A 56,653-nucleotide genomic window follows, 5' to 3' on the forward strand; every position below is an offset into this window, starting at 1 on the left:
GACTTTATGCAGAGGACTGGGAAGAAGACTGAAAAGGGCTGACAACCACTCGAACGAGCGCCCAGACCGCTGAAAGCGGCGGGCGATAAACACAGGGGGAGACGATGATTGCACGATCCATGCGTGGGTTGGTGGCTACGGCCGCCATGCTGTTCGTCACGGCCGCGGGAGCGCAGGAGGTGAAGCACTATCGCTTCGCCTATGACCAGCCCCGCAACACCGGCTACTCCATCGCCGGCGACCTCTTTGCCGACAAGCTCAAGGAATTGAGCAAAGGCACCATGATCATCGACCAGTATCCGGGCGCGCAACTCGGGCAGGAGCCGCAGGTGCTTCAGCTCGTGAAGTCCGGCGACGTCGAATTCACCATCGTCTCATCGGCCAACACCGCGACGATTTCGCCGCAGGCGGGCGTGATGTCGCTGCACTATCTGTTCCGCGACGAACAGCATGTGGTGAAAGGCCTTGCGGACCCGAAGGTGTTCGAGGCGCTCAAGGCCATGATGGAGGAGACCACGCAGGGTCTGCACCTGATCGGCACCGGCTCGCAGGGCGTGCGCCACATGTACTCCAAGAAGGAGATTCACAATGTCGGTGACATCAAGGGCCTGAAGGTTCGCGTACAGGCGACCGCGACCGAGGACCTGATGTTCCCGGCCTATGGCGCCCAGACCGTGCACATGCCGTTCGGCAGCGTCTACACGAGCTTGCAGACCGGCGTGGTCGACATCGCCGAGAACAGCATCAACGTCTATCTCGTGAACAAGCACTATGAGGTCGCGCCGGTGCTGAACATTACCGAGCACGAGGCCAACAACGCGCTGGTGTTCGTTTCCGACAAGCTCTGGCAGAGCCTGTCGGCCGAGCAGAAGGGCTGGGTGCTGGCCGCGGCGAACGAGATCAGCACCAAGGAGCCGGCGAAGGCGTTCGACCTCGAGCGCAGCGCCGCCGAGAAGCTGAAGAAGCTGGGCGTCAAGATCGTCGACAACGTCGACAAGAAGAGCTTCACGGCGATCGCCGATCCCTATCTCGACAAGCTCGCCAAGGAGCTCGGCCCGCATGCCGAGAAGGTCAAGGACCTGATTCGGTCGGTTAAGTAGTCGCGGTCCTCGTCACCTCCACGCGTCGTCCCGGCGAAAGCCGGGACCCATACTCCGCGGCGGTGCGTGGGGCACGGTGGCTGTCAGATCGCTTCATCATAACGGCCTGGGACAATGGGTCCCGGCCTTCGCCGGGACGACGGGGGATAAATGTCCATCGCCGATAAACTGGTCCTGACGCGCCAGCGCCACCTCAAATGGCGCTGGCTCGACTGGCTCGAACTCGCGCTCATGATCCTGTGCGGCGTGCTGTGCTTCGGCTTCTCGCTGTCGGTGACCGCCGACATCATCACCCGCACCATCGGCCATCCCTGGCTGTGGCTCCAGGAGGTCACTTCGACGCTGTTCATCTACGCGATCTTCATCGGAACGGCGGCTGCGACAAGGCGCAACGATCATCTCTATCTCACGGCGATTTCGGAGGCGATGCACGGCACGCCCAGGATCATCGTCGAGGTCATCATCCGCGTCGTCGTGCTTGGCGTCGCCTTTTGCCTGATCTGGTACGGCTACCAGAATTACCTGCGCGGCTTCGGCAGCTTCCGCCTGCCGTCGGGCACGCCGATTGCCTCGCTCTACGCGATCATTCCGCTCTCCGGCATCCTGGTCGGCCTGTTCACCATCGAGCAGCTCGTCAATGGCCTGCGCAACGGCTTCGACCATCCGGAGCCGCCGGACGAGGATGCCGCAGCCGTCGTGACCGAGACGCAGGTGAGGGCGCAGCCGTGAGCGCACCCATTGTCCTGGCGTTGATGTCGATCTGCTTTCTGTCGTTCGGCTATCTCGGCGTGCCCGTGCCGTTCTCGCTGATGGCCGGTGTCTTCATTGGCGCGATCCTGTCCGATGTGTCGCTCGCCGCGATCATCCAGAAGATCTTCGACGGCGTCGATTCCGAGGCGCTGCTGGCGATCCCGTTCTTCCTGCTGGTCGGCGAGCTCATGAGCTCGGCCAACGTGGTGGTGCGAATAGCCAATCTCTCGGTGTCGCTGGTCGGGCATATCAGGGGCGGGCTGTCGCAGGTCGTGGTCGTCTTCAGCATGTTCTTCTCGGAGATGTCGGGCTCGACCACCGCCGACGTCGCCGTGATGAGCCGTGCGCTCGGCGGCCCGATGAAGCGCGAAGGCTACGAGCCCGCGTTCATCGCAGCGATCATCGCGTCGGCCTCGACCATCGCGGCCCTGGTGCCGCCGAGCATCACGGCCGTGGTCTATGGCGCCGTCGGCAACGTCTCGATTGCCGGCCTGTTCATGGCGGGCGTGGTGCCGGGCCTGATGATCGGCTTCGGGCTGATGATCTATTGCTACTTCTTCGGCCCTTCGGGCCTGCGCAAGCCGCGCGCGCCGCTGCGGCAAGTCATATTCGCGGCCGGTGACGCGGCCCTGCCGATGATGATCCCGGTGATCCTGCTGGGCGGCATCCTGACCGGCTGGTTCACGCCGACGGAGGCCGGCGTCGTCGCCGTGGTCTGGATCATCCTGGTCGTGATCCCCGCGCTCAACCGTGGCCACTTCAGGAAGATCCCCTACGATTTCTGCCTCGCAGGCCTGATCTTCTCGCTGCCGCTGATCACCATCGGCGCCGCCAACGCCTTCGGCTGGATGCTCGCTTATTTGCGCGGCGCCAGCTACATCGCCGAGATGATCACCTCGATCGCGGGCAACGATCCGCATCTGATCATGCTGCTGATGGTGCTGCTGTTCACCGTGGTCGGCGATTTCATCGAGCCGGTGCCGACCATCATCATCTTCATGCCGCTGGTGAACACGCTGACGGAAGCCGGCGACATCAACGGCGTCCACATGGGCGTGGTATTGATCGCGACGCTCGCTTTCGGCCTGATCACGCCGCCCTATGGGCTCGTGCTGCTGATGGCGTCGAAATTCGTCGGCATCAGTTTTGCCAAGGCGTTACGCGCGGCGCTGCCGATCTATGTGGTGTTCTTCGCCACTATCGCCTTCGCGATCTATTTCCCGAGCGTGGTGCTGTGGCTGCCGCAGAAAGTGCTCCCGGAATCGGTCGGCTGCTTCAAGTCGCCTGCGGGAACCGGCTACATCTGCCCGAAGTAGATATCACTTGGCCTTGCTCGTGAACTTCTTCACGGCAACACGAAATTCCTCCGTGTTCATCGCCATGATGATCTTGTGCTCCTCGGCATCGAGCTGCTGCTTCACCGGCGTGGTGGCGGCCGCATAGACCAGCGACTTGGTGCCTGATATCGCCGCGGCCGGGTTCTGCGCCAGACGTTCGGCGAGTTTTCGCGTGGCTGCCTTCAGCTCGGCCGCGGGAACGGTCTTGGCGACGAGGCCCCACTGATGAGCCTGCTGCGCCGTAAAATTGTCCTCGGCCAGGAAAATCTGCAGCGCACGGCGCGAGCCGACCGTGCCGACGATCCCGACCGTCGAGCCGCCATCCGGCGACACGCCGATCTTGGCGTAGGCGGGGGTGAATTTGGCATCGTCGGCCGCGATGCAGAGATCGGTGACGAAGGCGAGGCCCATGCCGGCGCCGGCAGCCGAGCCGTGCACGCTCGACAGCGAGATCGTCGGCATGCGCCTGACGATCTCGATGAAGGCGTGATAGTGCTTGAGCAGCTCGCCGACCACGGGCGTCACATTGTTGGCCTCGGCCGCCGCCCCAATCGTCTGCAGATCCCCGCCCGCCGAGAAGGCGCGGCCTTCGCCCTCGAGCACGACGACACGGATTGAGTCATCGCCTTCGATGTAGGCCGCGAGCTGTTCCAGCTTCTGCGCGATCGCAAGGTTGATCGAGTTGAACGCGGCGGGGCGGTTCAGCGTGATGGTCGCGATCGGGCCGTCGATCCGCAGCAGCGCAGGATCGTCGGGCTTTGAGACGGGAGCTGGCATCTGGAATATCTCCGGCTGGAGGTTCGTTGCTGCAACTAAATCGCAGAAGGCGAGGGGAGACAATCCCCGGGCGCCAATCCCCCGGCGGCGGCCCTTGCGTCCCACGGAATGATCGGCTCATATGGGGGCGCCTTCGTTTAGGGACGGACACGAGCGCCGGCTCCTCCTAGGCTAGCCAAGCCATCTTTAGCGAGAGGAGACGACATGAGTGACGCTCGTGTCTTGCGGAAATGGGCTGTCCAATGACTGACGGTCCGGTGATGATTGTCGGTGCCGGCCATGGTGGCTACCAGGTCGCGGCATCCCTGCGGCAGGCGGGTTTTTCGGACCGCATCTGCCTGATCAACGACGAGGCGCATCTGCCCTATCAGCGGCCGCCGCTGTCCAAGGCCTACATCAAGGGCTCGGCCGGGCCCGAGAGCCTGATGTTCCGCCCCGAGAAGTTTTATCAGGACCAGACCATCGAGTTGATCGCCGGTCGGGCCGTCTCGATCGATCGCGCCGCGCGAAAAGTTCTGCTCGCCTCGGGCGAACAGCTTTCCTACGGCCACCTGATCCTGGCGACCGGCGCGCGCAACCGGCTGCTCGATCTGCCCAATGCCAACCTGCCCGACGTGAAATATCTGCGCATCCTCGACGAGAGCGAAGCGCTGCGAAAGCTCATTCCGTCGAAGACGCGCGTCGTGGTGATCGGCGCCGGCTTCATCGGTCTGGAATTCGCCGCCACCGCGCGGATCAAGGGCCTCGAGGTCGACGTGCTCGAACTGGCCCCGCGCGTGATGGCGCGCGCGGTGACGGCGGAGGTCTCGGATTATTTCCAGGCGCGGCATCGCGAGGCCGGCATCCGCATTCACCTCGGCGTGCAGGCAACCTCGATCGAGGCCGAGAACGGCAAGGTCACCGGCGTCTCCTTGAGCGACGGCCGGCATCTGCCGGCCGATCTCGTCGTGGTCGGCGTCGGCGTGCTGCCGAACATCGAGCTTGCGGCCGAGGCGGGACTGCCGGTCGCGGCCGGCATCATCGTCGACGAATATCTCTCAACCGCTGATCCGAACATTTCGGCGATCGGCGACTGCGCGCTGTTTGCAAGCCCGCGCTTCGGCGGCTCGCTGCGGCTGGAATCGGTGCAGAACGCCACCGATCACGCCCGTTGCCTCGCGGCGCGGCTGACCGGCGACAGGAAGCCTTACGACGGCCACCCCTGGTTCTGGAGCGACCAGGGCGACGACAAGCTCCAGATCGCGGGCCTCACCACCGGCTACGATCGTGTCGTGCTGCGTGGCGATCCCGCCAGGAAGGCTTTTTCGGCGTTCTGCTACCACGGCGACAGACTGCTCGGCATCGAATCGATCAACCGCGCCGGCGATCACATGTTCGGCCGCCGCTTGCAGGCGATGGACCGTTCGATCACGCCGGAGCAGGCCGCAGACGAGAGCTTTGACCTGAAGAGCGCGCTGGCCTGATCAGCCGGCGCTGATCACCGCCGCCACGTCCGCGGCCGTCGGCATCGATGGTCCGGCGCCCATCCGCTGCACGCTGATCGAGGCGGCGGCGTTGGCGAAGGTGAGGGCGGCGCGCAACGCGATCCCATCGGCCAGTTGCGAGGCGAGCGCGCCGACGAAGCAATCGCCGGCGCCTGTCGTGTCGACCGCTTTCACGGCGCGGCCGGGCACCGCAAATTCCTCGCGGCCGGCGAGCGCGAGCACGCCACGTTTTCCCAGCGTGACACAAATGGTCTGGTCCGCGCGCGCCTGAAGTTTTCGCGCGACGCCGATGATCTTTGCCGCTTCGTCGGTGTCCGAAAGCTCGACGCCTGCGAGAAAACCAAGCTCGGTCTCGTTCAGCACGAGGATGTCGACCAGCGCGAGCAACTCGGCGGACATCTTTTGCGCCGGTGCCGGATTCAGTACCGTCGTCGCCCCGGCGGACCGCGCCCGCTGGAAGAATGCGGCAATCGTCGGCAGCGGGATCTCGAACTGGCTGACCGCGACGTCGCCCTTCGTCAGCGGCGCATCCGCAACGTCGTCCGCACTGACCAGCGCATTGCTGCCGGGGATGACGACGATGGTGTTGTCGGACTCGGCGACGGTGATGATCGCGGTGCCGCTATGCGTGTCGGCCTCGCGGACGGAGCCGAGATCGATGCCCTGTGCGCCGAGGAATGTCCGCAGCTCCGCCCCGAACGCATCCTTGCCCAGCCGCCCAATCAGCGTGGTCTTCACGCCGAGCCGCGCCGCCGCGACCGCCTGGTTCGCGCCCTTGCCGCCCGGAAAATACAGCACCTCGCGGCCGGCAACGGTCTCGCCGACCTTCGGGTGGCGATCGGCAGTCGCCACCACATCCATGTTGATGCTGCCGGCGATGAAGACGCGCCCCATGACGATTCCTTGCGAAGCCTTAGACCCGGACTTCGAACTCGTGCCTGACTTTGGCGATGTCGACAAGCGTCGGCAGGCCGGCCTCGTTGCCGAGGCGCTGGATCTTGAAGGTCGAGGCGGCGCGCGCAAAGTCAAAATGCTCGCGCCAGCTTTTGCCGGGGTGTGCGAGGTAGGAGTAGACATAGGCGCCGTGGAAGACGTCGCCTGCGCCGTTGGTGTCGATCACGCGCTCGCGCGGGATCGGCATCGCCGGCATGATCTCGACCGCGCCCGTCTCGTTGTACCAGAGCAGGCCCTTCTCACCCATGGTGATGCCGCCGATCTTGCAACCGCGGCCCTTGAGGTAGTCGAGCATCTTCTCCGGCGTGAGGTCCATCTGTTCGCACAGGCGCTCGGCGACGATGGCGACGTCGATGAACTCCAGCAGCTCATGTGTGTTGGTGCGCAGGCCGCCGCCGTCGAGCGAGGTCAGGATGCCGGCCTCGCGGCAAACTTTTGCATAGTGGATCGCCGCATCGGGCTGATGGCCATCGATATGCAGGGCGCGACAGCCGCCGAGATTGAGCATCGGAAAGGGATGGATGTGCTCGTCGTCGCGGCAGCGGACGATGGCGCGCTTGCCGTCCTTGGGCATGATGAAGGAGAGGGAGGATTGGTTCACCTTGCGGCCATGAAGCGAGATCGCGTATTTCGCGCACATGTCCTGGAACATGCGGCCAAGCCAGTCATTGGCCGCGGTGGCGATCAGGTCCGGCACGATGCCGAGCTTGGCGCAGCAGAACGCCGCCGTGACCGCGTTGCCGCCGAAAGAGACCGCGTAGTCGGTTGCCACGTGCTTTTCGTCGCCGGTCGGCATGTGGTCGGTGATGAAGACGACGTCGATATAGGTCTGTCCGATAAAGAGAGCCTGCATTGCTTGTCCGTGATGCGCGTGGTGGTCCCGTCCGGCGAGGTTTACTCTAACACCGGTTCCGCTTCTCAGACGCTGAAATTATTCGCAAAACCGCCGCTGAAGCGCTTGAGGTCGCCATGTGGCCGGAATACGACCATGTCAGTCCCATGCCAAGCCCGGACATTTGCCGTGTTTCGGGCCATGGTTCCAGGTCGATCAAAAGGGGAAAGCATGATCACCGGCCTCGATCACATCGTTGTTCTGGTCAAGGATATCGGTGCAGCCAAGGCGGCCTATCAAACGCTGCTGGCCCGTGCGCCGGCCTGGCAGAATTCCGGCGAGGGCGCCGACCGCGTGCTGTTCACCCTCGACAACATGACCATCGAATTGATGGCGCCGGACGGCTTCAGCGTGACGGCGGACCGGATGCGCGCGCTGCTCGCCGATCAGGAGGGCATGCTCGCCAGCCTGTGTTTTCGTGTCGCTGACATCGGCAAGATGCAGCGGCGGCTGGACCGGGTGGCGCTGAAGCCCGATCCCGTTGCCGAAGTCGAGAGCCGCGACGATGCCACCGGTGCGACGCTGCACTGGAAGCGCACGCGGGCCGCCACCGAGCTGACACGGGGCGTGCGCATGTTCTTCCTCGAGCTTGCCGAGGAGCGTCCGAAGTCGGTTGCTTCAGACGTCGCGCCGATCGACGGCCTCGACCACGTCGTCATCACGACAGAGGATTCCGATCGGGCCGCCGCGCTCTACGGCGCGCGGCTCGGGCTCGATCTCGCGCTCGACCGCTCCCACCATGACTGGGGCCAGCTGATGTTCTTCCGCTGCGGCGATCTCATCGTCGAAGTGGTGCGCCGCCCCGTCGCGGGCGGCGATGTCAGGCATGACCGGCTATGGGGCCTGAGCTGGCGCGTCGCCGACATCGACGCCACACGGTCCCGCCTGCTCGCCGCCGGCCTCGATGTCACCGAAGTCCGCAACGGCCGCAAGCCGGGCACGCGGATCTTGACGGTACGCAACGGCACCTGCGGCATCCAGACCGTGCTGCTCGAGCGTTCGCCGAAACCGGTGGATTAGGGGACGTTCTCTCCTCCCGTCATTGCGAGCGCAGCGAAGCAATCCAGACTGTCGCCGCGGAAGCTGTCTGGATTGCTTCGTCGCTTCGCTCCTCGCAATGACGGCGAGGGCGTGGTACATGGCATACCGAGAGCATCCAGCGAGCACCCCGGTTTGGCGAAGGCAACGGCAAAGCGAACTCTGAAATGGCAGCGCGATCCCGAGGGGATGCGGCTGCGCATTCTCGAGGCTGCCAAGCAGGAGTTTTCCGCTCACGGGCTCGCCGGTGCGCGCGTCGACCGCATCGCGGCCAACGCGGGCGCCAACAAGCGCATGCTGTACTACCACGTCGGCAACAAGGACGACCTCTATCTCGCGGTGCTCGAGGGAGCCTATGACAAGATCCGCAGCGAGGAGCGGGGGCTCGATCTCGAACATCTCGATCCGCCCGAGGCAATCAAGCGGCTGATCGAGTTCACCTGGGGTTACTTCCTGCGCAATCCGGAATTCCTGTCGCTGCTCCAGACCGAGAACCTCGTGCGCGCAAAGCATCTCAAGCGCTCGACCAAGGTCAAGTCGATGCACTCGCCTTTCGTCGAGATGATCCGCACGGTGGTGAGGCGCGGCGTCGACAGCGGCGATTTCCAGGTCGCGGTCGATCCGGTGCAGCTCTACATCTCGATCGCGGGCCTCTGCTTCTTCTATCTCTCGAACTCGGCCACGCTCAGCGTCATCTTCGGCCGCGACCTGCTCGCCAAGGACGCCAAGGACGAGCGCCTCGCGCACATGGTCGGCTTGGTGCTCGCCGCGCTGACGGGGCAGTCCGCGGCGCTGTTCGAGATCGCCAAGGCGCCGAAGTCGCGCACTGGCGTGGTGCAGGCGGTTTAGCTCTCCAACTATCGCATTCGGCATGGCCAGGCTTGTCCCGGCCGTCCACGTGCGTCCGCGTGTGGGAGAGGCGTGGATCCGCGGGACATCTAGCGCGAAGACGCGTTTCGCGCTTCTGCCCGGGTATGACGGGGGTGGAACCGGCACAAAACGTCACAGGGAAACCGCTGGACAGTATTTATCCAACGGGTTAATTTCTCCCCGGAAACGAAAAGGTCGATCGGGAGTGAGGCGTGGCTGAGCTGAGGCCGCAAGGTGCGGTGTCCAAGATGCTGAATGCGGCCTGGGTGCGGCCGCTGTTGTTCCTTGTGTTCATCGTCATCGCCTGGGATCTCTCCATTCGGCTGTTCAAGATCCCCGCCTACCAGATCCCGGCGCCGGCCGATGTGCTCGCCGTGCTGCGCAATGATTGGCCGGAATTGCTGCGCCAGTCCTGGCCCACCACTTACGCGACCATCTGGGGCTTCGTACTTTCCGCGCTGTTCGGCATCCCCGTGGCGATGCTGATCGCGGGGTCGAAGACGGTGGAAAGCTACATCTATCCGCTGCTGGTGTTCTCGCAGTCGGTACCGAAGATCGCGATTGCTCCGCTGTTCGTGGTCTGGTTCGGCTTCGGCATCCTGCCCAAGGTGATCTCGGCCTTCTTGCTCGGCTTCTTCCCGGTGGTCGTTTCCGCCGTGCAGGGTTTCAAATCGGTCGATCCTGACATGGTCGATCTCGCCCGCGCCATGCAGGGCAGCCGCTTCCAGGTGTTTTGCGCGGTGAACCTGCCGCACGCGCTGCCGGCGATTTTCTCCGGTCTCAAGGTCTCGGTGACGCTCGCCGTGGTCGGCGCGGTCGTCGGCGAATTTGTCGGCTCCAATTCCGGCATCGGTTATGTGATGCAGCGCTCCATTGGCACGTTCGACCTGCCGACGATGTTCGCAGCGCTCGTCATCCTCGCGCTGCTCGGTGTCATCCTGTTCTGGGTCGTCGACCGGATCGAGAAGCTGGTCATTCCCTGGCATGTCAGCCAGCGTGAAGACGTGATTTTCGCCTCTTAACTCGAAGCAACGAACGGCCACCAACGGCCGAAACATAACGACAGGGAGAGTGACGATGAAGCGGTGGATTGGGGCTGCAGCAATGGCGCTGACGGCGTTTGTGGTTGCGCCGGCGCAGGCGGCCGACAAGGTCGTGCTGATGCTGAACTGGTACGTCTATGGCGAGCACGCGCCGTTCTATTATGGCAAGGCCAAGGGCATTTACGCGGCCGAGGGCATCGACCTCGAGATTCAGGAGGGCCGCGGCTCGGCCGCCACCACCCAGGCCGTCGCCGCCAAGACCGCTGACTTCGGCTATGTCGACGTGCCCACCATGATGCGCGCTGCGATCAAGGGTGCGCCCGTGATCGCGACCGGCGTGCTGCTCCAGACCAGCCCGATGTCCGCCATGGGCCTGGTCGAGAAGAACATCAGGAAGCCCGAGGACATCAAGGGCAAGACGGTCGCGATCACGCCGGCCGATTCGATGACGCAGATCTGGCCGCTGTTCCTGAAGAAGACCGGCCTGAAAGAGAGCGACTTCAAGACCGTCGCCGGTGACGGCCAGACCAAGCTCAACGCGGTCATCAACGGCCAGGCCGATCTCCTGCTCGGCTACGTCATGGACCAGTCGATGAAGATCAAGGACGCCACCGGCAAGGACGTCTATCCGATCAAGTTCGCCGACTACGGCATCAACATGGTTTCCTCGGGCATCATCGCCAACACGGACTATGTGAAGGCCAATGCCGACCTCGTCCGCCGTTTCATGTCGGCGACGACCAAGGCTGTCGAAGCCGCCGAGAAGGAGCCGAAGGCGGCCGCGCAATCGATCCTCGACGCCAACCCCAAGGGTGGCAAGATCGATACGCTGACGCAGGGCTTTGAGCTGACCATCCCGCTCTATCGGACCGCCGAGACCAAGAGCAAGCGGCCGTTCCAGGTCACCGATCAGAACATGACGGACAGCGTCAATCTGATGGTCGAGTATGGCGGCCTCGATGCCAAGGCCAAGGAGAACCCGAAGGCCTTCTACACCAACGATTACCTGCCGAAGAGTGGCTCGTGATTGCCTCCGTCATCGCGAGCGAAGCGAAGCAATCCGGGCTGTCTCTGCGGACGGACTCTGGATTGCTTCGTCGCTTCGCTCTTCGCAATGACGGCATCTAGCGACTGCGTTCAATTGGATCGAGCAGTATGAAGTCAGCGATAAAGCCAGCGGCGGACCAGCCCTCCGCTCACCTTCGCCTGGTGAGCGACCGGGCCGGTAACGACGCGTCAGGCATTCATTTGTCAGGCGTGTCGAAGACCTACCGGACGCGCGACGGCGATGTGCCGTCGCTGCGGCCGCTCGACTTCCACATCAATGAGGGCGAGTTCTTCGTCGTGGTCGGCCCGTCCGGCTGCGGCAAGTCCACGCTGCTCAAGCTGATCTCCGGCCTGCTGCCGCCGACTTCAGGCGAGGTGCTGGTCGAGGGCGAGAAGGTGACGAAGCCGCATGGCAATGTCGGCATCGTCTTCCAGAACGCGCTGCTGCTGCCCTGGCGCAACATCCTGTCGAATGTGATGTTGCCGATCGACATGAAGCGGCTGCCGCGGGACGAATACCTCGCCCGCGCCAAGGCGCTGTTGAAGACGGTCGGGCTCGAAGGGTTCGAGAAGAAGTTGCCCTGGCAGCTCTCCGGCGGCATGCAGCAGCGTGCTTCGATCTGTCGCGCGCTGGTGCACGATCCCAAGATCATGCTGATGGACGAGCCGTTCGGCGCACTCGATGCGCTGACGCGCGAGCGCATGAATGTCGAGCTGATGCGGATCCAGCGCGAGACCAGGAAGACGGTGCTGCTGATCACGCATTCGATTCCGGAAGCCGTGTTCCTCGCCGACCGCGTGCTCGTCATGACCGAGCGGCCCGGTGCCATCGCCGCGATCTACGATGTGCCGCTGCCGCGCCCGCGCTCGCTCGACGTGATGGCCGATCCTGTCTTCACCGAACTCGTGCAACGCATCCGCAAGCATTTCTTCTCGCAAGGGACGTTGGATTAGGGCGATGAAGGCTGCTCTCGTTCTCAGAGCGTCATGGCCGGGCTTGTCCCGGCCATCCACGCCTTGCTCCACGCGACTAAGAACGTGGATGCCCGGGACAAGCCCGGGCATGACGACCTTCATAGGACTGTGTCCGTGCGCCTGAAGCTGCGAGACATCGCTTTCTTCGAACGTCCCGTGCAGTTCGCGCGGCCGTTCCGCTTTGGCGCGATCACCATCAATGCGACACCGCAGCTGTTCGCGCGGGTGGAGATCGAGGTTGAGGGGAAGGGCACGTCAGTCGGCGCCAGCGCCGAGCTGCTGGTGCCGAAATGGTTCGACAAGCGGCCGGAACTGTCGCCGGCGCAGACGGTCGACGGCTTGCGTCGCTCGCTGGAGATTGCGCGCGGTCTTTATCTGGCGCGGACCGGGTATCTGACTGCATTCGATCTGCATGCCTCGTGCATTGGTGCCCAGATCGCGACTTGCGCGAAAAAGAACATTCCAGCGCTGGCTGCGGCTTACGGCCCCGCGGAGATCGACAAGGCAATCCTCGATGCGCTGCTCCGCGCTTTCGAGACGAATTTCTTTGACGGAATGGCCGGTAACATCGCGGGCATCGACGCGCGGCTTTCGCCTGACCTGAAGGAAGCAGATATCGCCGCGTTTCTCTCCGGGCGCAAGCCGCTGCCGCGCGTTGCGATCAGGCATACTGTCGGTCTCGACGACACTGTCGAAGGTGATGGCGGTGTTGCTGATGCGCGGGAGAATTCCGGCGCAAATTACTTCAAGCTGAAGCTGTCCGGTGATCCCGCGGCCGACGCAATGCGGCTGGGGCGCATCGGCAAGGAGCTTGATGCGCTGGGGCGCGACACCAAGGTAACGCTCGATGCCAACGAGCAATATGCCGATCTCACCGTGCTGCAGGCGCTGATCGATCGGCTCGATCGCGATCCCGCGCTGCGGTCGATCTCGTCAAGACTGCTCTATATCGAACAGCCGATGCCGCGCGATATCACCCGGCAATCGCCGCTCGGCTCGCTCGCGACGCGCGGCTTCATCATCGATGAGGCCGATGATACCTACGATGCCTTCCCGGCGGCGCGGACGCTCGGCTATCGCGGCATCTCCTCGAAATCCTGCAAGGGGCTCTACAAATCCGTGGTCAATGCCACGCGTGCGGCAAAATGGAGCGCGAACGGCGCGCGGTTCTTCGTGACCGGGGAAGACCTCACCTGCCAGGCAGGGCTCGCCGTGCAGCAGGACCTCGCGCTCGGCGCCTTCATCGGCGTCACCCACGCCGAGCGCAACGGTCATCACTATGTCGACGGCTTTGGCGAGACGCCGGCCGCCGAAGCGCAGGCCTTCGCGGCCGCGCATCCCGATCTCTACGCCGATGCCGGGCAGGGCATCCGTCTTTCCGTTCACAACGGCGATCTCCTGACGGGATCGCTGCACGTTGCGGGCTTTGCGACGTCGGTCCATCCGGACTGGTCGGCGCTCCGTCCGCTCGAACAGCCAAAATCACTTCAGGAGCAATTGGCATGACCACCCAACGCCTCGGCCTCATCATGAACGGCGTCACCGGCCGCATGGGTCTCAATCAGCATCTGATCCGCTCGATCGTCGCGATCCGCGAGCAGGGCGGCGTCCGTTTGAAGAACGGCGATCGCATCATGCCCGATCCGATCCTGGTCGGCCGCAGCGCCGAGAAGGTCGAGGCGCTCGCCAAGCGCTACAACATCACGCGCTGGACCACCGATCTCGATGCGGCGCTGGCCGACAAGAACGACACCATGTTCTTCGATGCCGCGACCACGCAGGCGCGGCCGGGTCTGCTGACCCAGGCGATCAATGCCGGCAAGCACGTCTATTGCGAGAAGCCGATCGCGACGAACTTTGAAGAGGCGCTCGAAGTCGTCAAGCTCGCCAACGCCAGGGGCGTCAAGCACGGCACGGTACAGGACAAGCTGTTCCTGCCCGGCCTGAAGAAGATCGCCTTCCTGCGCGATTCCGGCTTTTTCGGCCGCATCCTCTCGGTGCGCGGCGAGTTCGGCTATTGGGTGTTCGAAGGCGGCTGGCAGGAGGCGCAGCGGCCGTCCTGGAACTATCGCGACGAGGACGGCGGCGGCATCATCCTCGACATGGTCTGCCACTGGCGCTACGTGCTCGACAACCTCTTCGGCAACGTCCAGAGCGTGGTCTGCATCGGCAACACCGATATCCCCGAGCGCTTCGACGAACAGGGCAAGAAGTACAAGGCGACCGCGGATGATTCCGCCTATGCGACCTTCCAGCTCGAAGGCGGCGTCATCGCCCACATCAACATGTCCTGGGTCACGCGCGTCTATCGCGACGACCTCGTCACCTTCCAGGTCGACGGCACCCACGGCTCGGCGGTCGCAGGTCTCACCGACTGCATGATCCAGGCGCGGCAGGCCACGCCCCGTCCGGTCTGGAATCCCGACGAAAAGCGGCTGCACGATTTCTACGGCGACTGGCAAAAGCTGCCCGACAACGTCTCCTACGATAACGGCTTCAAGGAGCAGTGGGAAATGTTCATCCGCCACGTCTACGAGGATGCGCCCTACAAGTTCACCCTGCTCGAAGGCGTCAAGGGCGTGCAGCTTGCCGAATGTGCACTGAAGAGCTGGAAGGAGCGGCGCTGGATCGACGTCGCCCCGATCAAGGCGTGAGGCCTAGCGGTTAAACCCCGATGTCTACCAAACCGTCATTGCGAGCGAAGCGAAGCAATCCAGAATGCCTCCGCGGCAACAGTCTGGATTGCTTCGTCGCGGAGTTTATCATCCGGCCGGCCGAAGGCCGGACCGGGTGGCTCGTCGCAATGACGGGGAGAGGTCTAAAATCATGAACAAGCCCGTCCTTCCGATGTCGTCATTGTCGCTCAAGCTGCCGAAGGCCGATCGCTCGATCGAGACCTACCGGCTCGCGGCCTCGCGAACGTTCCCCGCAAAGCTCGAGGGACCGTTGAACCGCATCGCCTTTTCGGCCGTGCACACGGTGGTCGATCCCTTCGCGGACAACGATCCCTGGCTGTCGGCGGCCGTCGATTGGGACAAGACCATCGCCTTCCGCGAGCACGTCTGGGATCTCGGTCTCGGCGTTGCGGAGGCCATGGACACTGCGCAGCGCGGCATGGGGCTGGACTGGCCGACCTCGCTGGAGCTGATCACGCGTTCGGTCGGGGCCGCCAAGCGCCGCAATGCACTGGTGTTCTCCGGTGCCGGCACGGATCATCTCGCGGCCGAGGATGCCAAAAATCTCGACCACGTCATTCGCGCCTATGAAGAGCAGATCTCGGCGGTGGAGAAGGTCGGCGGCCGCATCATTTTGATGGCGTCGCGTGCGCTCGCCAAGCTCGGCCGCAATGCTGACGACTACGCCAAGGTCTACGACCGCGTGCTGTCGCAGGTTCGCGAGCCCGTGATCATCCACTGGCTCGGCGATATGTTCGACCCGGCGCTATCAGGCTATTGGGGCACCAGGGATCTCGACAAGGCGATGGACACCGCAGTCGCGATCATCAATGGCAACGCCGCCAAGGTCGACGGCGTCAAGGTCTCGCTGCTCGACAAGCAGCGCGAGATCGACATGCGTCGCCGTCTCGACAAGCGCATCAAGATGTATACCGGCGACGATTTCAATTACGCGGAGCTGATCGCCGGCGACAGCGAAGGCTTTTCGCACGCGCTGCTCGGCATTTTTGACGCGATCGCGCCCGCGGCATCCTACGCGCTGTCGCGGCTGGCGGCAGGCGACGAAGCCGGCTTCCACGACGTGCTGGGGCCGACGGTGCCGCTGTCGCGTCACATCTTCAAGGCACCGACGCGCTTCTACAAGACCGGCGTCGTGTTCATGGCGTATCTCAACGGCCACCAGGATCACTTTACGATGGTCGGGGGACAAGAAAGCGCGCGCTCGATGCTGCATCTGGCCGAGCTGTTCCGGCTAGCCGATCAGGCAGGCCTGCTTGCCAATCCTGAACTGGCGACGCGACGCATGAAGACCGTGCTGACCTCGCACGGACTGGAAGACTGATGCGCGATTTCTCGTCCAACCACCGCTGGCTGTCGCTGAACACGGCGACAGTCCGCAAGCAAGGTGACCTCGTCCAAATCGTCGAGGCCTGCGCGAAGCACGGCATCCGTGCCATCGATCCCTGGCGCGACCAGGTCGCGACCGTCGGCCTCGATCGCGCGGCGCGCGCGGTGCGCGATGCCGGCCTCGAGCTGTCAGGCTATTGCCGCGGCGGCATGTTTACCTCGGACGCGTCGCGTCGGGATGAGGTGCGCGACGATAACAGGCGCTGCGTCGATGAAGCCAAGGCATTGGGCGCGCCCTGCATCGTGCTCGTCGTCGGCGGCCTGCCGCAATATTCGCGGCCGGGCAGTGAGGCGTCGAAGGACATCGCGGGCGCGCGGACGCAGGTCGAGGAAGCTCTCGCCGACATGCTCGACTATGCCAGGCAGGCGAAGTTGCCGTTGGCGATCGAGCCGTTGCACCCGGCCTACGCGGCCGACCGTGCCTGCGTGAACACGACAAAGCAGGCGCTCGACATCTGCGACCGGCTCGACCCTGGTCGTACCGGCATGCTCGGCGTCGCGCTCGACGTCTATCACATCTGGTGGGACCCGGATCTGATGGGCCAGATCGCGCGTGCCGGCAAGGATCGTCTGTTGGCTTTCCACGTCTGCGATTGGCTGGTGCCGACCAGGGACATCCTCAACGACCGGGGCATGATGGGCGACGGCGTCATCGACATCAAATCCGCGCGCGCGGCCGTCGAGGCGCAGGGCTTTTCCGGCTATTCCGAGATCGAGATTTTCTCGAACGATTGGTGGAGCAAGCCGATGGACGAGGTGCTGCGCACCTGCATCGGGCGTCACCGGACGGTCGTTTAGGCATCCGGCCGGGTGATTGCGCGTTCAGCGTTGATTTGCCCGGCAGGTCAAATGGTTCGGCGGATACGCCGGCCATCCTCAGCCGACCCCTGTTCTACTGTGCATGGGGTTGTTTTCGACTTTTTGGATTCAGGAGTCCTGCCTGCGATGCTCGATCTCGAGCGTGACCAGGCGCGCCAGCAATGTCGCCGGATAGAGCTGGCCGAAAATCGCTTCCATGTTGCACAGGCTCCGCGCAACGGGGTGCAGCGGCGCGACGTCGCCATAGCCGGTCGTGGTCATCGTCGCGAAGCTGAAATAGATGACGTCGCTCGCGAGCCTCGGACTGTCCGTCACCTTCATGCTGACAAAGGCGTCCTGATCGAGCGAGCCGATGAAGACGTAAAGCGCGGAGAAGATCACCGCGACCGTCAGATACAGCAGCACGGCACCGATGACGCGATGATAGGTCACGCGTCCCGGCGCGAAGGTCTGGCGCGCCACCGCCCAGGCCATCGTCGTTCCCACGATGAACCATGAGCCGGCAAACAGGTTGAGGTCGAGGATCGATGGCGATCTGATCCGCAGGATTGCGCCGACGGTGATCATGCCGAGTGCAACCAGCATGGCGCCGACCGCGACCGGGCTGCCAGAGATCACGAAGATGCCGCAGACCAGCAGCAGCGCCAGCACGAGCTCGGACACCTGGAACGCAAACAGCCCCAGCGCCTGCAATGGCGAGATCACGAACATCATGATCATCAGCAGCACTGTCAGCACCGTGAGGGCCGGATCGGCCCAGCGTTCGCGCAATTGATCGTTGGTCATGACGCCTCAGCCGATCGAGCAGGGGACGCTCAGGAAGCCGCGGAACCGAACGCGGCCGCCGCGCACGGGCTGACCGCTCACGGCGTAGCCCGGGAAGCGCGCCAGGAAGCGTGAGATCGCGATCGCGCCCTCGAGCCGCGCCAGCGCCATGCCGGCGCATTGATGCGCACCGGTGGCAAAGGCGAGGTGCCGGTTCGGCGTGCGCGCGACGTCGAAGCGTTCGGGGTCGGGAAACTGGGCGGGGTCGCGGTTGGCAGCTCCAATGCACAGCGTCACCGACGTGCCGGCTTCGAGCATGACGCCGCCGAGCTCGACCGTCTCGGTCGTCATGCGGTTGCCGAGCTGATTCGAGCTTTCGTAACGAAGGATCTCCTCGACGGCAGTCTTGATCATGTCGGGGTTGCCGATCAGCCGCTGCTTCTGATCCGGATTGCGATGTAACGCGACGAGGCCGTTGCCGATCAGATTGGTGGTGGTCTCGTGGCCCGCATTGAGCAGGAAGATGCAGTTGTGCAGCAGCTCCTTCTCGGTCAGCCGCTCGCCGTTCTCCTCGCCCTGGATCAGCCGTGTCAGCACGTCGCGATCAGGGCTGCCCGGCTTCTGGCGCCGGCGCGCCACCAGCGTTGCGAGATAGGCGAGGAAATCCGTCACGGCCTTGTTGCCGCGGGCGGCGACCTCGGGCGACACGACCGGCTCGAGCGCGCCAAGGATTGCCAGCGACCAGTCGCGCAGCGGCGCGCGTTCCTCATGGGGGACATCGAGCAAATTGCCGATCACCTCGATCGGAATCGAGGCGGCGAAATCCTCTATCAGCTCGCAACTCCCCCTGGCCGCGATGGCGTCGAGCAGGCCGTCGACCAGCTTGACGATGTCTCCTTCCATGCCCGCGATCGCCCGCGGCGACAGTGCGCCCATGATCAGCCGCCGCACACGGGTGTGCGCGGGTGGATCGTTGAACACGAGGCTGGTGGTGTGGTGCTCGTAGAGCGGCGTGTCGCCGTATTTCGGCGCGAACTCGCGCTTCTTGTCCGAGCTGAACGATTTTGTGTTCTTGTAGGTCGTGACGAGGTCGTCGTAGCGCGTCAGGAACACGGTGCCGCTCGCAAGCCGCTTGACCGGCTCGTTCTCCCGCAGTGCACGATAAGTCGGGTAGGGATCGTCGTAGAATCCGCTGGTCAGCTTCGCCAGATCGAAACTGGCCGCCAATTCTTTCGCATCTGCGTTCATCGCCATACTCACCTGATGACACCGATATGCCGTTTTCGCTCTTTCGAGCTTTGCGGGTCACCGTCTACAGTCATGCCGTGATTTGCAAGCCGACCGGACAGGAAAATGCAGGCGCGCACTGACGCTTCCGATACGGCCCCGAAGTGGCCCGACGATATTTTCGCGACCTTGCAACGCTTCGACGTCCGGCAGGTGCCTTACGTGCCCGATGCCGGCCATTCGAAGCTGATCCAGCGCGTGCTGACTTCATCGACGATGCGCGGCATTCCGCTGACGACGGAGGAGGAGGGTGTGGCGCTGCTTGCCGGCGCCTGGACCGGCGGCCAGCGCGGCGTGCTGCTGATGCAGTCGAGCGGCGTCGGCAATTGCATCAACATGCTGTCGCTGATCCCGATCCTGCGCTTTCCGTTCCTCACCCTCGTGACCATGCGCGGCGAGTGGGGCGAGTTCAATCCGTGGCAGGTGCCGATGGGCTCGACCACGCAGGGCGTGTTCGAGCTCTCCGGCATCAAGGTGCTGCGCGCCTCGAACGCAGCCGAGGTGCCGGCGGTGTTGGAGGCGGCTGCGGCGCAGGCCTACAACGCGCTCACGCCTACCGCCGTCCTGCTGTCGCAGCGCCTGATCGGCGCCAAGGTTTTCACCAAATGAGCAAGGCCAATCTCCTCGACCGCCGCCAGGTGGTCTCCGCGCTGCTTGCTGATCGCAAGGACGTGGTTGCGATCGGAGGCCTCGGTGCCTCCACCAACGACATCACCGCCGCGGGCGATCACGCCCGCAACTTCTATCTCTGGGGTGGCATGGGTGGCGCCGCGATGATCGGCCTGGGCCTGGCGATCGCGCAGCCGAAACTGCCGGTGCTTGTCATCACCGGCGACGGCGAGATGCTGATGGGCATGGGCAGCCTGGCCACCATCGGCCTGCAGAAGCCGTCCAACCTCTCGATCGTCGTGCTGGATAACGAGGCTTATGGCGAGACAGGCGGCCAGACCAGCCACACCTCGGCTGCCGCCGACTTGGTGGGCGTTGCCAGAGCCTGCGGCATCGCCGACAGCCGGGCGATCTCGACCATGGCCGAGGTGGAAGGCTTCGCCAAAGCCGTCCACCACCTCTCGGCGGGGCCCCGGTTTGCCAATGTGAAAATCGACAGCGCCAACGTCGAGCGGATCCTCCCGAGCCGGGACGGCACCTACATCGTCAACCGGATCCGCGGCGACCTCGGTTTCCAGCCGATCTGACGCCGGCCTCCGATCTGGCTCCCTGACGGGGCGGCGTCCTCCCGCAGCGGTACCCTGTGACCAATTTCCAACGGTTTCTCACGCACTTAGGTTGCGATGCAGCATTCTGCTTGACTTTGGCGTGGGTGAGTGCTTACTCACTAGCATGAGCTCATTGCGTATGACGAGCGACCTGAGGCGTCAATTGATCCTCGGAGCCGCGAAACGCTGCTTTGCCCGACACGGCTACAACGGCACCACGACGAAGAGCGTGGCGGCCGCTGCTGCCATTTCCGAGGCGCTGCTATTCAAGCATTTCCCGTCCAAGGCGGCGCTCTATGCCGAAATCCTCAGCGACGAATGCGAGGCGGACCCGGCGCTCACCGAGCTGCTCGAGCGGGAGCCGTCGACAGCCACCCTGGTCGAGTTGATCCGTGGCATGGTCCAGCATTTCCTGCTGATCGCCGACGGCCCCGACCAGGAAGAGGCGCAGCGTCTGCGACTGATGGCCACTAGTCATCTGGATGATGGCGAATTCGCTCGTTTGCTATATGCCAAGATCGAGACGCTGATCGGAGCGGTCTTCGTCGCCTCGCTCGAGCGCGCGGTCGCCGCCGGCGATGCGCGGGCTTGTGGCAGTGAGCCGCTCAATCTGTTCTGGTTTGCGCATCATACGGTGATGACCGCTGCGCTGACCAGACTGCCCTCCGTGCCCTGTCTCGCCTATGGCAGGGCGAACGATCTGGAGCGGCAGCTCTGTGAGTTTCTCCTGAGGGGTATCGGACTTAACGACGCCGCAATTGCTTCGCATCTGGGCCACGATCAGGCCGCCTGTGCGGGCAAAACGGCGATTGCAGAAAGCGCATGACAATGAACATCGTAGCCGAAAACAAGATTTCGGGCGAACCGATCGACAGCAAGGCTCCCAAGCGTCCGGTCCGGCCGGTGCTCTGGTTCATCATCATCGGCACGCTCCTCGGCGCGCTGGTCGGTGGTCTCGTCTGGTTCAACTATTTCCGTGGCCAGATGATCAAGCAGTTCTTCGCCAACAACAAGCCGCCGCCGACGGCAGTCAGCGTGGCGGAAGCGAAGTCCGAAGTGGTACCGAACCTGCTGACCGCGGTCGGCAGCCTCGTCGCCGTGCACCAGGTCGACGTCAGCGCCGACGTCAACGGTCGCGTCACCGAGATCAAGTTCGAGCCGGGCGCCCATGTCGAGGCCGGCATGCCGCTGGTGCAGCTGTTCGACGCGCCGGACCAGGGTGACCTCGCCAACTACAAGGCGCAGGCAACGGTCGCGCAGCTGTCGCTCGATCGCGCCAAGCAACTGGCCTCGCGCCAATTCGGTCCGCAGGCGACCGTGGATTCCGCGCAGGCCGCCTATGATCAGGCAATGGCCGGCATCGCCAAGACCGAAGCGCTGATTTCGCAGAAGCTGGTGCGCGCCCCGTTCGCCGGCGATCTCGGTGTCCGCAAGGTTGAGGTTGGCCAATATCTCACCGCCGGCACGGCCATCGTCTCGCTGACGGATCTGTCCGAGCTGTGGGCCAACTTCACCGTGACAGAAAAGGACTCTGGCAACCTCAAGGTCGGGCAGCAAGTCCGGCTGAAGGTCGACGCCTATCCGGGCCGCACCTTCGACGGCAAGATCACCACGATCGAGCCGCAGATTGCCGCTGACACCCGCAACATTCGCGTGCAGGCAACGATTGCCAACCCGGAGAAGATCCTGAAGCCGGGCATGTTCGTGACCACCACGGTGGTACTGCCGGACAAGCCGGCCGTGATCACCGTTCCGGAGACGGCGGTTGATTACACGCTGTACGGCGACTCGGTGTTCTTGATCACCGAGAAGAAGGGCGAAGACGGCAAGACCAGCCTGAGTGCGGTTCGCACCTTCGTGCAGACCGGCAACCGGGTCGACGGTCGCGCTGAAATCCTCAAGGGCCTGAAGGTGGGCGACAAGGTCGTCGCCGTCGGCCAGCTCAAGCTGCAATCGGGCGCTGCGGTCGCGATTTCGACCGACCCGGCTCCGCCGATCCCGGCCCAGCCGCCGCGTTACTGACAATACACTCACGTGATCCGGCATGGCCGGGTCACGTCTCGTGAGACAAAGAAATCGAGATCGCCGCGATGCGCTTTACTGATATTTTCATCAAACGCCCGGTCCTGTCGGTCGTTGTCAGCCTGCTGATCCTGCTGATCGGCCTGCGCGCGGCGATGGTGCTGCCGATCCGGCAATATCCGAAGCTGTCGAACACGGTCATCAACATCACCACCGTCTATCCCGGCGCATCCGCGGATCTGATCCAGGGCTTCATCACGACGCCGATCGAGCAAGCGGTCGCTTCCGCCGAAGGTGTCGACTACATGACCTCGTCCTCGGTGCTCGGCACATCGACGATCCAGGTCTACATCAAGCTGAACTTCGATCCGAACCAGGCGCTCACCGAGGTGCTGGCCAAGACGAATTCGGTCAAATACCTGATCCCGAAGGAATCCAACGATCCGATCGTCACCAAGACGACGGGCCAGACCACGGCCGTGATGTATCTCGGCTTCTCCTCCGACGAACTGTCGGGCTCGGCGATCTCGGACTATCTGACACGCGTGGTGCAACCGGTGCTGTCGACCGTCGATGGCGTGGCCTCCGCCGACATCCTGGGCGCCCAGAACTTTGCGATGCGGCTGTGGCTTGATCCCGTGAAGATGGCCGGCCGCAATGTCTCGCCGGCCGACGTCGCATCGGCAATCGCCGCCAACAACTTCCAGTCCGCGGCAGGCCAGACCAAGGGCTATCTGATCGTCTCGAACGTCTCGACGAATACGGGCCTGACCGACGTCAACCAGTTCAGAAAGATGATCGTCAAGGCGAAGGACGGCGGTTTCGTGCGGATGGAGGACATCGCAACCGTCGAACTTGCAGCCCAGAGCACCGACGCGAGCGTCGCCTTCAACGGCGAGCACGCGATCTTCATCGGCGTGCAGGCCACCCCGCAGGGCAACCCGCTGACGCTGGTCAAGGGCGTGCGCGCGCTGTTCCCCGAGCTTGAGCGCAACCTGCCGCCGTCGATGAAGATGAAGGTCGCCTACGATTCGACCAAGTTCATTCAGTCCTCGATCGACGAGGTCGAGAAGACGCTGGGCGAAGCTATCATCATCGTGATCGTGGTGATCTTCCTGTTCCTGGCCTCGTTCCGCTCCGTCATCATTCCGGTCGTCACGATTCCGCTGTCGATGATCGGCGTTTGTACATTGATGCTGGCGCTGGGCTTCAGCTTCAATCTCTTGACCCTGCTCGCGATGGTGCTCGCAATCGGCCTCGTGGTCGACGATGCCATCGTCGTGGTGGAGAACATCCATCGCCATCTGGAAGAAGGGAAGACGCCGGTTCAGGCCTCGCTGGAGGGCGCGCGCGAAATCGTCGGTCCCGTCGTCTCGATGACGATCACGCTCGCGGCCGTGTACGCACCGATCGGCTTCCTCGGCGGCCTCACCGGTTCGCTGTTCCGCGAATTCGCCTTCACGCTCGCGGGCTCGGTGATCGTCTCCGGCATCATTGCTCTGACGCTTTCGCCTATGATGTGCTCGGTGCTGCTCAAGAACACTGAAGAGGGCCGTTTCGCCAAGCTCGTCAACAAGGTGTTCGGCGCGCTGACGCGCTGGTACGGGCGCAGGCTCGACCGCTCGCTCGACTACAAGGCGATCACGGGCCTGTTCGCCGTGACGATCCTCGGGCTCGTCGGCTTCCTCTACATGCACACCTCGAAAGAGCTGGCGCCGGAGGAAGACCAGGGTATCGTGTTCGCGGTGACCAAGGCGCCGAAATACGCCAACATCGACTATGTCGATTTCTACGGTGAGAAGCTCGACAAGGAATTCCAGAAGTTCCCCGAGACCGATCTGCGCTTCGTGCTGAACGGCATCAACGGTCCGCAGGGCGGCATCGCCGGCATGCTGCTCAAGCCGTGGGATGAGCGCAAGCGCTCGTCGATCGCATTGAAGCCGCTGGTCCAGGCCGAACTTTCCAAGATCGAGGGCGTGCAGGCGTTTGCATTCAACCTGCCGCCGCTGCCGGGTGGGCCGGGCGGTCTGCCGGTGCAGATGGTCATTAGCTCCACCGCGGGCTTTCAGACCGTCTTTGAGCAGATGGAGAAGCTGAAGGACGCCGCGCGCAAGAGTGGCATGTTCATCGTCTCTGACAGCGACCTTGCCTATAACCAGCCGAACGTCGAGGTCACGATCGATCGTACCAAGGCCCAAGATCTCGGCGTCAACATGCAGAACCTCGGCTCTACCCTCGCGATTTTGCTCGGCGGCAACTACATCAACCGCTTCAATCTCCAGGGCCGTTCGTATCAAGTGATTCCGCAGGTGCCGCGAGGCCAGCGCCTCTCGCCGGAATCGCTCGGCGGCTATTATGTCGCGACCAACACCGGACAGCAGCTCCCGCTGTCGACCGTGGTCTCGATCAAGACCAAGACCGACCCGAACTCGCTGACGCACTACAATCAGCTCAACTCGGCGACGTTCTCGGCCGTGCCGATGCCCGGCGTGACCGTCGGTGCCGCGGTGGACTTCCTCGAGGGCGAAGCCAAGAAAATGCCGCAGGGCTTCAGCCACGACTATCTCGCCGATAGCCGGCAATATGTTCAGGAAGGCAACCAGCTCGCGATCACCTTCGGCTTCGCGCTGATCATCATTTTCCTGGTGCTGGCGGCGCAGTTCGAGAGTCTTCGCGATCCGCTGGTCATCATGATCTCGGTGCCGATGGCAATCGTCGGCGCGCTGATCCCGCTGTTCTTCGGCGTCGCGACCATGAACATCTACACCCAGGTCGGCCTGCTGACCCTGGTCGGGCTGATCACCAAGCATGGCATCCTGATGGTGGAGTTCGCCAACGAGCTCCAGATCAACGAACGGCTCGACCGGCGTTCAGCCATCGAGATGTCGGCCCGCATCCGGTTGCGGCCGATCCTGATGACGACGGCTGCGATGGTCACCGGCCTGATCCCGCTGCTGACTGCAACGGGTGCCGGTGCGGCCAGCCGCTTCTCGATCGGCCTCGTGGTCGTTGCCGGCATGTCGATTGGCACGCTGTTCACCCTGTTCGTGCTGCCGGCCGTCTATGTCGTGCTGGCGACCGACCATCGCGCGGCAGCCGATTCCGAGCGGAACAAGCAGGTGAACGAACTCGATCTCGACACCAAGGCGCTACGGACGACCTGATCAAGTCCCGATTTGCGTGCGAAGCGGCAACAGCCATCGCTGTTGCCGCTTTTTTTTGTCGCGCGAGATCCCGTATGATGACGGCCGAAGCGCCGATACGTTTGGGCAGGTCGTCGGATGAAGAGACGTGAATTTCTGGCCGTGCTTGGCGGGGCGGCACTGGCGCGCCCCGGCATGGCGTCGGCCGATGCGCCTGGTCGCATCTATCGCGTCGCCACGGTGACGCCGATCGCGCCGGTGACGGCGGAGAGCCGGGGCGGCAAGATTTTGCTCAAGGTGCTCGAGGAACGTGGTTTCAAGCTCGGCCAGAACCTGGCCTTCGAAGCGCGAGGCGCGCTCGGAGACGTCACGATGCTGCCCGCGCTGATCGCGGAGCTGAAGGCAAAAAGTGTCGATGTCATCGTGATCATCGGCTACCCGACGGCGATGGCCGCTAAGGCGGCCGGCATCCCCACGGTAGCGGCCAGCGGTGTCGGCGACCCCGTCGAAACCAGGCTGATCGAGAGCTTGGCCCATCCAGGCGGCAAGATCACCGGCATTTCGGATGTCGCAGCCACGCTCAGCGCCAAGCGGCTGTCGCTCCTCAAGGAGGTGTCACCGAGGCTGACCAAGGTTGCGATGCTCTGGAACAAGGACGACCTTGGCATGACCATGCGCTATCAGGCGTCCGCGAAGGCGGCCCAGGCGCTTGGACTGACAGTGCAGGCATTGGGCGTGCGCGAACCTGACGATTTCGACGAAGCCTTTTCAGTGATGAACGGCGATTTGCCCGACGGCATCCTGATGGTGGCGGACGCGCTGACCATTCTCAATCGCGAGCGCGTGTTCGAGTTCGCGGCCGTCCGAAGGTTGCCGGCGATGTACGAATTCGACGAATTCGCCCGCGATGGCGGTCTGATGTCCTACGGCGCGGACTCCGGGGAATCCTTCGAACGGGCGGCCGCGCTGGTTGCACGCATCCTCAACGGAGCGAATCCCGGCGACCTGCCATTCGAGCTGCCGACCCGCTACCCCCTGGTGATCAACCTCAAGACGGCCAAGGCAACCGGACTTGAAATTCCGCCGACGATGCTGGCACTTGCCGACGAGGTGATCGAGTAACCTTGTGCGCTGCAGCGAGAGACAAGGTCCGGGCTTCTTGCTAGGCTTGGGGGAATGAGCATTTCCGTCCATCCCGACACCCCGCAGACCAGGCCGCTGCCGCGCGCGGCCGAGGGCGGCGTGGCGTCCGGCGAAGCCGGGCCGGGGATCAGGACCCGACTGTTCACCAAATATGTCGCGCTGTTCGTGGCCGTGGTTGCCGTTGCCCTGCTGGCCAACGGGCTGTTCGAGGTTCTCTTCTACTATCGGGAGCACAAGGCCGCGCTGATCCGGGTCCAGCATGAGCAGGCTGAGGCGGCCGCCGCCAAGATCAGCCAGTTCATCAAGGAGATCGAGAGCCAGCTCGGCTGGACCACGCAACTGCCGTGGTCGGCGGGCTCGATCGAGCCGCGCCGTTTCGACGCGTTGCGGCTGCTGCGTCAGGTGCCCGCCATCACCGAACTCGCCCAGGTGGATTCGAGCGGCAGGGAGCGTCTGCGAGTCTCGCGTCTGGCGATGGATGCGATCGACAGCGGCATCGACCTCTCGGACGATCCCAAGTTCACCCAGGCCGTCGCGCACAAGGTCTTTTACGGGCCGGTCTACTTCCGCAGGGATTCCGAGCCCTACATGACACTGGCGCAGGCCGGCGCGCGCAAGGATGCCGGCGTCAGCATCGCGGAAGTCAATCTCAAGCTGATCTGGGATGTCGTGTCGCAGATCAAGGTCGGCGAGCACGGGCATGCCTATGTCGTTGGTCCGGAGGGACGCCTGATCGCGCATCCCGATATCAGCCTGGTCTTGCGCAACACCGATCTTTCGGGACTTGCGCAGGTGCGCGCTGCGCTTGCCGGCGGCGCCATGCCGGATGCCTTGCAGGAAGCGACCAACATCCAGGGACAGAAAGTCCTGACGGCGTCCGCGCCGATCGCTCCGCTCGGCTGGACCATGTTCGTCGAGCTGCCGGTCGAGGAAGCCTATGCGGCGCTCTATGCCTCGCTGGAGCGCCTTGCGATTGTGCTGCTCGGAGCCTCGATCTTCGCGGTGCTCGCCGGGATTTTCCTGGCGCGCCGCATGGTCGGTCCGATCCAAGCGCTGCGCACGGGGGCCGAGCGGATCGGCGGCGGCGATTTCGCCCAGCGCATATCGATCAAGACCGGCGACGAGCTCGAGGAGCTCGCGGACCAGTTCAATCACATGGGCGAGCGCCTGCAGGAATCCTACGCCGATTTGGAAAAGAAGGTCGAGGTACGTACGGCCGAATTGACGGAATCGCTGGAGCAGCAGACAGCGACTTCAGAGGTGCTGCAAGTGATCAGTTCGTCTCCGGGCGAACTCACGCCGGTGTTCCAAAAGCTGCTCGAGAATGCCACGCGGGTCTGCGGCGCGAGTTTCGGCATCATGAATCTGTGGGACGGCGAAGGTTTCACCATTGCGGCCGACTACAACGTGCCGCCTGCGTTCGCTGCTTCGCGAAAAGATGTAGCGATCCGTCCTCATCCGGAGAGCGCGCTCGCCGCCGTCGTCAGGACAAATCAGGTTGTTCACGTCCACGATGTGAAGAACACACCTGCTTATATTGCCGGAGGTTCAAGCCTTCGTGGAATCTCGGACGTGGCCGGTGCGCGCACAATCGTCGTCGTGCCGATGCTGAGAGAGAGCGAGTTGATCGGCACCATCGCAGTCTATCGTACGGAGGTCCGTCCGTTCACCGACAAACAGATTTCGGTGGTCGAGAACTTCACGAAGCAAGCCGTCATCGCCATCGAGAATGCGCGGCTGTTGAATGAGTTGCGCAAACGGACGATGGAGCTATCGCAGTCCCTTGATGAGTTGCGTGCGGCTCAGGGCCGCCTGATCCAGACAGAAAAGCTGGCTTCACTCGGACAGCTCACGGCGGGAATCGCTCACGAGATCAAGAACCCGCTCAATTTCGTCAATAACTTCTCCTCGGTCTCGACCGAGCTGATCGAGGAGCTCAAGGAAGTTCTGCAAGGGGCTTCTCTCGACGACAAGACCAAGGACGAGGTGGGCGAGCTGACCGAGATGTTGCGCGGAAACCTGGAGAAGGTGGTGCAGCACGGCAAGCGCGCCGATTCCATCGTCAGGAACATGCTGCTGCATTCGCGTGAAGGCTCAGGCGAGCATCGGCCCGCCGACATCAATGCGATCGTGGAGGAGAGCCTCAATCTCGCCTATCACGGCGCGCGTGCCGAAAAGCCATCGTTCAACGTGACGCTCGCGCGCGACCTCGATCCGGCCGCCGGGATGGCTGACGTCTATCCGCAGGAAATCACCCGCGTCTTCCTCAACCTGGTCTCCAACGGATTCTATGCGGCGACCAAGCGCAAGGAGAGCGCTGCCGACGGCTTCGAGCCGACCCTGAGTGCAGCGACGAAAAACCTCGGCAACAGGGTCGAGATCCGGATTCGCGATAACGGCGTTGGTATTCCTGAGGAGGTGAAGGAGAAGATGTTCAATCCCTTCTTCACCACGAAGCCGGCCGGCGAGGGCACCGGGCTTGGACTGTCCATGAGTCACGACATCGTCGTGAAGCAGCACGGCGGCACGATCGACGTGAACTCTACGCCCGGTGTATTCACCGAATTCATCATCACCCTGCCGCGCATGATGGCGGCAGGCGGGACGCCCGGAGGCAAGATTTGAACGTTTACATCCTGGTCGTCGACGACGAACCCGACGTCGAGGCGCTGTTCCGGCAGCATTTCCGACGTGACTTGCGCGCTGGTCGCTTTCACATGGAATTCGTGCTTTCGGCGCCCGATGCGATCAAGCGCGCGGCAGAGGTGCGGGATCCCTCGTTGATCCTGATCCTGTCCGACATCAACATGCCCGGCATGAGCGGGCTCGACATGCTGCCCAGGGTGCGTGCCGACCATCCGCATGTCCCGGTCATCATGATCACGGCCTACGGCGACGTCGAGACGCGCAGGAAGGCGATCGAAGGTGGCGCCACCGGGCTCCTCACCAAGCCGATCGACTTTGTGCAATTGCGCCAGGAGATCGATACCAGGCTCGAGCAGGCGGCATGATTCCGACCATTCTCTTCGTCGACGACGAACCGGATCTGGAAGCGCTGATCCTGCAAAAGTTCCGCAGGCAGATCCGCGACGGGCTGGTCAACTTCATCTTCGCGCGCGATGGCGTCGAGGCGCTGGAGTCGATCGAGCAGAATCCGCTTGTCGACCTCGTGGTCTCGGACATCAACATGCCGCGCATGGACGGGCTGTCGCTGCTGCAGAAACTTCAGGAGGCCGAGGACAAGAAGTCGACCATCATCGTCTCCGCCTATGGCGACATGAACAATATCCGCACCGCCATGAACCGCGGCGCGTTCGACTTCTTGACCAAGCCGATCGATTTTCTCGACCTGGAAACCACGATCGAGAAGACGGTTCGGCATATCGAAATGCTTCGCGAGGTGCGACGGCGCCAGATGGAAGCCGAGCGTGCGCATGCGGCGTTGTCGCGTCATTTCTCGCCCGAGCTCGCCAAGCGTCTGGCGGCGGGTGGCGAGGGTGAGGGAATCGCGGTCCAGTGGCGTGACGTCGCGACCATTTTTACTGATATCACCGGATTCACGTCGCTGGTCGAGAGCGCGCCGCCCGAGACGTTGGGTGAGCTCCTCAACGAATATGTCGGCGGCATGACCGAGGTGGTGTTCGCACATGAGGGGACCGTCGCCAAGATCATTGGCGACGCAATTCAGGTGCTGTTCAATGCACCCGGCGATCAGCCTGATTATGCGACGCGTGCGGTCGCCTGCGCCCACGATCTCGATGCCTGGGCGCAGGACTTTTGCGCGCGGCAGAGCGCAAAAGGCGTGAATTTCGGCACCACCCGGATCGGCATTCACGCGGGTGCGGCGCTGGTGGGCAATTTCGGCGGTAACCGCTTCTTCGATTACACCGCCTATGGCGACACCATCAACACCGCCGCACGGCTGGAAGCTGCGAACAAGCAGCTTGGGACACGAATTTGCGTGAGCTCCAGTGTCGCGGAGCGGGCCGAGAATTTCAAGGGCCGTCCTGTGGGTGAGCTGGTGCTGCGCGGGCGTAGCGAGTCGTTGCGCGCGTTCGAGCCGCTGCCGCGGGAAAAATTCGAGGCGCCGGCGACGACGCAATATTCCGAGGCCTTTGCCAAAATGGAGGCGGGTGATGCCGCTGCCATGCCGGCGTTTGCCGCGCTGGTCGGCATGCACGCCGACGATCCTCTCGCCGGATTTCACCTGAAGCGCCTGCTCAACGGCGGCAAGGGCATCCGCATACAATTGGAATAGGGGGCCACATGACGCGTCAATTTTCAGCCGGCAACTATCGGTTCATTCCCTCCGTGTTCCAGTATTCGGCTGGTGCCGCTGCCGATGACGGCCATGAGATCGAGCGCGTCAGATTCGATCGCCTTGTGCCTCTCGCCGAGGGCTTTGCGCTGGCTGCAAAATACATCCAGGCGCAAGGGCGTCCGCTGACGGCCTTCTGTGCCTGCGAGCTGCGCTCGCCGGCCGCCTTTAGCGAGGAAGGCTTTCGCGCGTTCAACCTGCACTACGTCAAGACGCTGTCGGAGTGGGGCATCTTCGACGGCACCACCAATCCGGTAGCGCGCAGCAATGTCTGTCCCGAAATCGATCCGCCGTCCGAACCGTCATTCTACGCGTTCTCGTTCACGCGGCCGACGACTTCGAGGGCGCCGTCCTTTGTGATCGCCGGCGGTGCCGAGGCGCGCGAAGGCAGCGGTACCTATGTCGAGCGCACGGTACGCTATCGCGACCTCAGCCCGGAGGGTTTGCGCGAGAAGGTGCGGTTCACGACGACGGCGCAGATGGAAAGCCGGATGACGGCGTTCGGTTTCGGTTGGAAGGACACCACCGGCGTGCAGGCCTATTCCGTGCACGACTTCCATCACGCGCTGGCGGACGAACTGGTCCGCCGCGGCGCGCTTCGTTCGGGGCTCACCTGGCACTTTGCACGGCCGCCGGTGGTCGATCTCGAATACGAGATGGATTGCCGGCGCGTGATGCGCGAGGTGTTGATCTAACGCTGGCGCGGGTCGAGCGCGTCGCGCAGGCCATCGCCGAGCAGGTTCAGCGACAGCACCACGAGGAAGATCGCAAGTCCCGGCCAGATCGCCATCCAGGGGGCCTGGGTCAGGAAGCGTTGCGCCGCGTTGAGCATGCTGCCCCAGGACGGCGCCGGCGGCTGTTGGCCCAGGCCAAGGAACGATAGCGCGGCCTCGGCGATGATGGCGGCCGCGATCGACAAGGTCGCCTGGACCAGCAGCGCGGGCAGGATGTTCGGCAGGATGTGCGAGAAGGCGATCCGCCAGCCGGGATTGCCGAGTGCCCGCGCCGCCTCGACATAGTCTTCGGCCTTGACGCTCAACACCTGACCGCGGGTCAGGCGAATGAAGACCGGGGTTGCCGAGATGCCGATTGCGATCATGGCATTGCCAAGGCTCGGGCCGAGAAACGCTGCAAGTGCAATCGCCAGGATCAGGAATGGGCAGGCCAGCATCGCATCGGTGATCCGGCTGATCAGCGCATCGACGAATCCGCCGCGATAGCCTGCAAGGAGGCCGAGTGGCACGCCGATCCCGAGTGCGATCGTGACCGAGATCAAGCCCGCAAGCAGCGAGGCCCGCGCGCCGTAGACGACGCGGCTGAATATATCGCGGCCGAGCTCGTCGGTGCCGAACCAGTGCGCAGCGGTCGGCGGCTTGCGCACTAGGCTCCAGCTCGTTGCGATGGGGTCGAAGGGCACGATCAGGGGCGCAAGCAGTGCGAGCAGGATGAAGATGGTCAGGACCACGAGGCCAGCGACGGCGGCCTTGCGCTTGAACAGGCGGCGCCGCGCCCGGCGCGCCGGGCTATCCAGCTCATCGACTTGCACAAGGGGGCCGGACAGGGCGGCGTCGGTCATGGCCTAGCCCCGCAGCCTGGGATTGACGAGAATGTAGGCGACGTCGGCGATCAGATTGAGCGTGATGTAGACGGTGGCGGTCACCAGCACCACGCCCTGCACGACCGCGTAGTCGCGATTGAATACGGCGTCCACGATCAGCTTGCCGAAGCCGGGAATGGAAAAAATCTGCTCGGTCAGAACCGCGCCTGACAGCAGTGTGCCGAGCTCGAGTGCGCCGAGCGTAATGATTGGCGTCAGCGCATTGCGCATGGCATGTTTCAGGATCACCGAGCGTTCGGACAGACCTTTGGCGCGCGCGGTGCGGACATAATCGCTTTCCAGCACCTGAAGCATGGCGCTGCGGGTATGCCGCATCAGGATCGCGGCAATGGCATTGCCGAGCACGAAGGCCGGCATAATGGTGGCGGCAAGGCTCGCGCGCCAGTCCTCGGTCAGCGGCACATAGCCCGAGGCCGGCAGCCAGCCGAGCTCGATCGAGAACAGGAAGATCAGCATGATGCCGAGCCAGAAATTCGGCGTCGAAATGCCCCACAGGGCGAAGAAATTGGCGCCGTAGTCCCAGGCCGTGCCCTTCTTCACGGCCGCGACGATCCCGGCGGGAATGCCGATCAGGAACGCGATGATGATCGCCATCGAGCCCAGCTGGAGCGTCACCGGCAGCTTCTGCGCGATCAGCTCGCGCACCGGCATCTTGTTACGCAGCGATTCGCCGAAGTCTCCGACAAGTACGCCCTTGATCCAGTAGGCGTACTGCACGGGCACGGGTTGGTCGAGCCGGTACTGGTGCCGGATCTGCTCGATCACGGCCGGATCGCGCTCTTCGCCCGCCATCACCAGCGCGGGATCGCCCGGCAGCAATTGCTGGAGCGAGAAGATCAGCACCGACACGAAGAACAGTGTCGGTACGATCTGCGCAATCCGGCGGGCAAGGAAGTTCAGCATCCTCTCGGCGTCACTTCAGCTTGAGGCCGATGACGCGCACGAGCCCGTCGGGCATCTGCCTGTAGCCCTCGAGCTTGGTGGTGTGCGCGATGATGATGCGGCGGTGGTAGAGGTACAGGATGGCCTCGTCGTCGAGCTCCAGCTTTGCAAGCTTCTCGTAGATCGCCTTCCGCTGGGCCATGTCCGAGGTGAGGCGTGCATCGTCGAGCGCCTTATCGGCCTCGGTATTGGCCCAGGCGCTGTAGTTTTGCGGTGCATCCTTGTGCAGGAAGACATAGGAGTTGCCGTCGGGATCGATGCGGCCACTCCATGCAAGCATGAAGGCCTGGTAGTCGCCTGCCTCCGCTTGCTTCAGCGAGGTGGCAAACTCGGTCACACGGATCTTCAGGTCGAATCCGACCTCGGCCGCCATCGATTGAACCACCTGCGCGACGGCCTCGGTCTCGGCGCCCTTCGGCACCAGGAAGTCGACGTTGACCGGCGGCGTGACGCCGGCTTCCTTCAGCAGCGCCTTGGCCTTCTCCACGTTGCGGGGGCGGATCGGAAAGGCCTTCTGATAGTAGGGATGATCGGGATTGACCCATTGATTGCCGGGCTGGAACTCGCCGTTGAACACGACCTGGTTGATCGCTTCACGATCGATCGCAAGGTCGAGCGCCTGCCGCACCTTGGCAGATTGACTCAGGGGTCCCTTGGCCTTGTCCTTGCCGATATTGAGCGTGATGCCCTGATAGCCGAGCTCGATAGCGGTCGCGACCTTCAGCCGTGAGTCTGCGCGCACATCCTTGAGGTCGGTGGCGAGCACGCGCTCGATCAGATCGAGGCCGCCGGATTTCAGGTTCGCGAGCCGAACGGTGGCGTCGACGATCGGCTGGAATACGATCTTGTCGATGAAGACGTTATCCTTGTTCCAGTAGTCCGCGAACTTCTCGAACACGATGCGGTCCTGCTGGACGCGTTCGACGAATTTGTAGGGGCCGGCGCAGACCGGGTGCAGGCCGAACTTGTCGCCTTCGGCTTTCGCCGCTTTCGGCGAGATCATCATGCCGGCGCGATCGGTGAGCTGGGCGAGCAGCGGTGAAAACGGCGACTTCAGCACCACCTTGATCGTGAGTGGATCGACGACCTCGATGTGGTCGACCGAGGCGAGCTCCGGCTTGCGAAACGAGCCGGGGAGGGTCAGATGGCGCTCGAGTGAGAATTTGGCCGCTTCCGCATCGAACGGCTCGCCGTCGTGAAATTTCACGCCGGGCCGGAGCTTGATGACGAGGCCCTTGCCGCCATCGACGGTCTCGCTCGACAGCGCGAGCTGCGGCACGATGTTGAGCTTCTCATCGATGTCGAACAGCTTGTCGCAGAAGGCGGAAAACACGATGCGGCCGACGTAAGTGCGCGCCATGGTCGGGTCGAGGATGTCAGGGTCCTCGGCAAGGCCGATGCGCAAGGTGGTCTGGGCCTGAGCGGCTCCAAGCGACAGCAGGAAGGCGGCGGCCGTTGCGGCCAGGCGAAACATCTTCATCGGACAGTCCCCATTGCTCCGGCTACGTCGTTGTCAGCCTTGCACTCTGTATACCAACACCAGCCGGGTCGACGCCTTCCTTCTTTCGGCTGAAGGCTGCGACTAATTTTGCCAGTGCCGGCGTGAATCCGGCCGCTGCGGGCAGGATCGTGTCGGCCGGAGGCAGTTCGCCGACACGATGGCAGGCGGTGGCGTGTCCGGCGCCGTCGGTCGTCAATGCCGGTGCCGCGGTGCGGCAGCGGTCGATCACGAAGGGACAGCGGGTGTGGAAGCGGCAGCCGGCGGGCGGATTGAGGGCGCTCGGGATCTCGCCTTGCAGCACGACCTTCGCCCGCTTGGCGTGAGGCTGTGGCAGCGGGATCGCGGACAACAGCGCGCGGCTATAGGGATGGCGGGGCTGGGCGAACAGCGCGTCGGCGTCGGCCGTCTCGACGATCTGGCCAAGATTCATCACCGCGACGCGGTCGGCGATGTGCTTGACCACGGCGAGATCATGCGAGACGAAGATGTAGGCCAGACCAAGCCGGTCCTGGAGCTCGCGCAGCAGGTTCAATATCTGCGAGCGGATCGAGACGTCGAGCGCCGAGACCGGTTCGTCGCAGATGATCAGCTTTGGCTCGACCGCGAGCGCACGCGCAATGGCGATGCGCTGGCGCTGGCCGCCGGAGAATTCGTGCGGATAGCGCCGCGCCAGCCGCGGCTCGAGGCCGACCAGCCGCAATAGCTCCGCGACGCGTTCGCGCCGCTGTGTTGCCGGGACGAGATCGTGCAGCGCCAGCGGTTCGGTCAGGATCTGGCCGACCGTCATGCGCGGATTGAGCGAGGCGTAAGGATCCTGGAAGATGATCTGTGCCTCGCGGCGGAATTTTCGGAGCGCATCGGCATCGAGCGAGAGCAGGTCACGGCCGTCGAACCGTACGCTTCCTGCATCCGGCTCGATCAGCCGCAGCACCAGCCGGCTGACGGTGGACTTGCCGCAACCGGATTCGCCGACCAGCGCCAGCGTCTTGCCGGCCTCGAGCGAGAAGCTGACACCGTCGACCGCTTTGACATGCGCCAGCGCCCGGCCGAACAGCGAGCGCTTGGCGACGAAATGCTTGACCAGGCCTTCGACCTCGAGGAGTGCCATCACGACACCAGCAGTTCGAGCGGCGCGCGGATGCAGCGCGAGAGGTGTCCGGGGTTGATCTCGACCAGCGGCGGCGGAGCCTCGGTGCAGGCTTCCAGCACGAAGGGACAACGCGCGGCGAACCGGCAGCCGGCGGGCGGCTGCGCCATGTTCGGGACCATGCCCTCGATCGTCGCGAGCTGGTCGGCGCGATGATCGAGCCGCGGGATCGAGCCGAGCAGGCCGACGGTGTAGGGGTGCTGCGGCGCGGAGAACAATTCGTCCACCGGTGCGCGCTCGACGATTTCGCCGGCATACATCACTGCGACCTCGTCGCAGACTTCCGCGACGACGCCGAGATCGTGGGTAATAAGGATGATCGCGGCGCCGCTCGCGGCCTTCAACTCGCGCATGAGGTCCAGAATCTGGGCCTGCAAGGTGACGTCGAGCGCGGTAGTCGGCTCGTCCGCGATCAGAAGTTGCGGATCGCAGGCGAGTGCCATCGCGATCATGACGCGCTGACGCATGCCGCCCGACAGCTTGTGCGGATATTCATCGATCCGCCGCTCGGGCGAGGGGATGTGCACGCGGCGTAATAGCTCGATGGCTCGCTCGCGCGCGCTCTTCCGCGAGCCGCCGCGGTGCCGCAAAATGGTCTCGGTGATCTGGTCGCCGATGGTGAAGCTCGGGTTGAGCGAGGTCATCGGCTCCTGGAAGATCATCGCGAGCCGGTTGCCGCGGAGGTCGCGCAACGTCTGGTCCGGGGTCTTCAGCAGATCGAAACCGTCGAAGCGGATCGCGCCAGAGATCTCCGCCGTCTGCTTCGGCAGCAGCCCCATGATCGCCAGTGAGGTCACGCTCTTGCCGCAGCCGGACTCGCCGACGAGGCCGAGCGTCGCGCCATTGGCGACACTGAGATCGACGCTGTCGACCGCGCGGGTAATGCGGCCATCGTCGCCGTGAAAGCGGATACGCAGGTCCCTGATCTCGATGAGAGGGCTCGCGCTCATGCCTGCCGTGCCTGCGCTGCTTTGATGCTGGCCTCGATGACGCTGCGATCGGTATTGCCGGCCGGGTTCTGCCGTGTCGGCATTGAGGAGCGGAAGTGGACCCAGAGCTCATGGCTGACCCGTTCGAGCCGCTCGAGCTCGCCGAGCGGATCGGGATGATCGTCGGCGCGGATGTCCAGCGCCGGCCATTCCTCCTCGCAGTGAATCAGGAGCGCCGCGGACTGCTTGCCGCGCTTGTCGCCGCCAGCGGCTTCGCCCGCACGCATTGCCGCAAGCAGCCGGCGCGGGAAGGGCAGACTGTCATTGGCGATGTAGGTCTTCGCCGTCTCGGTGAGCACGTCAGCGCCTGCGAGCATGTTGCCCGCGATCGAGAAGCCGCTGCCGGCAAGATGTCCGCACCAGTCGACACAGTCCCGTCCCGTATGCGCGGCGAACGCGCCACTCGCATCCATGATGTGGATCTGGCGGCTCTCGCGCCCCTCGTCGGTTGCGAGCAGGGCGGCGAGCACGTCGTGCGCGTTCAGGCCTTCGCGGAGCAGCTTGACGCCGTCGATGCCGTAATAAGGATTGACGAAGGCCTGGGTCGCGATGGCACCGAGGCCGGCGGCGATATAGGGCACGCGCGCGCCGACGGCGAAGAAGCGAGTCGCGACGGCAATGCCGAACTGTCCGGTGGCAGGGTCTCGCGCGATGATCGACCAGGTCATGTGCTGCCTTCAGCGCCCCGCGGCGTAGCCCTGCATGCCGCGCGGATTGGCGGCGGCGCGGCGGCGCACGCCGACGCGAGAAGCCGCGGTGAGGCGGCCTTCGGACCAGTCCGGGCCGACCTCGACGATGTGCCCGCGTTCGCGCAGGTTCTCGATCGTGGCTTTCGGTACACGGTTCTCGACCACGAGCACGCCGGGGCGCGCCGTGCGCGGCCAGAACGAGATCGGGAAGTGCTCGGAGTGCCAGGCCGGCGCATCGATGGATTCCTGGAGGTTGAGGTTGCAATGGACGTGACGCAGGAAGAACTGCGTGATCCACTGGTCCTGCTGGTCACCGCCGGGTGAGCCCCAGGCGAGGTACGGTTCACCATCGCGCAGTGCCATGGTCGGCGATAGCGTGGTGCGCGGCCGCTTGCCCGGTGCGAGAGAGCCGGGATGGTTTTCCTCCAGCCAGAACATCTGGGCACGGCTGCCGAGGCAGAAGCCGATCTCCGGAATCACGGGCGAGGATTGCAGCCAGCCGCCCGACGGTGTCGAGGACACCATGTTGCCGGCCTTGTCGATAATGTCGAAATGTACGGTGTCGCCGCGAACCTCGCCGAAGCGGCCGACTGTCGGCTCACCCGCTCCGAGCGCGCCGACCGCTTCGCGCTGCCCTTCGGCACGGCGCAGTTTGACCACGCCGCCGAAGCCTTCGACAGCGCCGGGTACGAAATCGAGTGATGCCTTGTCGGTGACGAGCTTGCGGCGCTGGTCGTTGTACGTATCTGACAACAGCGTCGCGATCGGGATCTCCGAGAATTTGGGATCGCCGTAAAATTTTTCGCGGTCGGCGAAAGCGAGCTTCGCGCATTCGATCTGGAGATGGATGAATTCCGGTCCGGTCGGATCAAGGCCGTCGAGCGCAAAGCCCTTCAACAGCGCGAGCTGTTGCAATGTGACCGGGCCCTGGCTCCAGACGCCGGCCTTGCAGACGGTGTAGCGGCCATAATCGTAAGTGAGGGGTGCCTCGACGGTCGGCTGCCAGCGCGCCATGTCGTCGGCGGAGAGCACGCCGCGATGCGGGGAGCCGCTGACGTCCATCACTTCCTGCGTCCGGCAGAACTTGTCGATGGCTTCGGCAACGAAGCCTTGCGACCATGATTTCCGCGCGCGTTCGATCTCAGCGTCGCGACCGCCACCGCCGCTCTCAGCCTCGTTCAGGATCCGGGTGTAGGTCGCAGCTAACGTCTTGTTCGTGAAGATCGTGCCGGGCCTCGGCACCTCGCCGTTCGGCAGATAGACCGCGGCCGAGGTCGGCCAGTGCTTGCGAAACAGTTGTTCGACCGTCTGGATCGTGGCGCAGGCGCGCTCGACCAGCGGGTAGCCGTCGCGGGCGTAGGAGATCGCGGGCTCCAGCACGTCGCGCACGCGCATCGTTCCGTAGTCGCGCAGCAGCATCATCCAGGATTCGAAGGTGCCGGGGACGCAGGCGGCGAGCAGGCCGGTGCCGGGCACCATGTCGAGGCCTTCGCTCTTGTAGTGCGCGATGGTGGCGCGCGCGGGGGCCGGACCCTGGCCGCAGATCACCTCGGTGCGGCCGCGCTTCACGTCATGCACGATGACCGGCACGTCGCCGCCGGGACCGTTGAGATGCGGCTCGACCACCTGAAGCGTGAAGGCGGTGGCGACGCCGGCATCGAACGCATTGCCACCCTTCTCGAGGATGCTCATGCCGACGGCGGTCGCGATCCAGTGCGTGGAAGCGACGACCCCGAACGTGCCCTCGATCTCGGGGCGCGTGGTGAAGGGATCCGGATTGACGTTACTGGCCATGGGCTACCTCATTTGCGGCGCGCGCAATTGAACACAGGCGATGCCGTGCCGCCAATGCGCCAATAGCATGGCACGCGCGCGTTACGCCGGGACCGGCGCGGTGTTGACCGCGTGGCAGGCGACGCCGTCGATCAGTTTTGGAACTTCCTTGCGGCAGAGGTCGAACGCCAGCGGGCAGCGCGGGTTGAAGGCGCAGCCGGGCGGCGGATTGATCGGGTTCGGAATCTCGCCCTTCACAGGAATGCGCTGGCGGCCGCTCATGGCAAGATCGGGCACGGCGCCCAGCAGCATCTTGGTGTAGGGCATGCGAGGGCGGGCAAACAGCTCGCGTCCTTCCGCGATCTCGACGATCCGGCCGAGATACATCACGCCGACCCGGCTCGCCATGTGGCGGACCACGGCGAGGTTGTGGCTGATGAACATGTAAGTCAGGCCGAACTTGTCCTGGAGGTCGCGCATCAGGTTCAGGATCTGCGCCTGAACCGAGACGTCGAGCGCAGAGGTCGGCTCGTCGCAGACGATGAACTCGGCGTCGGATGCAAGCGCCCGTGCGATCGCGATGCGCTGACGCTGGCCACCCGAGAACTCGTGCGGGAATTTCAACCGATCGTCGGGGTGCAGGCCGACAAGGCTGAGCAGTTCGCCGACGCGAGCCTGGATGTCGCGCTCGCCCTGGATCAGGTCGAAGGCGCGGATCGGTTCGGAGATGATGGCGTCAACCCGGAACCGCGGGTTCAGGCTCGCATAGGGATCCTGGAAGATCATCTGGATGCGCCGGCGCAGCTTGCGTCGCGCTTGCGCCTGCCGTGGATCGGTCATGGAGACGCCGTCGATCAGGACGTCGCCGGCGCTCGGTGGCAACAGACCGACCACCATTCGCGCCACCGTGGTTTTGCCCGAGCCGGACTCGCCGACCAGCGCAAAGGTCTCGCCCTTCCTGATGTCGAAGGTGACACCGTCGACGGCCTTGAGATATTCGAGGTGGCCGCCCTCGAGCACACGGTTGAGCCAGGGTTTTGAGACGTCGAATACGCGGCGCAGATTGGTGGCCTGGACAAAAGGCGTGCTCATGCCGCTGTCTCCGCCGGCGCCGTATCATAGAGATGGCAAGCAACTGATTGCGTGCCGCGCGACAGGGGCTCCGGCCGGTCCACCCGGCAGCGGTCGAAGGCGGAGGCGCAACGCGGGTTGAATGAGCAGCCGGGCGGAATCGCCGACAGCCGCGGCATCGAGCCTGGAATCTGCACCAGGCGCTTGTCGTCGCCCGCAAGCGTCGGGATCGCGCCCATCAGGCCCTTGGCATAGGGATGTAGCGGGTTCCTGACGACGTCCTGCACCGGGCCGATCTCGGCGACGCGGCCGGCATACATCACCGCGACGCGGTCGGAGGTTTCTGCGATCACGCCCATGTCGTGGGTCACCAGCATCACGGCGGTGCCGTGGTCGCGCCCGAGCCGCTTGATCAGGGAGATGATCTGCGCCTGCACGGAGACGTCGAGCGCGGTGGTCGGCTCGTCTGCGATGATGAGCTCCGGCTCGGCACAGATCGCGAGCGCAATCACCACGCGCTGGCGCATACCGCCGGAGAATTCGTGGGGATAACCGTCAATGCGCTTTTCCGGCGCGGGAATGCCGACTTCGGCCAGCAGGTCGATGGCGCGGCGGCGCGCGGCCTGTTCGGAGAGATTGAGGTGGGTCCGGATCGTCTCCACGATCTGGTCGCCGACCTTGTACAGCGGATTGAGCGACGTCAGCGGATCCTGGAAGATCATGCCGATCCGCTTGCCGCGAATGCGGCGCATCTCTTCGGGCGGCAGATTGTCGATGCGCAGGCCGGCGAGGCGAATCTCGCCGCCGGCGATACGGCCGGGCGGATCGATCAGCCCGATCACAGAAAGCCCGGTGACGGATTTGCCGGCGCCGGATTCGCCGACCACGCCCAGCACTTCGCCCTTGGCGATGTCGAAGGAGACGCCGTCGATGGCGCGCAGCGTGCCGCGGCGGGAGGCGAACTCGACCTGGAGATTGCGGACAGAGAGAACGGGCTCGGTCATGAACGCTGCATACTCATCGGAGTTTGGGGTTGAGTGCGTCGCGCAACCAGTCGCCGAGCAGGTTGATCGACAGGATCAGCGCCGCCAATGCGATGCCGGGGAATGCGACGATCCACCATTCGCCTGCGAACAGATAGCCGTTGCCGATGCGGATCAGCGTGCCGAGCGACGGCATGGTCTCGGGCATGCCCGAGCCCAGGAACGACAGCGTTGCCTCGGTGATGATAGCGAGCGCGAGATTGATGGTGGCGATGACGAGGATCGGTCCCGTGGTATTCGGCAACACGTGGCGCAGCATGATCACCGGAGCGGGCAGGCCGATCAATTGGGCGGCTGCGACATAATCCTTGTTCTTCTCGACCAGGACCGAGCCACGCACCGTGCGCGCGTACTGCACCCAGAAGCTCAGGCCGATCGCGAAGACCAGGACCGCCAGCATGCTCATCTCGTCGAGCCTGTTGCCGAAGACCGATTTGGCGACGCCGTTGATCAGAAGCGCGATTAGGATCGCCGGAAAGGAAAGTTGCACGTCGGCGACGCGCATGATCAGTCCGTCGACGGCGCCGCCGAAATAGCCGGCCGTCAGCCCGAGCAGGATGCCGAGCGCACCGGACAAGACGACACCGAGCACGCCGACGAGCAGAGAGATACGCAGGCCGTAGAGGATCGCGGACAGCACGTCCCGGCCCTGTTCGTCGGTGCCGAGCAGGAACGGGCTCTGGCCATCGGCGGTCCAGAGCGGCGAGATGCGCGAATTCATCAGCTGGAGCTGCGCCGGGTCGAACGGATTTTGCACCGACAGCACCGAGGCAAAGATCGCGACCAGGAAGAACAGCAGCGTCACCGCCGCCGCGATCATGGTGATCTTGGAGCGGCGGAACGAATAGAACAGGTCGCTGTCGAGCGCGCGTCTGAACCAGCCTGGTGCGGTCGCAGCGCGCTTCTCGGTGGGATGCGGAACGACGGCCTCGCTCATATCAGTGCGCCCGGCTGACCGTCGAACGCAGCCGCGGATCGACGATGGTGTAGAGGATATCAACCACGAGGTTGATGGTGACGAAGATCAAGGACACCATCATCAGATAGGCCGCCATGATCGGGATATCGACGTTCTGGACGGCCTGCACGAACAGCAGCCCCATGCCCGGCCACTGGAATACGGTCTCGGTGATGATGGCGAAAGCAATGACCGAGCCGAATTGCAGGCCGGCGACGGTGATGACGGGAACCAGCGTGTTGCGCAGCGCATGGCCGAAATGGATCGCCCGCGTGGTGAGCCCACGGGCGCGGGCGAAGCGGATGTAGTCGGTGCGCATGACCTCGAGCATTTCCGCGCGGACGAGACGCATGATCAGCGTCATCTGGAACAGGCCAAGCGTGATCGATGGCATGATCAGCGCTTTCAAGCCAGACAGTGTCAGAAGGCCTGTCGTCCACCAGCCGATATGCACGACGTCGCCGCGACCAAACGAGGGCAGCCAGCCAAGCGTCACCGAGAACAGGTAGATCATGAGGATGCCGATCAGGAAGGTCGGCATCGAAATACCGATCAGCGAGACAGCCTGGAATATGTGCGTGAGCCAGCTATCGCGGCGCAGAGCCGAATAGACCCCCATCAGGATGCCGCTGATCATCGCGAAGATGGTGGCGCAGATCGCGAGCTCCAGCGTCGCGGGCATCCGCTCCATAAGCAAATTGGTGACCGGCAGGCGGAACTGGTAGGACACGCCGAACTTGAATTGGGCGGCGTTGCCGACATAGCGGCCGAACTGCACGATCACGGGATCGTCGAGGCCCAACGATTTGCGGATCGCTGCGCGTTCGGCGCCCGACGTGTCCATTCCGACCATCTGGCTGACGGGATCGCCGGCAAAGCGAAACATCGAGAACGCGATGACCCCTACGGCGATCATGACGCCGACGGCCTGGATGGCCCGGCGCAGTGTGAAAGCGAGCATCTGTTCCTTTCACATCTCTTCAGCAGCACGCATCATCGCGTTAGCCCGAAACAGCAAGTCCCGGAAGCCAGAGCTTCCGGGACTCCACAAGATGTCGACACCTACTCGTCCTGCTTGGTCGCCCAGTAGAGCAGGACCTGGTTGTCCGCGCGCTGGGTCAGCTTCACCTTTTTCGAGACGCCCCAGGCGAGCGCCTGCTGGTGCAGCGGGATATAGGCCCAGTCCTTCATCGAGATCTCGAAAGCCTGCTTGATCAGGAGATCGCGCTTGGCCGTATCGGATTCCACGAGAACCTTGTCGGCGAGTTCGTCGAACTGCTTGTTGCAGTAGCCGGCGAGATTGGCTTCGCCGCGGTTGGGATCCTTGGGATCATCCCGGCAGCCCATGATGTCGTGTAGCACGTTCTGGGCGTCGAGCGTATCCGGGGTCCAGCCCAGCATGAACAACGAGGTCTTGTAGCCGCCGGGCTTCAGCACCTTGGCGAAATACTGGGCCTTGGGCTGCGCCAGCAGGTCCACCTTGATGTTGATGCGGGCGAGCATCCCGACGATGGCCTGACAGATCGCGGCGTCATTGACGTAACGATCGTTCGGGCAGTCCATCGTCACTTCGAAACCGTCGGCATAGCCGGCATCTGCCAGGAGCTTCTTGGCGGCGTCAGGGTCGAATTTCGGCCGGGTGATATCCTTCGAGGAGAAGATCTCCGGTGCGACCATCAATGCGGACGGCGTGGACAGCCCGCGCATGACCCGGTTCTTGATCAGATCGACGTCGATCGCCCGGTAAACGGCCTCGCGGACGCGAACGTCCTTGAACGGGTTCTTGCCCTTGACGTTGGAGTACAGGAGTTCGTCGCGCGCCTGATCCATGCCGACGAAAATGGTGCGGAGCTCGGGTCCCGTCAGCACTGTGGCGTTGGGGCTCGCCTTGACGCGCTCGATGTCCTGGACCGGAACCGGCTCGATCACGTCGACTTCGCCCGACAACAGCGCCGCGACACGAGTGGCCGGGTTTGCGATCGGCGTGAAGATGATCTCTTTCAGATTATGCTCCGGCTTGCGCCACCAGTTCGGGTTGACCTTGAAGACGGTCCTCACGCCCGGCTGATGGCTCTCGATCATGAAGGGACCGGTGCCGTTTTCATGGAGCGAGGCATAGCTTGGAGTCGTCGCGGCAGCGGGCGTCGGTGCCACCGCATCGTTCGCCTCTGCCCATTTCTTGTCCATGATGTACCACGTCGCCCACAGCGCGGTCAGGATGGGATTGGGCGAGGTGAGAATGAAATCGACGGTGTAATCGTCGACCTTGACGACCTTGGCATCGGCAGGGAGGCGGCTCAGAAAATTCGAGCCCTGAGCCCGCACGCGGTTAGCCGAGAACACCACGTCATCGGCGGTGAAGGGGTCACCGTTGTGGAATTTCACGCCCTTGCGCAGGTGAAAGCGCCAGCGCGTCGGCTCCGGCGTCTCCCAGCTTTCGGCGAGCGCCGGGATGATCTTCAGATCCTTCCCGCGGGCCACCAGGCCTTCATAGACATGGCCGAGATGCGCACTGGTGGTCGACTCGTTCAGGGTGTAGGGGTCGAGCGATTTCAGCTCACCCTGGTTGGCGTAGCGCAGCGTCTGGCTCGAGGCCGGCGACACCGCCAACGCAAGCGCACCGGCGAGCGTCGCCGCAAACAGACTTCGTCCGACTGACATTCTTGACCCTCTCCACTCGCCCGCTCCGTGATTTTTGATTGTTCGGCGGGGTTGATCGATCCATGTTGCCCAGAGTTCTCGACCCGTGCAAGCGCCATTCCAGCAAGGAACGCGCCAAGTTGCACCGCTGTGCAGCAATGCTGACCAACAATTTATGGGCGAACGGCGCGCGGGCGACATTGAACTTTCGACCGGTGAGGCCTCGAAAATGAGGGTGGAAGCGCCCGGCGGCGCTCGTGCTGACGATTCGATTGACCATATGCGCCGATTGCGGAAGCCGGCGTTCGCCCCCCGGCTCAGGTCGCTTGCGTCGCACACCAAGTCGCGGCGATACTGTGTGACGCCGCTCGAATCTCATCCGGAGGGGACATGAAAGTAAATATCGAAATTGACTGCACCCCCCTCGAAGCCCGCCAGTTCTTCGGATTGCCTGATGTGGCGCCGATGCAGACCGCGGTGATGGACAAGCTGCAGCAGCAGGTCCTGAGCAACATCGAGAAGGTCTCGCCGGAATCGCTGATCCAGAGCTGGTTCACCTTCGATCCGAAGCTGGCGGAGCGGTTTCAGGACATGTTCGTGACCATGGCCGGTCTCGGCAGCCCGCGTAGCGGCGACAAGAACAAATAATGCCTGATACGCGCGACGGGGCGCCAGGCTCTGGCCGGCTTCGTCCACCGGCCCTTGGGCTGCTGCTCGCGGAGGTGCGCGGCCTGCTCGAATTCAACACCAGCATCCTGCTGTCACCGCTGCTGATGCGCGCGCCCAGGGGCGACGGCCATCCGGTGCTGGCGCTGCCGGGTTTTCTCGCCAGCGATCTCTCGATGGCGCCGATGCGGCGCTATCTCGCCGAGCTCGGCTATGAGGCGCATGCCTGGCGGATGGGCCGCAATCTTGGTGGGATGGCGCGGATGCGGGAAGCCTTGCGCGCCCGTCTCGCCGAGATCCACGCTGCAAGCGGACGGAAGGTGAGCCTGGTCGGATGGAGCCTCGGCGGAGTCTATGCCCGCGATCTCGCACTCCAGGCGCCCGACATGGTCCGCTCCGTCATCACGCTCGGCAGCCCCTTTGCCAACGATGTGCGGGCGACCAATGCGACGGCGCTCTACGAGACGCTGTCAGGCGAGCGTGTCGAGGATTTTGCCGAACTGCGTGAGGCGATTGCCGGCGATCTCAAGGTGCCGGCGACATCGATCTATTCTCGCACCGACGGCGTCGTGAACTGGCAGACCTGCCTGTTGCACCCGTCCGACCGTGCAGAGAACATCGAGGTGCATTTCGCAAGCCACATCGGGCTCGGGGTGAACGCAGCCGCGCTGTGGGCCGTGGCGGATCGCCTGGCACAACCGGAAGGGGAGTTCTGGCCATTTGACCGGGCAGGGCCGTTTGCCATTGCATATGCCCCGCCGGAACAGGCAGTATCGGCCTGACGAGAAGCGCCGGAAAGGCGCCCGTCGAATATGAGCGGAGGGAACTATGGCTGACGGTAAGAAGCTGTCGTCGCTGGACGCGTCTTTTCTTTATCTGGAAACGCCGGAGATGCCGATGCATGTCGGCAGCATGGCGATCTTTCGCCTGCCCGACGACTATAAGGGCGACTTCTTCGAGGACTTCAAGGCGATGATCGTCTCGCGGCTGCACATCGCGCCGATCCTCAAGGCACGCCTGGAGAAGGCGCCGCTCGACATCGATCATCCGACCTGGGTCGAGGACGACCAATTCGACATCGACCGTCACATCTTCCGCGCCAGCCTGCCGGCGCCGCGCGACCGCGCCACACTCGAACGCATCGTCGGCTGGATGCATGCCAAGCTCCTGAACCGCGCTCGTCCGCTCTGGGAGTTCTACGTGTTCGAGGGCATGAAGGACAACGAGGTCGGCCTCTATTCCAAGATGCACCATGCCGCCATCGACGGCGGTGCCGGTGCGGCCCTGACCAACATGATCTACGACATCTCGCCGATCCCGCGAAAGGTCGAGCCGCCGACGGGCGGATCGAAGCCCGGGCAGGAGCCGCGCGACATCGCGGCGAACCTGCTCGATTCCTATCAGCAGCTCTTCACCCAGCCGCTCGATGCTTCGGCGGCCGCGAAGAATTTGCAATTGCCGCGGACCGGCAAGAGCGACATCGGTTCGATCCTGTTCGACAACGCGATGTACCAGATCGAGAGCGCGGTGCGCTTCGCGGGCAATATCCCGACCATGGTCAAGAGCGTCTCCGACGTGCTCGGGAAGATTTCCGATCCGAAATCGCGCGAAAGCCTCGCCAGCATGGTGTCGCCGCCGACCATGCTCAACAAGACGATCTCGTCGGAGCGCAGCTTTGCCGGCGTATCGATCTCGCTGTCGCGCTCCAAGGCGCTGGCCAAGCTGGCCGGCGGCAAGCTCAACGACGTGGTGCTGGCGCTGGCCTCCGGCGTGGTCCGACGCTACCTCCTGCAATACGGCACGCTGCCGGCGAAATCGCTGACCGCCGCCGTGCCGATCTCGTTGCGCGAGGAGGGCAACACCGAAGCCAATAACCAGGTCTTCGGCATGATCTGCTCGATCGCGACCAACATCGAGGATCCCAAGGCGCGATTGGAGGCCATCATCGCGCAGTCGACCAAGTCCAAGGAAATGTCGCATCCGCTGCGGGCGCTGATGCCGCAGGTTTCCAATATCTCGATGCTGGGCGCGCCGATCATCGTCCAGATCCTTGCGCTGCTCTACAGCCGCTCCGACCTCTCGGATGTGCTGCCGCCGGCGGCGAACGTCACCGTCTCCAACGTGCCGGGCCCGCGGCAGACGCTCTATGCCGCAGGCGCCGAACTGCTGCACATCTTCCCGGTCTCGATCTCGACTCATGGGCAGGCGCTCAACATCACCGTGCAGAGCTACCGCGATCAGCTCGATTTCGGTTTCATCGTGGGCGCCAACATCATTCCGCATGTGCAGGTGATGTGCGACATGCTGCCGGAGGAGTTTGCGGCGCTCGAAGCGGCCTATGCGCCACCTGCGACCGACATCAAGGGCGCGGCTGAATAGGAAGTTGTCAGGATCCTTGCGATGATCGAAATGCCGCCGCTCAAGTTCGCGCAGACGAACGGAATCCGCATGGGCTATTACGAGGCGGGCCCGGTCACAGACAAACCGCCGGTGGTGCTGTGCCATGGCTGGCCCGAGCTTGCCTTCTCCTGGCGTCACCAGATCAAGGCGCTGAGCGAGGCCGGTATCCGCGTGATCGCGCCGGACCAGCGCGGCTATGGCGCGACCGAGCGGCCCGAGCCGGTCGAGGCCTATGACATGGAGCAGCTGACCGGCGATCTCATTGGGCTGCTCGATCATCTCGGCATCGAGAAGGCAATCTTCGTCGGCCATGATTGGGGAGGCTTCGTCGTCTGGCAGATGCCGTTGCGGCACCCCGCACGCGTCGCCGGCGTCGTCGGTGTCAACACGCCGCATTGGGACCGCGCGCCGATGGATCCGATTGCGCTGTTCTGCCAGCGGTACGGCGACCAGATGTATATCGTCCAATTCCAGGACCCCGCGCGCGAGCCGGACAAGATTTTCGGCAGCCGGGTCGAACAGACGTTCGACGCCTTCATGCGCAAGCCGATGGCACGGCCGGCGGCGAAATCAGAAGAGCCGCCGATCGCCGGCGTCGGCGCCTCGTCGAAGACGAACCTGGCGTTCCCGCAGATGGTCGCGGCCTATGATGCCAAGGTCGATCCGCGCACGCCGATCCTGTCGGCCGATGAGAAGAAGGTATTCGTCGATACCTTTACGAAGACCGGCTTCACCGGTGGCATCAACTGGTATCGCAATTTCACCCGCAATTGGGAACGATCGCAGGGACTGGATCACCACATCGCCGTGCCGTCTCTGATGATCATGGCCGAGAACGACGCCGTGCTGCCGCCGTCGGCGGCCGACGGTATGGAGAGACTGGTGGCTGACCTCGAGAAGTATCTGGTGAAGGACAGCGGCCATTGGACGCAGCAGGAGAAGCCGGAAGAGGTCAGCGCCGTCTTGATCGAATGGCGTAGAAGGCGGTTTGGTTAGCTCGTCATTGCGAGCGGGGGGAAGCGTAGCAATGTCATCGAAGAACCGTCTGGACCCGATTCCGCAGCCGCCGACCAAGCCGGTGGTCGGCAACATGCTGTCGCTGGACTCGGCTGCGCCGGTGCAGCACCTGACGCGGCTTGCCAAGGAGCTGGGCCCGATCTTCTGGCTCGACATGATGGGCTCGCCGATCGTCGTCGTTTCCGGCCATGATCTTGTCGACGAGCTCTCTGACGAAAAACGCTTCGACAAGACGGTGCGCGGCGCGTTGCGGCGCGTGCGCGCGGTCGGCGGTGACGGGCTGTTCACGGCAGACACCAGGGAGCCGAACTGGAGCAAGGCGCACAACATCCTGCTCCAGCCCTTCGGCAACCGGGCCATGCAGTCGTATCACCCGAGCATGGTCGATATCGCCGAGCAGCTCGTTCACAAATGGGAGCGGCTGAACGCCGACGACGAGATTGACGTCGTCCATGATATGACCGCGCTGACGCTGGACACGATCGGCCTGTGCGGCTTCGAATACCGCTTCAACTCGTTCTACCGGCGCGATTACCACCCCTTCGTCGAGTCGCTGGTGCGCTCGCTCGAAACCATCATGATGACGCGCGGCCTGCCGTTCGAGCAGCTCTGGATGCAGAAGCGGCGGAAGACGCTGGGCGAAGACGTCGCCTTCATGAACAAGATGGTCGACGAGATCATCGCCGAACGGCGCAAGAGCGCCGAGGGCATCGACGACAAGAAGGACATGCTGGCCGCGATGATGACCGGCGTCGACCGCTCGACCGGCGAGCAGCTCGACGACGTCAACATCCGCTACCAGATCAACACCTTCCTGATCGCGGGCCACGAAACCACCAGCGGCCTGTTGTCCTACACGCTCTATGCGCTGCTCAAGCATCCGGACATTCTCAAGAAGGCCTATGACGAGGTCGATCGCGTCTTCGGCCCCGACGTCAATGTAAAGCCGACGTACCAGCAGGTCACGCAGCTCACCTACATCACGCAGATCCTGAAAGAGGCGCTGCGGCTGTGGCCGCCGGCGCCGGCCTACGGTATCTCGCCGCTCAAGGACGAGACCCTCGGCGGCGGCAAATACAAGCTCAGGAAGGGCACCTTCACCACGATCCTGGTGACGGCGCTGCACCGCGATCCCAGCGTTTGGGGACCCAACCCTGATGCCTTCGACCCCGAGAATTTCAGCAAAGAGGCCGAAGCCAAACGGCCGGTCAATGCCTGGAAGCCATTCGGCAATGGCCAGCGCGCCTGCATTGGCCGCGGTTTCGCCATGCACGAGGCGGCGCTTGCGCTCGGCATGATCCTCCAGCGTTTCAAGCTGATCGACCATCAGCGCTACCAGATGCATCTGAAGGAAACGCTGACGATGAAGCCGGAAGGCTTCAAGATCAAGGTGCGGGCGCGTGTCGATCGCGAGCGCGGTGCCTATGGCGGGCCGGTTGCGGCGGCGGTCTCTGCGCCGAGGGCGCCACGTCAGCCGACCACGCGGCCCGGCCATAACACGCCGATGCTGGTCCTTTACGGCTCGAACCTCGGCACCGCCGAGGAGCTCGCGACGCGCATGGCCGACCTCGCCGAGATCAACGGCTTTGCCGTACATCTCGGGCCGCTCGACGACTACGTCGGCAAGCTGCCGCAACAAGGTGGCGTGCTGATCATTTGCGCGTCCTACAACGGCGCGCCGCCTGACAATGCGACGCAATTCGTCAAATGGCTCGGCGGCGATCTGCCGAAGGACGCCTTTGCCAACGTCCGCTACGCCGTGTTTGGCTGCGGAAACAGCGACTGGGCCGCCACCTATCAATCGGTGCCGCGCTTCATCGACGAGCAGATGTCGAAGCATGGCGCCCGCGCAGTCTATCCGCGCGGTGAAGGCGATGCGCGCAGCGATCTCGACGGCCAGTTCCAGAAATGGTTTCCGGCGGCCGCCCAGGTCGCGACCAAGGAATTCGGCATCGACTGGAATTTCACGCGCACCGCCGAGGACGACCCGCTCTATGCGATCGAGCCTGTCGCGGTGACCGCCGTCAACACCATCGTCGCCCAGGGCGGTGCCATCGCGATGAAGGTGCTGGCCAATGACGAGCTCCAGAACAGGTCCGGCGCCAATCCGTCGGAGCGCTCGACGCGCCATATCGAGGTGCAGCTCCCGGCCAATCTCAACTACCGCGTCGGCGATCATCTAAGCGTCGTCCCGCGGAACGATCCGGCGTTGGTGGACTCTGTCGCCCGCCGGTTCGGTTTCCTGCCCGCCGACCAGATCAGGCTTCAGGTTGCCGAAGGTCGGCGCGCGCAATTACCGGTCGGCAGTGCCGTATCGGTCGGACGTCTGCTTAGCGAGTTCGTCGAGTTGCAGCAGGTGGCGACACGGAAGCAGATCCAGACCATGGCCGAGCACACCCGTTGCCCGGTCACCAAGCCGAAGCTGCTGTCCTATGTTGGCGAGGAGCCTGAAACGCTGGAGCGTTACCGCTCCGAGATTCTGGCCAGGCGCAAATCGGTATTCGATCTGCTGCTCGAATATCCCGCCTGCGAACTGCCGTTCCACGCCTATCTGGAAATGCTCTCACTGCTCGCGCCGCGCTACTACTCGATCTCGTCGTCGCCGTCGGTGGATCAGACGCGTTGCAGCGTTACGGTCGGTGTCGTCGAAGGACCGGCCGCTTCGGGGCGCGGCACCTACAGGGGCATCTGCTCGAATTACCTCGCCAACCGGCGTGCGGGCGATACGGTCTACGCGACGGTGCGCGAGACCAAGGCCGGCTTCCGGCTCCCGGACGATGCATCCGTGCCGATCGTCATGATCGGCCCGGGCACGGGGCTCGCGCCGTTCCGCGGCTTCCTCCAGGAGCGCGCAGCGCGCAAGGCGAAGGGTGCCAGCCTCGGACCGTCCATGCTGTTTTTCGGCTGCCGCCATCCCGATCAGGATTTTCTCTACGCGGACGAACTGAGGTTGCTTGCCGCTGGTGGCATCACCGAGCTCTTCACCGCGTTCTCGCGCGCCGATGGTCCCAAGACCTACGTCCAGCACGTTCTCGCCGCGCAGAAAGACAAGGTCTGGCCGCTGATCGAGCAGGGCGCGATCATTTATGTCTGCGGCGACGGCAGCAAAATGGAGCCCGACGTGAAGGCGGCGCTCGTTTCGATCTACCGCGAGAAAAGCGGCAGCGGTGCGGCTGCGGGTGCGCGCTGGATCGACGAGATGGGTGCGAAGAACCGCTATGTGTTGGACGTCTGGGCGGGAGGGTGATTGTTCGTCCGATCGTGCTAAAGCTCTCGCATGATTCCCTGGGAAAAGATCGATACCGCGAAAATCCCCGGTTCCGATGAGGAGCTCCGCCTGATGCGGCGGGGCAAGGAGTTTTCGATCAAGCTCGGCACCAACGAGCTGATGAACAACCGCCTGTCGGGCTCCGAAGCCGCGCTCGCAACGCTTGCGGCGAAGCAGATCGAGAAGGTCGCAAAACCCGCCATTTTGATCGGTGGCCTCGGCATGGGCTTTACGCTGCGTGCGGCACTTGCCGTGCTCGGAAGCAAGGCAAAGATCGTGGTCGCCGAACTGGTGCCGGCGGTCGTCGGCTGGGCGCGAGGTCCGATGGCGGAAGTCTTCGGCGACAGTGTCGATGATGTCAGGGTGAGCATCCGGGAGACCGATGTCGGCGAGATCATCCGGGCGAAGGGCTCGGCGTTCGACGCCATTCTGCTCGACGTCGACAACGGGCCGGAAGGACTGACCCGAAAGGGCAATGACGCGCTCTACAGTGCGAGCGGATTGACGGCGGCGAAGGCCGCGCTACGGCCCGGCGGCGTGCTCGCTGTCTGGTCGTCGGGACCCAACCCCGCCTTCACCAAGCGTCTCGGCCGAGCCGGCTTCGAGGTCAACGAGGTCAATGTGCGCGCCACCGGCAGAGGTGGCGGCGCGCGCCACGTGATCTGGATCGCGAAGAAAAGCTAGAACATCGTGTTGTTGTTCGCCGGATTCTCCGGGATCGGCTGAACCACGTCCCAATGTTCGACGATCTTGCCGTTCTCCAGCCTGAAGATGTCGACGATCGCATTACCCTTGGTGCCGGGCTCACGAACCGCGTTGACGTGCAGGATGACATAGTCGCCGTCCACGAACGAGCGCTTGATCTCGCTGTGCGAGTTCGGAAATTTCTCGCGCAGGAAGCCGATGAACTTTCGGAAGCCTTCCGGCCCGTCGGCAGCGTTCGGGTTGTGCTGGACATAACGGTCGCCGACATAAGCGAGGGCCGCATCGACGTCCTTTTGATTGAGGCCCCTCTCGTAGAAGGCCAACACCGCTTTGCGATTGGCCTCCTCCTGCGGGCTGCCGGCCATCGCAGCGCCACTGGCTAGTGACAGCATGAGAGCCGAAGCGGCGGCCATTGCCGCCGACCGAACCATGAGATGCATGTGAGCTCCAGGAGGCCGCGGCCTCTGTCTTTGCGATTGAGGAGGCTTCTATAGCTCTCGAGCGGTCCGACGGTAAGAGAGTAACCGTCAGCTCACATGGTCACCGCTGAGACACCGGCAGCTCTAGTCTACGCCGCTCTCGCGACCGCCCCATGCGCGTGCTTGTCGATGGCGTCGATGATCTCGGGCCAGAACCGCGCGGGCAGCGCATGACCCATGCCGTCGATCATCAAGAGTTTGGCGCCCGGAATCGAGGCTGCGGTGTCCTTGCCGCCTTCCGGGCGCACCAGTGGATCGACGGTGCCGTGGATCACGAGCGACGGTGTCTTGACGGCGTGCAGGCGCTCCTTGCGGCTGCCTGAGGCGAGCACGGCGCGTAGCTGGCGGCCGACGCCGGCCGGATTGAGCCCGCGCGCAAACGTGCGCTCGGCGCGGCCAGGATCGAGTGCTTCTTCTTCAGGAAAAGAGCCCGCGCGCAGCACGATCCAGTTCCGGCAGAAGCGCGCGATGTACTCTTCCTTGCTGCGCGGCGGTGGCGCCATCAGCACCGCGGTTGCGTCCCGGCTCGGCGGTGGCAGGCGCGGATTGCCTGTCGTCGACATGATCGAGGTCAGCGAGCGCACGCGCTGCGGAAAGGACAGGGTTACCTCCTGCGCAATCATGCCGCCCATGGACGCGCCGACGAGGTGCGCGGACTTGATGCCAAGCGCGTCCATCAGGCCGACCGTGTCTTTCGCCATGTCGATCAGCTTGTAGGTGGCCGCAACCGGGATCTTCAGGAACCGTAGTTTCAACAGCTCCAGCGGCGTCAGCCGCGCGCCGCCGGTCAGATGGCTGGATTTGCCAATGTCGCGATTGTCGAAGCGGATCACGCGAAAGCCGCGCGCGGCGAGCTGCTCGCAGAACTCATCGTCCCAGTGGATCATCTGCGCCGCGAGCCCCATGATCAGCAGCAGCGGCTCGGCATTGTCGTTGCCGAAAATCTCGTAGCAGATGTCGATACCGTTGGCGCGGATGGTCTGGGGCGGCAGATGGGTGGAAGCGTTCACCGACATGTTCCCTTGCTGGCAGGTCGGAATTGTATCGCATGGTTTGCCGTCACAAAGAAGCCGTGCGTGCGACATCGGGCTGTCGCTTAGCCGTTGACCGCCTCGTCGCAACGGTGTGGTATGGCGGCAAAAGAAGGGCGCAAGAAGCCCTCGTGACCAGGAGGACGCCGATGACCGACAAGATCACCGACCCTGTCGCCCTGTGGCAGAAGATGGTTGGCGAGATGGAAAAGGGCTTCAACTCGTTCGCCACCAAGGCGATGGAGACGCCCGAATTCTCGCAGGCCATGAATCGGGCCGGCGGCGCTGCTGCGGGTGCTCAGAAGCAGTTCGGCGATCTCATGGAGAAATATCTTCTCTCGATGAACTTGCCGAGCCGCGAACAGATGACCGGCATCGCCGAGCGCCTGCAAGCCATCGAGGGACAGATCGGCGAGATCAGATCCATGCTGAACCAGATGTCGGCGGCGTCAGGCGGGTCGCCGATCGATGCGGCACCGCGGCCGCCGCGCACCAAACGTCCGCCATCCGAAGGCGGAGGGCCAAAATGAACGCTCCGACGGGACTTGATTTCGCAGCAATCCCGGAACGCATCCAGGCCGAGGTGCAGCGTGCCATTCAGCGCAGCATCAAGGGCGTCGAATATTTTTCGACCTCCGGTCCGACGCTCGGATTGACCCCGAAAGACGTGCTGCATTCGCGCGGCACGATGAGCCTCTACCACTACCGGCCGATGTCGGACGAGATCTACCGCGTGCCGGTGCTGATCGTGATGGCAACCACCAATCGCGGCTACATTCTCGATCTCGTGCCCGGCCAGAGTTTCATCGAGTTCCTGCTGCGGCGTGGCTATGACGTCTACATGCTCGACTGGAGTGCGCCACGGCCGGAGGAGAGAAGTCTGCGCATGGAGGACTATGTCCTCGACTTCATCCCGGATTGCGTCCGCCGCGTGCAGGCGGATTCGGGCGAGCAGGACGTCTCCGTGATCGGCTATTGCTTCGGCGGCGTGCTGTCGCTGCTCTATGGCTCCATCTTCCCGGACGGGCCGATGAAGAATTTGATCTGCTTCACCACGCCGATCGACTTCCGCGAGATGAAGCTGTTTTCCAACTTCTCCGACCGCCGCTATTTCGACGTCGACCGCCTCGTCGACAGCGTCGGCAACGTGCCGCCGGAGATGATCCTGTCGTCGTTCGAGATGCTGCGCCCGGCCTCGCGCACGGTCAGCCAGATCCAGCTCTGGGAAAACATCTGGAACGACGAGTTCGTCAAATCGTATCGGATGTTCGACCGCTGGGCGACCGACACGCTGCCGCTGGCGGGCGAATATTTCCGCACCATCACCAAGGACCTGATGTGGGACAACAAGCTCTACAACGACACCATGTCGGTCGGCGGCCGCGCCGCAAAGCTCGAGAACATCAAGGTGCCGTTCCTGCATGCGGTCGCCGAGCACGATCACATCGTGCCTTATGACGCAGCAAAACATCTGATCGCGAAGATCGGCTCCACCGACAAGGAAGAGGTGATGCTGAAGGGCGGTCACGTCTCGCTGGTCGCCGGCGCCAACGCGGTGAAGCGGCTGTGGCCGAAACTGGATTCCTGGCTGGGGACAAGATCGACATGACTGAGCAGCGTTCCTATCCGCGTTACGTCAAGACCGACGCGGGC

At 63.7% G+C, this 56,653-nt stretch carries 52 protein-coding genes (2 of these 52 only partly in view); 33 read left to right on the forward strand and 19 right to left on the reverse strand.

Going from position 1 to position 56,653, the window contains the following annotated elements:
• From JQ631_RS02660 to JQ631_RS02675, 4 genes are all read left to right on the forward strand, one after another.
• A protein-coding gene (locus JQ631_RS02660; protein WP_212328466.1) for an IlvD/Edd family dehydratase crosses the window boundary here: on the forward strand, positions 1-42 show its 3' end. 1,677 nt of this gene lie to the left of the window's left edge; 42 of the gene's 1,719 nt are visible here — the last part of the coding sequence; its start codon lies off the left edge, out of view; it ends in the stop codon at positions 40-42.
• Positions 43-104: 62 nt separating this feature from the next.
• Positions 105-1,100, forward strand: coding sequence for a TRAP transporter substrate-binding protein (locus JQ631_RS02665; RefSeq protein ID WP_212323742.1), 996 nt, complete (start codon positions 105-107; stop codon positions 1,098-1,100).
• Between the two features lie 150 nt (positions 1,101-1,250).
• Complete coding sequence (locus tag JQ631_RS02670) at positions 1,251-1,829, forward strand: TRAP transporter small permease (RefSeq protein ID WP_212323748.1); 579 nt, start codon at positions 1,251-1,253, stop codon at positions 1,827-1,829.
• Positions 1,826-3,166 carry a TRAP transporter large permease gene (locus JQ631_RS02675; protein WP_212323750.1) on the forward strand — a complete coding sequence of 447 codons (1,341 nt, stop codon included), beginning with the start codon at positions 1,826-1,828 and terminating at the stop codon, positions 3,164-3,166. Before JQ631_RS02670 ends, JQ631_RS02675 begins: the two co-directional genes overlap by 4 nt.
• A gap of 3 nt (positions 3,167-3,169) precedes the next feature.
• Here the strand turns inward: JQ631_RS02675 and JQ631_RS02680 are convergent, their stop codons facing one another.
• Complete coding sequence (locus JQ631_RS02680) at positions 3,170-3,964, reverse strand: enoyl-CoA hydratase/isomerase family protein (protein WP_212323752.1); 795 nt, start codon at positions 3,962-3,964, stop codon at positions 3,170-3,172.
• 242 nt (positions 3,965-4,206) lie between these two features.
• On the opposite strand from JQ631_RS02680, the gene JQ631_RS02685 reads away from it, so the two are divergent.
• Positions 4,207-5,427, forward strand: a complete 1,221-nt coding sequence (locus JQ631_RS02685; protein WP_212323754.1) for an NAD(P)/FAD-dependent oxidoreductase — start codon at positions 4,207-4,209, stop codon at positions 5,425-5,427.
• Here JQ631_RS02685 and rbsK read toward each other — a convergent pair whose 3' ends face one another.
• Both rbsK and JQ631_RS02695 read right to left on the reverse strand, forming a co-directional pair.
• Positions 5,428-6,342 (reverse strand): ribokinase, encoded by a 915-nt coding sequence (rbsK, locus tag JQ631_RS02690; RefSeq protein WP_212323756.1) that lies wholly within the window; start codon positions 6,340-6,342, stop codon positions 5,428-5,430. It lies immediately after the preceding gene.
• A gap of 19 nt (positions 6,343-6,361) precedes the next feature.
• Positions 6,362-7,255: a sugar kinase gene (locus JQ631_RS02695; RefSeq protein WP_212323759.1), complete on the reverse strand. Its 894-nt coding sequence runs from the start codon at positions 7,253-7,255 to the stop codon at positions 6,362-6,364.
• A 210-nt stretch (positions 7,256-7,465) separates the two neighbouring features.
• Here JQ631_RS02695 and JQ631_RS02700 point away from each other — a divergent pair, with 210 nt between their 5' ends.
• The 9 genes from JQ631_RS02700 to JQ631_RS02740 all read left to right on the forward strand — a co-directional run bounded on the left by JQ631_RS02700 (position 7,466) and on the right by JQ631_RS02740 (position 17,147).
• Positions 7,466-8,314, forward strand: coding sequence for a VOC family protein (locus JQ631_RS02700; RefSeq protein WP_212323766.1), 849 nt, complete (start codon positions 7,466-7,468; stop codon positions 8,312-8,314).
• Positions 8,315-8,521: 207 nt separating this feature from the next.
• Positions 8,522-9,181 carry a TetR/AcrR family transcriptional regulator gene (locus tag JQ631_RS02705; RefSeq protein ID WP_349644997.1) on the forward strand — a complete coding sequence of 220 codons (660 nt, stop codon included), beginning with the start codon at positions 8,522-8,524 and terminating at the stop codon, positions 9,179-9,181.
• Between the two features lie 233 nt (positions 9,182-9,414).
• Positions 9,415-10,224, forward strand: a complete 810-nt coding sequence (locus JQ631_RS02710) for an ABC transporter permease (RefSeq protein ID WP_212323770.1) — start codon at positions 9,415-9,417, stop codon at positions 10,222-10,224.
• 55 nt (positions 10,225-10,279) lie between these two features.
• Positions 10,280-11,272 (forward strand): ABC transporter substrate-binding protein, encoded by a 993-nt coding sequence (locus JQ631_RS02715; RefSeq protein WP_212323774.1) that lies wholly within the window; start codon positions 10,280-10,282, stop codon positions 11,270-11,272.
• A 128-nt stretch (positions 11,273-11,400) separates the two neighbouring features.
• Entirely contained in the window at positions 11,401-12,246 is an 846-nt protein-coding gene (locus JQ631_RS02720) for an ABC transporter ATP-binding protein (RefSeq protein WP_212323776.1), read from the forward strand.
• Between the two features lie 129 nt (positions 12,247-12,375).
• On the forward strand, positions 12,376-13,773 hold the full coding sequence (locus JQ631_RS02725; protein ID WP_212323777.1) for an enolase-like domain-containing protein: 1,398 nt from the start codon (positions 12,376-12,378) through the stop codon (positions 13,771-13,773).
• Complete coding sequence (locus tag JQ631_RS02730) at positions 13,770-14,921, forward strand: Gfo/Idh/MocA family protein (protein WP_212323778.1); 1,152 nt, start codon at positions 13,770-13,772, stop codon at positions 14,919-14,921. Before JQ631_RS02725 ends, JQ631_RS02730 begins: the two co-directional genes overlap by 4 nt.
• Before the next feature lie 172 nt (positions 14,922-15,093).
• On the forward strand, positions 15,094-16,284 hold the full coding sequence (locus JQ631_RS02735; RefSeq protein ID WP_212323779.1) for a dihydrodipicolinate synthase family protein: 1,191 nt from the start codon (positions 15,094-15,096) through the stop codon (positions 16,282-16,284).
• The gene (locus JQ631_RS02740) at positions 16,284-17,147 is read left to right on the forward strand and encodes a sugar phosphate isomerase/epimerase family protein (protein WP_212323780.1); all 864 of its coding nucleotides are present in this window, start codon (positions 16,284-16,286) and stop codon (positions 17,145-17,147) included. Before JQ631_RS02735 ends, JQ631_RS02740 begins: the two co-directional genes overlap by 1 nt.
• 129 nt (positions 17,148-17,276) lie before the next feature.
• Here the strand turns inward: JQ631_RS02740 and JQ631_RS02745 are convergent, their stop codons facing one another.
• Positions 17,277-17,954: a potassium channel family protein gene (locus JQ631_RS02745; protein ID WP_212323781.1), complete on the reverse strand. Its 678-nt coding sequence runs from the start codon at positions 17,952-17,954 to the stop codon at positions 17,277-17,279.
• A gap of 6 nt (positions 17,955-17,960) precedes the next feature.
• The gene (locus JQ631_RS02750; protein ID WP_212323782.1) at positions 17,961-19,181 is read right to left on the reverse strand and encodes a cytochrome P450; all 1,221 of its coding nucleotides are present in this window, start codon (positions 19,179-19,181) and stop codon (positions 17,961-17,963) included.
• A gap of 105 nt (positions 19,182-19,286) precedes the next feature.
• Between JQ631_RS02750 and JQ631_RS02755 the strand changes: the two genes are divergently transcribed.
• The 10 genes from JQ631_RS02755 (at position 19,287) to cnbZ (ending at position 31,758) form a co-directional block, all read left to right on the forward strand.
• Positions 19,287-19,829 carry a phosphonopyruvate decarboxylase gene (locus tag JQ631_RS02755; RefSeq protein ID WP_212323783.1) on the forward strand — a complete coding sequence of 181 codons (543 nt, stop codon included), beginning with the start codon at positions 19,287-19,289 and terminating at the stop codon, positions 19,827-19,829.
• Entirely contained in the window at positions 19,826-20,416 is a 591-nt protein-coding gene (locus JQ631_RS02760) for a thiamine pyrophosphate-dependent enzyme (protein WP_212323784.1), read from the forward strand. Before JQ631_RS02755 ends, JQ631_RS02760 begins: the two co-directional genes overlap by 4 nt.
• 160 nt (positions 20,417-20,576) lie before the next feature.
• The gene (locus JQ631_RS02765; protein WP_212323785.1) at positions 20,577-21,263 is read left to right on the forward strand and encodes a TetR/AcrR family transcriptional regulator; all 687 of its coding nucleotides are present in this window, start codon (positions 20,577-20,579) and stop codon (positions 21,261-21,263) included.
• Between the two features lie 2 nt (positions 21,264-21,265).
• On the forward strand, positions 21,266-22,459 hold the full coding sequence (locus tag JQ631_RS02770) for an efflux RND transporter periplasmic adaptor subunit (RefSeq protein ID WP_212328467.1): 1,194 nt from the start codon (positions 21,266-21,268) through the stop codon (positions 22,457-22,459).
• Positions 22,460-22,527: 68 nt separating this feature from the next.
• Positions 22,528-25,623: a MexW/MexI family multidrug efflux RND transporter permease subunit gene (locus JQ631_RS02775; RefSeq protein ID WP_212323787.1), complete on the forward strand. Its 3,096-nt coding sequence runs from the start codon at positions 22,528-22,530 to the stop codon at positions 25,621-25,623.
• Positions 25,624-25,740: 117 nt separating this feature from the next.
• Positions 25,741-26,724, forward strand: a complete 984-nt coding sequence (locus tag JQ631_RS02780) for an ABC transporter substrate-binding protein (protein ID WP_212323794.1) — start codon at positions 25,741-25,743, stop codon at positions 26,722-26,724.
• Between the two features lie 54 nt (positions 26,725-26,778).
• Positions 26,779-29,370: an ATP-binding protein gene (locus JQ631_RS02785; protein ID WP_212323802.1), complete on the forward strand. Its 2,592-nt coding sequence runs from the start codon at positions 26,779-26,781 to the stop codon at positions 29,368-29,370.
• Positions 29,367-29,756 (forward strand): response regulator, encoded by a 390-nt coding sequence (locus JQ631_RS02790; protein ID WP_212323804.1) that lies wholly within the window; start codon positions 29,367-29,369, stop codon positions 29,754-29,756. The genes JQ631_RS02785 and JQ631_RS02790 overlap by 4 nt, the downstream gene beginning before the upstream one ends.
• Complete coding sequence (locus JQ631_RS02795; RefSeq protein ID WP_212323806.1) at positions 29,753-31,003, forward strand: adenylate/guanylate cyclase domain-containing protein; 1,251 nt, start codon at positions 29,753-29,755, stop codon at positions 31,001-31,003. Before JQ631_RS02790 ends, JQ631_RS02795 begins: the two co-directional genes overlap by 4 nt.
• A gap of 8 nt (positions 31,004-31,011) precedes the next feature.
• Positions 31,012-31,758, forward strand: a complete 747-nt coding sequence (gene cnbZ / locus JQ631_RS02800; RefSeq protein WP_212323808.1) for a 2-amino-5-chloromuconate deaminase CnbZ — start codon at positions 31,012-31,014, stop codon at positions 31,756-31,758.
• Here the strand turns inward: cnbZ and JQ631_RS02805 are convergent.
• The 12 genes from JQ631_RS02805 to JQ631_RS02860 form a co-directional block, all read right to left on the reverse strand.
• Positions 31,755-32,639 carry an ABC transporter permease gene (locus JQ631_RS02805; RefSeq protein WP_212323810.1) on the reverse strand — a complete coding sequence of 295 codons (885 nt, stop codon included), beginning with the start codon at positions 32,637-32,639 and terminating at the stop codon, positions 31,755-31,757. The genes cnbZ and JQ631_RS02805 overlap by 4 nt on opposite strands.
• Positions 32,640-32,642: 3 nt before the next feature.
• Positions 32,643-33,584 (reverse strand): ABC transporter permease, encoded by a 942-nt coding sequence (locus tag JQ631_RS02810; RefSeq protein ID WP_212323814.1) that lies wholly within the window; start codon positions 33,582-33,584, stop codon positions 32,643-32,645.
• A 10-nt stretch (positions 33,585-33,594) separates the two neighbouring features.
• A complete protein-coding gene (locus JQ631_RS02815; protein ID WP_212323815.1) occupies positions 33,595-35,103 on the reverse strand; it encodes an ABC transporter substrate-binding protein in 1,509 nt (502 codons plus the stop codon).
• 22 nt (positions 35,104-35,125) lie between these two features.
• Entirely contained in the window at positions 35,126-36,232 is a 1,107-nt protein-coding gene (locus JQ631_RS02820) for an ABC transporter ATP-binding protein (RefSeq protein WP_212323821.1), read from the reverse strand.
• Positions 36,232-37,221: an ABC transporter ATP-binding protein gene (locus JQ631_RS02825; protein WP_212323823.1), complete on the reverse strand. Its 990-nt coding sequence runs from the start codon at positions 37,219-37,221 to the stop codon at positions 36,232-36,234. The genes JQ631_RS02820 and JQ631_RS02825 overlap by 1 nt, the downstream gene beginning before the upstream one ends.
• Positions 37,218-37,928, reverse strand: a complete 711-nt coding sequence (locus JQ631_RS02830) for a DUF1028 domain-containing protein (protein WP_212323825.1) — start codon at positions 37,926-37,928, stop codon at positions 37,218-37,220. Before JQ631_RS02830 ends, JQ631_RS02825 begins: the two co-directional genes overlap by 4 nt.
• A 9-nt stretch (positions 37,929-37,937) precedes the next feature.
• Positions 37,938-39,743 carry a gamma-glutamyltransferase family protein gene (locus tag JQ631_RS02835; protein WP_212323827.1) on the reverse strand — a complete coding sequence of 602 codons (1,806 nt, stop codon included), beginning with the start codon at positions 39,741-39,743 and terminating at the stop codon, positions 37,938-37,940.
• 81 nt (positions 39,744-39,824) lie between these two features.
• On the reverse strand, positions 39,825-40,814 hold the full coding sequence (locus tag JQ631_RS02840; RefSeq protein WP_212323828.1) for an ABC transporter ATP-binding protein: 990 nt from the start codon (positions 40,812-40,814) through the stop codon (positions 39,825-39,827).
• The gene (locus JQ631_RS02845; protein ID WP_212323830.1) at positions 40,811-41,797 is read right to left on the reverse strand and encodes an ABC transporter ATP-binding protein; all 987 of its coding nucleotides are present in this window, start codon (positions 41,795-41,797) and stop codon (positions 40,811-40,813) included. The genes JQ631_RS02840 and JQ631_RS02845 overlap by 4 nt, the downstream gene beginning before the upstream one ends.
• A gap of 13 nt (positions 41,798-41,810) precedes the next feature.
• The gene (locus JQ631_RS02850; protein ID WP_212323832.1) at positions 41,811-42,773 is read right to left on the reverse strand and encodes an ABC transporter permease; all 963 of its coding nucleotides are present in this window, start codon (positions 42,771-42,773) and stop codon (positions 41,811-41,813) included.
• A gap of 1 nt (position 42,774) precedes the next feature.
• Positions 42,775-43,755, reverse strand: a complete 981-nt coding sequence (locus tag JQ631_RS02855; protein ID WP_212323835.1) for an ABC transporter permease — start codon at positions 43,753-43,755, stop codon at positions 42,775-42,777.
• A gap of 101 nt (positions 43,756-43,856) precedes the next feature.
• On the reverse strand, positions 43,857-45,455 hold the full coding sequence (locus JQ631_RS02860; RefSeq protein ID WP_212323836.1) for an ABC transporter substrate-binding protein: 1,599 nt from the start codon (positions 45,453-45,455) through the stop codon (positions 43,857-43,859).
• A 369-nt stretch (positions 45,456-45,824) separates the two neighbouring features.
• Between JQ631_RS02860 and JQ631_RS02865 the strand changes: the two genes are divergently transcribed.
• From JQ631_RS02865 to JQ631_RS02890, 6 genes are read left to right on the forward strand one after another with little or no spacing between them, the layout of a single operon-like run.
• Entirely contained in the window at positions 45,825-46,082 is a 258-nt protein-coding gene (locus tag JQ631_RS02865; RefSeq protein WP_212323838.1) for a DUF6489 family protein, read from the forward strand.
• On the forward strand, positions 46,082-46,882 hold the full coding sequence (locus JQ631_RS02870) for an esterase/lipase family protein (RefSeq protein WP_212323840.1): 801 nt from the start codon (positions 46,082-46,084) through the stop codon (positions 46,880-46,882). The genes JQ631_RS02865 and JQ631_RS02870 overlap by 1 nt, the downstream gene beginning before the upstream one ends.
• A gap of 46 nt (positions 46,883-46,928) precedes the next feature.
• The gene (locus tag JQ631_RS02875) at positions 46,929-48,479 is read left to right on the forward strand and encodes a WS/DGAT/MGAT family O-acyltransferase (RefSeq protein WP_212323841.1); all 1,551 of its coding nucleotides are present in this window, start codon (positions 46,929-46,931) and stop codon (positions 48,477-48,479) included.
• Positions 48,480-48,500: 21 nt separating this feature from the next.
• Complete coding sequence (locus tag JQ631_RS02880) at positions 48,501-49,496, forward strand: alpha/beta fold hydrolase (RefSeq protein WP_212323842.1); 996 nt, start codon at positions 48,501-48,503, stop codon at positions 49,494-49,496.
• A 31-nt stretch (positions 49,497-49,527) separates the two neighbouring features.
• Entirely contained in the window at positions 49,528-52,764 is a 3,237-nt protein-coding gene (locus tag JQ631_RS02885; RefSeq protein ID WP_212323845.1) for a bifunctional cytochrome P450/NADPH--P450 reductase, read from the forward strand.
• 30 nt (positions 52,765-52,794) lie between these two features.
• Positions 52,795-53,469, forward strand: coding sequence for a spermidine synthase family protein (locus JQ631_RS02890; RefSeq protein ID WP_212323850.1), 675 nt, complete (start codon positions 52,795-52,797; stop codon positions 53,467-53,469).
• On the opposite strand, the gene JQ631_RS02895 is transcribed toward JQ631_RS02890, so the two are convergent.
• The gene (locus tag JQ631_RS02895; RefSeq protein ID WP_212323851.1) at positions 53,466-53,930 is read right to left on the reverse strand and encodes a nuclear transport factor 2 family protein; all 465 of its coding nucleotides are present in this window, start codon (positions 53,928-53,930) and stop codon (positions 53,466-53,468) included. The two genes, JQ631_RS02890 and JQ631_RS02895, sit on opposite strands and share 4 nt — an antisense overlap.
• 128 nt (positions 53,931-54,058) lie before the next feature.
• Positions 54,059-54,979: an alpha/beta fold hydrolase gene (locus JQ631_RS02900; RefSeq protein ID WP_349644952.1), complete on the reverse strand. Its 921-nt coding sequence runs from the start codon at positions 54,977-54,979 to the stop codon at positions 54,059-54,061.
• 170 nt (positions 54,980-55,149) lie between these two features.
• Between JQ631_RS02900 and JQ631_RS02905 the strand changes: the two genes are divergently transcribed.
• The 3 genes in view from JQ631_RS02905 to JQ631_RS02915 are tightly spaced (each overlapping or abutting the next) and all read left to right on the forward strand, a layout consistent with a single transcriptional unit that may run on beyond the window.
• Positions 55,150-55,530, forward strand: a complete 381-nt coding sequence (locus JQ631_RS02905) for a hypothetical protein (RefSeq protein WP_212323854.1) — start codon at positions 55,150-55,152, stop codon at positions 55,528-55,530.
• On the forward strand, positions 55,527-56,609 hold the full coding sequence (locus JQ631_RS02910) for a PHA/PHB synthase family protein (RefSeq protein ID WP_212323857.1): 1,083 nt from the start codon (positions 55,527-55,529) through the stop codon (positions 56,607-56,609). The genes JQ631_RS02905 and JQ631_RS02910 overlap by 4 nt, the downstream gene beginning before the upstream one ends.
• On the forward strand, positions 56,606-56,653 hold the 5' portion of the coding sequence (locus JQ631_RS02915; RefSeq protein ID WP_212323860.1) for a GNAT family N-acetyltransferase. Its footprint extends 546 nt past the window's final position; the window shows 48 of its 594 coding nt (coding positions 1-48); it begins with the start codon at positions 56,606-56,608; the stop codon falls past the right edge of the window. Before JQ631_RS02910 ends, JQ631_RS02915 begins: the two co-directional genes overlap by 4 nt.

Source organism: Bradyrhizobium manausense, assembly GCF_018131105.1.
GTDB lineage: Bacteria > Pseudomonadota > Alphaproteobacteria > Rhizobiales > Xanthobacteraceae > Bradyrhizobium > Bradyrhizobium manausense_B.

Excerpts from the sequence above, each read along its gene's own strand:
- JQ631_RS02885 (WP_212323845.1), top strand. The coding sequence starts at position 49,528 with ATGTCATCGAAGAACCGTCTGGACCCGATTCCGCAGCCGCCGACCAAG.
- JQ631_RS02680 (WP_212323752.1), bottom strand. The coding sequence starts at position 3,964 with ATGCCAGCTCCCGTCTCAAAGCCCGACGATCCTGCGCTGCTGCGGATC.
- JQ631_RS02670 (WP_212323748.1), top strand. The coding sequence starts at position 1,251 with ATGTCCATCGCCGATAAACTGGTCCTGACGCGCCAGCGCCACCTCAAA.
- JQ631_RS02775 (WP_212323787.1), top strand. The coding sequence starts at position 22,528 with ATGCGCTTTACTGATATTTTCATCAAACGCCCGGTCCTGTCGGTCGTT.
- JQ631_RS02805 (WP_212323810.1), bottom strand. The coding sequence starts at position 32,639 with ATGACCGACGCCGCCCTGTCCGGCCCCCTTGTGCAAGTCGATGAGCTG.
- JQ631_RS02765 (WP_212323785.1), top strand. The coding sequence starts at position 20,577 with ATGACGAGCGACCTGAGGCGTCAATTGATCCTCGGAGCCGCGAAACGC.
- cnbZ (WP_212323808.1), top strand. The coding sequence starts at position 31,012 with ATGACGCGTCAATTTTCAGCCGGCAACTATCGGTTCATTCCCTCCGTG.
- JQ631_RS02865 (WP_212323838.1), top strand. The coding sequence starts at position 45,825 with ATGAAAGTAAATATCGAAATTGACTGCACCCCCCTCGAAGCCCGCCAG.
- JQ631_RS02860 (WP_212323836.1), bottom strand. The coding sequence starts at position 45,455 with ATGTCAGTCGGACGAAGTCTGTTTGCGGCGACGCTCGCCGGTGCGCTT.
- JQ631_RS02850 (WP_212323832.1), bottom strand. The coding sequence starts at position 42,773 with ATGAGCGAGGCCGTCGTTCCGCATCCCACCGAGAAGCGCGCTGCGACC.
- JQ631_RS02845 (WP_212323830.1), bottom strand. The coding sequence starts at position 41,797 with ATGACCGAGCCCGTTCTCTCTGTCCGCAATCTCCAGGTCGAGTTCGCC.
- JQ631_RS02705 (WP_349644997.1), top strand. The coding sequence starts at position 8,522 with ATGCGGCTGCGCATTCTCGAGGCTGCCAAGCAGGAGTTTTCCGCTCAC.
- JQ631_RS02815 (WP_212323815.1), bottom strand. The coding sequence starts at position 35,103 with ATGAAGATGTTTCGCCTGGCCGCAACGGCCGCCGCCTTCCTGCTGTCG.
- JQ631_RS02740 (WP_212323780.1), top strand. The coding sequence starts at position 16,284 with ATGCGCGATTTCTCGTCCAACCACCGCTGGCTGTCGCTGAACACGGCG.
- JQ631_RS02700 (WP_212323766.1), top strand. The coding sequence starts at position 7,466 with ATGATCACCGGCCTCGATCACATCGTTGTTCTGGTCAAGGATATCGGT.
- JQ631_RS02695 (WP_212323759.1), bottom strand. The coding sequence starts at position 7,255 with ATGCAGGCTCTCTTTATCGGACAGACCTATATCGACGTCGTCTTCATC.
- JQ631_RS02735 (WP_212323779.1), top strand. The coding sequence starts at position 15,094 with ATGAACAAGCCCGTCCTTCCGATGTCGTCATTGTCGCTCAAGCTGCCG.
- JQ631_RS02830 (WP_212323825.1), bottom strand. The coding sequence starts at position 37,928 with ATGACCTGGTCGATCATCGCGCGAGACCCTGCCACCGGACAGTTCGGC.
- JQ631_RS02820 (WP_212323821.1), bottom strand. The coding sequence starts at position 36,232 with ATGGCACTCCTCGAGGTCGAAGGCCTGGTCAAGCATTTCGTCGCCAAG.
- JQ631_RS02875 (WP_212323841.1), top strand. The coding sequence starts at position 46,929 with ATGGCTGACGGTAAGAAGCTGTCGTCGCTGGACGCGTCTTTTCTTTAT.
- JQ631_RS02895 (WP_212323851.1), bottom strand. The coding sequence starts at position 53,930 with ATGCATCTCATGGTTCGGTCGGCGGCAATGGCCGCCGCTTCGGCTCTC.
- JQ631_RS02880 (WP_212323842.1), top strand. The coding sequence starts at position 48,501 with ATGATCGAAATGCCGCCGCTCAAGTTCGCGCAGACGAACGGAATCCGC.
- JQ631_RS02840 (WP_212323828.1), bottom strand. The coding sequence starts at position 40,814 with ATGAGCACGCCTTTTGTCCAGGCCACCAATCTGCGCCGCGTATTCGAC.
- JQ631_RS02685 (WP_212323754.1), top strand. The coding sequence starts at position 4,207 with ATGACTGACGGTCCGGTGATGATTGTCGGTGCCGGCCATGGTGGCTAC.
- JQ631_RS02810 (WP_212323814.1), bottom strand. The coding sequence starts at position 33,584 with ATGCTGAACTTCCTTGCCCGCCGGATTGCGCAGATCGTACCGACACTG.
- JQ631_RS02745 (WP_212323781.1), bottom strand. The coding sequence starts at position 17,954 with ATGACCAACGATCAATTGCGCGAACGCTGGGCCGATCCGGCCCTCACG.
- JQ631_RS02715 (WP_212323774.1), top strand. The coding sequence starts at position 10,280 with ATGAAGCGGTGGATTGGGGCTGCAGCAATGGCGCTGACGGCGTTTGTG.
- JQ631_RS02835 (WP_212323827.1), bottom strand. The coding sequence starts at position 39,743 with ATGGCCAGTAACGTCAATCCGGATCCCTTCACCACGCGCCCCGAGATC.
- JQ631_RS02750 (WP_212323782.1), bottom strand. The coding sequence starts at position 19,181 with ATGAACGCAGATGCGAAAGAATTGGCGGCCAGTTTCGATCTGGCGAAG.
- JQ631_RS02870 (WP_212323840.1), top strand. The coding sequence starts at position 46,082 with ATGCCTGATACGCGCGACGGGGCGCCAGGCTCTGGCCGGCTTCGTCCA.
- JQ631_RS02890 (WP_212323850.1), top strand. The coding sequence starts at position 52,795 with ATGATTCCCTGGGAAAAGATCGATACCGCGAAAATCCCCGGTTCCGAT.
- rbsK (WP_212323756.1), bottom strand. The coding sequence starts at position 6,342 with ATGGGGCGCGTCTTCATCGCCGGCAGCATCAACATGGATGTGGTGGCG.
- JQ631_RS02760 (WP_212323784.1), top strand. The coding sequence starts at position 19,826 with ATGAGCAAGGCCAATCTCCTCGACCGCCGCCAGGTGGTCTCCGCGCTG.
- JQ631_RS02785 (WP_212323802.1), top strand. The coding sequence starts at position 26,779 with ATGAGCATTTCCGTCCATCCCGACACCCCGCAGACCAGGCCGCTGCCG.
- JQ631_RS02855 (WP_212323835.1), bottom strand. The coding sequence starts at position 43,755 with ATGCTCGCTTTCACACTGCGCCGGGCCATCCAGGCCGTCGGCGTCATG.
- JQ631_RS02905 (WP_212323854.1), top strand. The coding sequence starts at position 55,150 with ATGACCGACAAGATCACCGACCCTGTCGCCCTGTGGCAGAAGATGGTT.
- JQ631_RS02780 (WP_212323794.1), top strand. The coding sequence starts at position 25,741 with ATGAAGAGACGTGAATTTCTGGCCGTGCTTGGCGGGGCGGCACTGGCG.
- JQ631_RS02825 (WP_212323823.1), bottom strand. The coding sequence starts at position 37,221 with ATGAGCGCGAGCCCTCTCATCGAGATCAGGGACCTGCGTATCCGCTTT.
- JQ631_RS02795 (WP_212323806.1), top strand. The coding sequence starts at position 29,753 with ATGATTCCGACCATTCTCTTCGTCGACGACGAACCGGATCTGGAAGCG.
- JQ631_RS02730 (WP_212323778.1), top strand. The coding sequence starts at position 13,770 with ATGACCACCCAACGCCTCGGCCTCATCATGAACGGCGTCACCGGCCGC.
- JQ631_RS02755 (WP_212323783.1), top strand. The coding sequence starts at position 19,287 with ATGCAGGCGCGCACTGACGCTTCCGATACGGCCCCGAAGTGGCCCGAC.
- JQ631_RS02665 (WP_212323742.1), top strand. The coding sequence starts at position 105 with ATGATTGCACGATCCATGCGTGGGTTGGTGGCTACGGCCGCCATGCTG.
- JQ631_RS02720 (WP_212323776.1), top strand. The coding sequence starts at position 11,401 with ATGAAGTCAGCGATAAAGCCAGCGGCGGACCAGCCCTCCGCTCACCTT.
- JQ631_RS02770 (WP_212328467.1), top strand. The coding sequence starts at position 21,266 with ATGAACATCGTAGCCGAAAACAAGATTTCGGGCGAACCGATCGACAGC.
- JQ631_RS02910 (WP_212323857.1), top strand. The coding sequence starts at position 55,527 with ATGAACGCTCCGACGGGACTTGATTTCGCAGCAATCCCGGAACGCATC.